Origin of the sequence: Geothermobacter ehrlichii (assembly GCF_008124615.1) — a bacterium.
Classification (GTDB): Bacteria; Desulfobacterota; Desulfuromonadia; order Desulfuromonadales; family Geothermobacteraceae; genus Geothermobacter; species Geothermobacter ehrlichii.
In genome coordinates, this window is record NZ_VNIB01000001.1 from 1 (window position 1) to 57,671 (window position 57,671).

47 protein-coding genes and 1 other RNA gene (1 of these 48 running past the window's edge) are annotated in these 57,671 nt (G+C 62.9%); 29 read left to right on the top strand and 19 right to left on the bottom strand.

Features of this window, described 5'->3' with window-relative positions:
* Positions 1 to 158: 158 nt before the first annotated feature.
* Positions 159 to 887 (bottom strand): hypothetical protein, encoded by a 729-nt coding sequence (locus tag EDC39_RS00005; protein ID WP_148894051.1) that lies wholly within the window; start codon positions 885 to 887, stop codon positions 159 to 161.
* A gap of 78 nt (positions 888 to 965) precedes the next feature.
* Positions 966 to 1,505: a hypothetical protein gene (locus EDC39_RS00010; RefSeq protein ID WP_148894052.1), complete on the bottom strand. Its 540-nt coding sequence runs from the start codon at positions 1,503 to 1,505 to the stop codon at positions 966 to 968.
* A gap of 1,318 nt (positions 1,506 to 2,823) precedes the next feature.
* Here EDC39_RS00010 and EDC39_RS00020 point away from each other — a divergent pair.
* The 3 genes from EDC39_RS00020 to EDC39_RS00030 all read left to right on the top strand — a co-directional run bounded on the left by EDC39_RS00020 (position 2,824) and on the right by EDC39_RS00030 (position 6,827).
* A complete protein-coding gene (locus tag EDC39_RS00020) occupies positions 2,824 to 3,495 on the top strand; it encodes a four helix bundle suffix domain-containing protein (protein ID WP_148894054.1) in 672 nt (223 codons plus the stop codon).
* Between the two features lie 123 nt (positions 3,496 to 3,618).
* Positions 3,619 to 5,895: a Tex family protein gene (locus EDC39_RS00025; protein WP_187426552.1), complete on the top strand. Its 2,277-nt coding sequence runs from the start codon at positions 3,619 to 3,621 to the stop codon at positions 5,893 to 5,895.
* 38 nt (positions 5,896 to 5,933) lie between these two features.
* A complete protein-coding gene (locus EDC39_RS00030; RefSeq protein WP_148894055.1) occupies positions 5,934 to 6,827 on the top strand; it encodes a PHP domain-containing protein in 894 nt (297 codons plus the stop codon).
* Between the two features lie 38 nt (positions 6,828 to 6,865).
* On the opposite strand, the gene EDC39_RS00035 is transcribed toward EDC39_RS00030, so the two are convergent.
* The 3 genes from EDC39_RS00035 to EDC39_RS00045 all read right to left on the bottom strand — a co-directional run bounded on the left by EDC39_RS00035 (position 6,866) and on the right by EDC39_RS00045 (position 10,871).
* The gene (locus tag EDC39_RS00035) at positions 6,866 to 9,103 is read right to left on the bottom strand and encodes an ATP-binding protein (protein WP_148894056.1); all 2,238 of its coding nucleotides are present in this window, start codon (positions 9,101 to 9,103) and stop codon (positions 6,866 to 6,868) included.
* Positions 9,100 to 10,185 (bottom strand): ABC transporter substrate-binding protein, encoded by a 1,086-nt coding sequence (locus tag EDC39_RS00040; RefSeq protein WP_187426553.1) that lies wholly within the window; start codon positions 10,183 to 10,185, stop codon positions 9,100 to 9,102. The genes EDC39_RS00035 and EDC39_RS00040 overlap by 4 nt, the downstream gene beginning before the upstream one ends.
* Before the next feature lie 131 nt (positions 10,186 to 10,316).
* Positions 10,317 to 10,871: a manganese efflux pump MntP gene (locus EDC39_RS00045; RefSeq protein ID WP_148894058.1), complete on the bottom strand. Its 555-nt coding sequence runs from the start codon at positions 10,869 to 10,871 to the stop codon at positions 10,317 to 10,319.
* Between the two features lie 352 nt (positions 10,872 to 11,223).
* Here EDC39_RS00045 and EDC39_RS00050 point away from each other — a divergent pair, with 352 nt between their 5' ends.
* From EDC39_RS00050 to EDC39_RS00085, 8 genes are all read left to right on the top strand, one after another.
* Positions 11,224 to 12,012, top strand: a complete 789-nt coding sequence (locus EDC39_RS00050) for a DsbC family protein (RefSeq protein ID WP_148894059.1) — start codon at positions 11,224 to 11,226, stop codon at positions 12,010 to 12,012.
* A 176-nt stretch (positions 12,013 to 12,188) separates the two neighbouring features.
* A complete protein-coding gene (gene fabI, locus EDC39_RS00055; RefSeq protein WP_148894060.1) occupies positions 12,189 to 12,956 on the top strand; it encodes an enoyl-ACP reductase FabI in 768 nt (255 codons plus the stop codon).
* Between the two features lie 78 nt (positions 12,957 to 13,034).
* Positions 13,035 to 14,678, top strand: coding sequence for a GTPase HflX (gene hflX / locus EDC39_RS00060; protein WP_148894061.1), 1,644 nt, complete (start codon positions 13,035 to 13,037; stop codon positions 14,676 to 14,678).
* 50 nt (positions 14,679 to 14,728) lie between these two features.
* Complete coding sequence (locus tag EDC39_RS00065; protein WP_246140139.1) at positions 14,729 to 16,414, top strand: LysM peptidoglycan-binding domain-containing protein; 1,686 nt, start codon at positions 14,729 to 14,731, stop codon at positions 16,412 to 16,414.
* 1 nt (position 16,415) lies between these two features.
* On the top strand, positions 16,416 to 17,171 hold the full coding sequence (locus EDC39_RS00070) for a hypothetical protein (protein WP_148894062.1): 756 nt from the start codon (positions 16,416 to 16,418) through the stop codon (positions 17,169 to 17,171).
* Positions 17,172 to 17,396: 225 nt separating this feature from the next.
* Positions 17,397 to 18,122, top strand: a complete 726-nt coding sequence (locus EDC39_RS00075; protein WP_148894063.1) for a tetratricopeptide repeat protein — start codon at positions 17,397 to 17,399, stop codon at positions 18,120 to 18,122.
* A 2-nt stretch (positions 18,123 to 18,124) separates the two neighbouring features.
* Entirely contained in the window at positions 18,125 to 18,793 is a 669-nt protein-coding gene (locus EDC39_RS00080) for a Smr/MutS family protein (protein WP_148894064.1), read from the top strand.
* Between the two features lie 159 nt (positions 18,794 to 18,952).
* Positions 18,953 to 20,515: a sensor domain-containing diguanylate cyclase gene (locus EDC39_RS00085; RefSeq protein WP_148894065.1), complete on the top strand. Its 1,563-nt coding sequence runs from the start codon at positions 18,953 to 18,955 to the stop codon at positions 20,513 to 20,515.
* A 139-nt stretch (positions 20,516 to 20,654) separates the two neighbouring features.
* Here the strand turns inward: EDC39_RS00085 and EDC39_RS00090 are convergent, their stop codons facing one another.
* Positions 20,655 to 23,045 carry an Rne/Rng family ribonuclease gene (locus tag EDC39_RS00090; RefSeq protein ID WP_148894066.1) on the bottom strand — a complete coding sequence of 797 codons (2,391 nt, stop codon included), beginning with the start codon at positions 23,043 to 23,045 and terminating at the stop codon, positions 20,655 to 20,657.
* 239 nt (positions 23,046 to 23,284) lie between these two features.
* Here EDC39_RS00090 and EDC39_RS00095 point away from each other — a divergent pair, with 239 nt between their 5' ends.
* The 4 genes from EDC39_RS00095 to EDC39_RS00110 all read left to right on the top strand — a co-directional run bounded on the left by EDC39_RS00095 (position 23,285) and on the right by EDC39_RS00110 (position 28,491).
* Positions 23,285 to 25,207, top strand: coding sequence for an ABC transporter ATP-binding protein (locus EDC39_RS00095; RefSeq protein WP_148894067.1), 1,923 nt, complete (start codon positions 23,285 to 23,287; stop codon positions 25,205 to 25,207).
* Positions 25,208 to 25,229: 22 nt separating this feature from the next.
* Complete coding sequence (locus tag EDC39_RS00100; protein ID WP_148894068.1) at positions 25,230 to 26,531, top strand: ParA family protein; 1,302 nt, start codon at positions 25,230 to 25,232, stop codon at positions 26,529 to 26,531.
* A gap of 240 nt (positions 26,532 to 26,771) precedes the next feature.
* Positions 26,772 to 27,731, top strand: coding sequence for a GTPase-activating protein (locus EDC39_RS00105; RefSeq protein ID WP_148894069.1), 960 nt, complete (start codon positions 26,772 to 26,774; stop codon positions 27,729 to 27,731).
* A gap of 67 nt (positions 27,732 to 27,798) precedes the next feature.
* Positions 27,799 to 28,491, top strand: a complete 693-nt coding sequence (locus tag EDC39_RS00110) for a hypothetical protein (protein ID WP_148894070.1) — start codon at positions 27,799 to 27,801, stop codon at positions 28,489 to 28,491.
* Positions 28,492 to 28,620: 129 nt separating this feature from the next.
* On the opposite strand, the gene EDC39_RS00115 is transcribed toward EDC39_RS00110, so the two are convergent.
* The gene (locus tag EDC39_RS00115) at positions 28,621 to 29,514 is read right to left on the bottom strand and encodes an OmpA family protein (RefSeq protein ID WP_148894071.1); all 894 of its coding nucleotides are present in this window, start codon (positions 29,512 to 29,514) and stop codon (positions 28,621 to 28,623) included.
* A gap of 249 nt (positions 29,515 to 29,763) precedes the next feature.
* Between EDC39_RS00115 and nadC the strand changes: the two genes are divergently transcribed.
* The 12 genes from nadC to EDC39_RS00170 all read left to right on the top strand — a co-directional run bounded on the left by nadC (position 29,764) and on the right by EDC39_RS00170 (position 42,774).
* The gene (gene nadC, locus EDC39_RS00120) at positions 29,764 to 30,588 is read left to right on the top strand and encodes a carboxylating nicotinate-nucleotide diphosphorylase (RefSeq protein ID WP_148894072.1); all 825 of its coding nucleotides are present in this window, start codon (positions 29,764 to 29,766) and stop codon (positions 30,586 to 30,588) included.
* 59 nt (positions 30,589 to 30,647) lie between these two features.
* The gene (locus EDC39_RS00125) at positions 30,648 to 31,667 is read left to right on the top strand and encodes a biotin--[acetyl-CoA-carboxylase] ligase (RefSeq protein WP_148894073.1); all 1,020 of its coding nucleotides are present in this window, start codon (positions 30,648 to 30,650) and stop codon (positions 31,665 to 31,667) included.
* Between the two features lies 1 nt (position 31,668).
* Positions 31,669 to 32,442 (top strand): type III pantothenate kinase, encoded by a 774-nt coding sequence (locus EDC39_RS00130; RefSeq protein ID WP_148894074.1) that lies wholly within the window; start codon positions 31,669 to 31,671, stop codon positions 32,440 to 32,442.
* 124 nt (positions 32,443 to 32,566) lie between these two features.
* Entirely contained in the window at positions 32,567 to 34,645 is a 2,079-nt protein-coding gene (gene fusA / locus EDC39_RS00135; protein ID WP_148894075.1) for an elongation factor G, read from the top strand.
* A 102-nt stretch (positions 34,646 to 34,747) separates the two neighbouring features.
* A complete protein-coding gene (locus EDC39_RS00140; RefSeq protein ID WP_148894076.1) occupies positions 34,748 to 36,031 on the top strand; it encodes an SPOR domain-containing protein in 1,284 nt (427 codons plus the stop codon).
* A gap of 17 nt (positions 36,032 to 36,048) precedes the next feature.
* Positions 36,049 to 37,080 carry a hypothetical protein gene (locus tag EDC39_RS00145; protein WP_148894077.1) on the top strand — a complete coding sequence of 344 codons (1,032 nt, stop codon included), beginning with the start codon at positions 36,049 to 36,051 and terminating at the stop codon, positions 37,078 to 37,080.
* A gap of 16 nt (positions 37,081 to 37,096) precedes the next feature.
* Positions 37,097 to 37,597: a MogA/MoaB family molybdenum cofactor biosynthesis protein gene (locus EDC39_RS00150; protein WP_148894078.1), complete on the top strand. Its 501-nt coding sequence runs from the start codon at positions 37,097 to 37,099 to the stop codon at positions 37,595 to 37,597.
* A 33-nt stretch (positions 37,598 to 37,630) separates the two neighbouring features.
* The gene (locus EDC39_RS00155; RefSeq protein ID WP_148894079.1) at positions 37,631 to 38,350 is read left to right on the top strand and encodes a TIGR02266 family protein; all 720 of its coding nucleotides are present in this window, start codon (positions 37,631 to 37,633) and stop codon (positions 38,348 to 38,350) included.
* Between the two features lie 182 nt (positions 38,351 to 38,532).
* On the top strand, positions 38,533 to 39,882 hold the full coding sequence (locus EDC39_RS00160; protein WP_148894080.1) for a multiheme c-type cytochrome: 1,350 nt from the start codon (positions 38,533 to 38,535) through the stop codon (positions 39,880 to 39,882).
* Positions 39,883 to 40,073: 191 nt separating this feature from the next.
* Positions 40,074 to 40,220, top strand: coding sequence for a hypothetical protein (locus tag EDC39_RS15230; protein WP_187426554.1), 147 nt, complete (start codon positions 40,074 to 40,076; stop codon positions 40,218 to 40,220).
* A gap of 291 nt (positions 40,221 to 40,511) precedes the next feature.
* Complete coding sequence (locus EDC39_RS00165) at positions 40,512 to 41,702, top strand: M24 family metallopeptidase (RefSeq protein ID WP_148894081.1); 1,191 nt, start codon at positions 40,512 to 40,514, stop codon at positions 41,700 to 41,702.
* Positions 41,703 to 41,898: 196 nt separating this feature from the next.
* Positions 41,899 to 42,774 carry an AsmA family protein gene (locus EDC39_RS00170; RefSeq protein ID WP_148894082.1) on the top strand — a complete coding sequence of 292 codons (876 nt, stop codon included), beginning with the start codon at positions 41,899 to 41,901 and terminating at the stop codon, positions 42,772 to 42,774.
* A gap of 14 nt (positions 42,775 to 42,788) precedes the next feature.
* Here EDC39_RS00170 and EDC39_RS00175 read toward each other — a convergent pair whose 3' ends face one another.
* From EDC39_RS00175 to EDC39_RS00190, 4 genes are all read right to left on the bottom strand, one after another.
* Positions 42,789 to 44,216 carry a nicotinate phosphoribosyltransferase gene (locus EDC39_RS00175; protein WP_148894083.1) on the bottom strand — a complete coding sequence of 476 codons (1,428 nt, stop codon included), beginning with the start codon at positions 44,214 to 44,216 and terminating at the stop codon, positions 42,789 to 42,791.
* A 352-nt stretch (positions 44,217 to 44,568) separates the two neighbouring features.
* Positions 44,569 to 45,405: an SIR2 family NAD-dependent protein deacylase gene (locus EDC39_RS00180; RefSeq protein ID WP_148894571.1), complete on the bottom strand. Its 837-nt coding sequence runs from the start codon at positions 45,403 to 45,405 to the stop codon at positions 44,569 to 44,571.
* An 8-nt stretch (positions 45,406 to 45,413) separates the two neighbouring features.
* Complete coding sequence (ybaK, locus tag EDC39_RS00185; protein WP_148894084.1) at positions 45,414 to 45,896, bottom strand: Cys-tRNA(Pro) deacylase; 483 nt, start codon at positions 45,894 to 45,896, stop codon at positions 45,414 to 45,416.
* The gene (locus EDC39_RS00190; protein WP_148894085.1) at positions 45,893 to 46,708 is read right to left on the bottom strand and encodes a rhomboid family intramembrane serine protease; all 816 of its coding nucleotides are present in this window, start codon (positions 46,706 to 46,708) and stop codon (positions 45,893 to 45,895) included. The genes ybaK and EDC39_RS00190 overlap by 4 nt, the downstream gene beginning before the upstream one ends.
* A 174-nt stretch (positions 46,709 to 46,882) precedes the next feature.
* Between EDC39_RS00190 and EDC39_RS00195 the strand changes: the two genes are divergently transcribed.
* Positions 46,883 to 48,607 (top strand): L,D-transpeptidase family protein, encoded by a 1,725-nt coding sequence (locus EDC39_RS00195; RefSeq protein ID WP_187426556.1) that lies wholly within the window; start codon positions 46,883 to 46,885, stop codon positions 48,605 to 48,607.
* Here the strand turns inward: EDC39_RS00195 and EDC39_RS00200 are convergent.
* The 5 genes from EDC39_RS00200 to msrB all read right to left on the bottom strand — a co-directional run bounded on the left by EDC39_RS00200 (position 48,583) and on the right by msrB (position 52,118).
* Complete coding sequence (locus tag EDC39_RS00200) at positions 48,583 to 49,755, bottom strand: TraB/GumN family protein (protein ID WP_148894573.1); 1,173 nt, start codon at positions 49,753 to 49,755, stop codon at positions 48,583 to 48,585. The genes EDC39_RS00195 and EDC39_RS00200 overlap by 25 nt on opposite strands.
* Positions 49,756 to 49,836: 81 nt before the next feature.
* Positions 49,837 to 50,017, bottom strand: a non-coding RNA gene (gene ssrS, locus EDC39_RS00205) — 6S RNA.
* Positions 50,018 to 50,053: 36 nt separating this feature from the next.
* Positions 50,054 to 50,875 (bottom strand): universal stress protein, encoded by an 822-nt coding sequence (locus EDC39_RS00210; RefSeq protein WP_148894087.1) that lies wholly within the window; start codon positions 50,873 to 50,875, stop codon positions 50,054 to 50,056.
* 122 nt (positions 50,876 to 50,997) lie between these two features.
* Positions 50,998 to 51,573: a hypothetical protein gene (locus tag EDC39_RS00215; protein WP_148894088.1), complete on the bottom strand. Its 576-nt coding sequence runs from the start codon at positions 51,571 to 51,573 to the stop codon at positions 50,998 to 51,000.
* Positions 51,574 to 51,575: 2 nt separating this feature from the next.
* Complete coding sequence (msrB, locus tag EDC39_RS00220; protein ID WP_222862818.1) at positions 51,576 to 52,118, bottom strand: peptide-methionine (R)-S-oxide reductase MsrB; 543 nt, start codon at positions 52,116 to 52,118, stop codon at positions 51,576 to 51,578.
* Positions 52,119 to 52,185: 67 nt separating this feature from the next.
* Here msrB and EDC39_RS00225 point away from each other — a divergent pair, with 67 nt between their 5' ends.
* Positions 52,186 to 52,566, top strand: coding sequence for an OmpA family protein (locus tag EDC39_RS00225; RefSeq protein WP_187426557.1), 381 nt, complete (start codon positions 52,186 to 52,188; stop codon positions 52,564 to 52,566).
* Between the two features lie 141 nt (positions 52,567 to 52,707).
* On the opposite strand, the gene EDC39_RS00230 is transcribed toward EDC39_RS00225, so the two are convergent.
* The 3 genes from EDC39_RS00230 to gltB all read right to left on the bottom strand — a co-directional run.
* Entirely contained in the window at positions 52,708 to 53,697 is a 990-nt protein-coding gene (locus EDC39_RS00230) for a nucleoside recognition domain-containing protein (protein WP_148894091.1), read from the bottom strand.
* Positions 53,694 to 55,091 carry a glutamate synthase subunit beta gene (locus EDC39_RS00235; protein ID WP_148894092.1) on the bottom strand — a complete coding sequence of 466 codons (1,398 nt, stop codon included), beginning with the start codon at positions 55,089 to 55,091 and terminating at the stop codon, positions 53,694 to 53,696. Before EDC39_RS00235 ends, EDC39_RS00230 begins: the two co-directional genes overlap by 4 nt.
* Before the next feature lie 136 nt (positions 55,092 to 55,227).
* Positions 55,228 to 57,671: the 3' portion of a glutamate synthase large subunit gene (gltB, locus tag EDC39_RS00240; RefSeq protein WP_148894575.1), read on the bottom strand. 1,975 nt of this gene lie beyond the right edge of the window; only the last 2,444 of its 4,419 coding nucleotides appear in the window; the start codon falls outside the window, past its right edge; it ends in the stop codon at positions 55,228 to 55,230.

Sequence of the window (57,671 nt, forward strand, 5' to 3'; positions counted from 1 at the left end):
CTGAACAACAGGCCGAGAAAGTGCCTCGGCTACCGGACGCCCCAGGAAGTGTTCGATGAAGCCAGGGGTGGTGCACTTGCAAATTGAATCCACCCATCGCAATTTGGTTTTGCTTTTCGGAAAGCACACAGTCATTTTCCGTCCGCTTGATTTGGTGGTTATGCGTTTGTCAGGTCGCCAAAGGTAATATCTAAAGCTAGTTTGTACCGTGCTAAAGAAATGCCATATATTGAATTTTTTTCTACTTCACCATGGCAAACCAAGGCTACGACATTTCCTTTTGTGTCAAGTATGGGGGCTCCACTACAGCCTCTAAAGTGTTCATGCCCAGGATGAGAAAAAGGCAACTTAAACTGATGATACCCATTTTCAGTTCTCTCATACTTCAAGTCTGGGTAAACCCTGTGTTCTGTTGCAAGAGTATGGTTGCCATGCATTTCTGCCATTACTTGGCCTGAAAATCCGTAGGTTTCTTCTTTTGATGGTAATATGTCGAATTTTGGGGAGAAAATTTCCCTTGTGGTCTCCGATAAGATTTTTCCTTTTGGAGTTATTTCCTGAAAAAATGAGCATAAATCCGATGCGACTTCTGTATAGGAAAAATCTATTTCTTTTATTTCGCTACTTCCAAGCTTCATCTCACCAAGGTAATTGAAACCACCTGGTCTATAAATTTGTGTCCCTTTTTGTTCTTCATACTTGATCTCAATGACCCAATTTGCATCCCTTTTTGTTGCGTGAAAAACAGACAAGATGATCCTTTTCCCGAGATAGTCAATGAGACACCCCGATGCTATGCCAATCGGCATCAGTTCCTCGTTGAGCTTGCGGAGGGGTATGCTCGAAAGTTGTAATTTGTGAAGCCATTTATCTTTATCAAATGTCACTGTATGTTTTCCTTTTTGACGCATAACGCTTGGGCTCAGGGGCGCGCAGCGAAGCTGAGCGTCCCTTGGAGCCCATTATTATACCTTTGCGATTGCCTTTATGTCTTTCTGTCCATTGATAAGTACTTTCCATTCGTTTCCTTCAGATTCAAAACGAAAATCGTACAGTCCCGAGATTTCTTCATGACTTCCTGCTGGTAGGATTTCCTCATACTTTAGAAACACTGCATCGTCGTTTTTTACGAGCGAAAGAAGGGCTTCGGAGGCTGCAATGAAAATTAATTCAATTGGCTGCGCTACAATTGACTCCTTACCGCCAATCCAGTCAATTAATTTTTTTATATTCGCGCTGATCAACTGCCACTCCTCAAGTGCTTCGCGTACACGTTTATGTGCTTCAGGGACGGCAAAAAAACCTACACCAGCTATCGTTGCCACATCCAAAGCAATCGTCGGCCAATCAGCGCCCACGCCGAAATTGGTCTCTTGTATGGAATAATCAACCGATTCACTGAATTCCTCCATGATTCCGACTATTCGCCTTTCTATAATCGGAGTCTGTTCATTCCAATCCATCCCCTTATCAGGGTCATGATAGGAGTTGAGGATTATCTTCATATTCCACGCCCTCTAGTTCTTAAAAGGGTATAACGGTCGTGATAAGCGGTGGCGACGCGAACTTGCGGTACCTACCGCAGTTTTAGAATCTGTTTTTCGGGAAGCACCCAGCCATTTTTCATCCGCTTGATTGCATGGTTAGATGCTTTTGTAATTACAGGCACTTATTAAACCAAAAAACTTAAAATGAACGACAGCAGGGCTGGGATTATTATGAAATTGTATTTTGTCTTTTTGAAGTTAATTGTTTCTGCATAGTCCTCAAGGCCAATTTGTGGATTTAAGAAAAGCCACGACATTACTCCACAAGTTCCTAATGCACGAAAACTCATTACATAGTCAGAAAGTATCAACGAAAAAACAAGCAAGGCCGCGCCCACAGAAATAAATAATGCCGTTATTGCTTTTATGAATTTTTCCGATATCATTATTTTCATTCCTGGCATCTAACGGTTTGAGATAAGCGGGCGCGACGGGTAGGTGCAATTTGGTAGCGGCCTATTCGTGAAGCACACATGTATTTTCGCTCCGCTTCATTTTCTTGTTAGATGATTTTTTCAATTCCTTACCAATGTGGAAAGAAGACTGCTTGAGACGATAGTATAACAATGAATGTTGTAGATGTTGCTACACAGTATTGTTTTTTGTTCAGTAATGGTGAAATTTTCCATTGGATTAACCCTGCCAAAATTCCAGTTGTTATTGTGATTGGAAGGCAGAAATACACTGAGTAAACAGTGACGCTAAGCATATTCACTACTGACAAATATTTGTAAATTGGCAGAAGAACCGCAAAGTTTGTCAAGAGAGAGATAGACCCGAAAATAATTGGTATTAAAATTATATATAAGGATCGTGGCATAGTGATTATTTTCAATTTATTCATCTAACAGGTATTAGGCGGAATCCCGCATATCAGATAAAACGGATTCCGCGTTATTCGGATAAAACGGAACAAGCTATAACAACGGCTGCAACTGCTGGAAAATAAAGGAAAGGAGATGCCGGCTGGTGGTTTGGTCTGGATGGCTGTGACTGCGTGGATATCCCCCCCCTGGATTCCCCAGCGTGCTGTGGAACGCTGTTTGACAGCCTAAAAAATTTCTCAGGATCTGTCAATTGCCCATTGGCTTGGTATTACGATGTTTTTAACGTCAAGACTGGCGAAGGGTGGGAAGTAATCTTGTACAGCTGTCTGGACGACCGGTCTGCGGATGGGGCATTATGTTTGCCCATATCAAGGAGGGTTGCCGCAAAGGCGATTTGCCGCCGTCCCTCCTGGAGGTTTCGGACACATTGGCTCAGAGGAGGGGGACCGATGCCTGGACTGATCCCGCAACATGGTGGATACCGCAAACTGAAAAGCTTCCAGGTGGCACAACTGGTCTACGACGTGACAGTCCGGTTTTGCGACAAGTACATCGACCGCTTCAGCCGGACGAAAGATCAGATGGTGCAGGCGGCACGCAGTGGGGTACAGAACATTGCGGAGGGCTCGCAGGTTTCGGCCACGTCGAAGAAGACCGAACTCAAGCTGACGCAGGTGGCGCGGGCGAGCCTGGAAGAGCTGAAGCTCGACTATGAGGATTTTTTGCGGCAGCGGGAATTGCCCATGCTGGAGCCGAATCACCCGGCGCTGATGCGCTTCAAAGCCCTGAAACCGCAAACTCTGCAAGAGGTGCAGGCCTGGGTTGCCGCGGAGCGGAAGAGATCTCTGGACGAACAGGGACTGACACGGAAGAGGAACAGAGACCCACAGACTGTCACGGACCGGTCGGGCGGCTCAGGGGCCGTGGATGTCGGTGCGCGTCCGTGTGTGTCCCTCTCTTCTGCCTGTCTGGCCGCGAACGCCGCTCTTTCGTTGCTGAATCTGGCCTGTTACTTTCTCGATCGCCAGGTGAAACGCCTGGCCCTGGACTTTGAGAACGAAGGTGGCTTTTCCGAGCGCCTCTATCGTGTGCGCAGCGAAAAACGCAGACAAAAGTCATAACGCCTGTTTTGCCAGCCGTTCGGGCTGGCGTGGCTGAACTCCGCAGACAGAAATATCTTTGTCCCGGCTCCCCCCGCCTGTGCTAAAATCCGCCCCTTCGCAGAAGCATTTCATGGAGGACACATGGCTATTGAACTGACGGACGAACAGTACCGGACGCTGCTTTCCTGGCTGGTGGAAGAGACCGGATTGCCGGCGGCCGGCGTGGAACGGACGGTGGCGCTGCTGGAAGAGGGGGCGACCATCCCCTTCATCGCCCGCTACCGCAAGGAAGCGACGGGCGAACTGGACGAGGTGCAGATCCGCGCCATCGACGAGCAGTGGCGCTATCTGCTCGAACTGGAGGACCGGCGGCAGACGGTGCTCGACAGCATCCGCGAGCAGCAGAAGCTGACGCCGGAGCTGGAGGCGAAAATCCTGGCCTGCCGACGCAAGACCGAACTGGAGGATCTCTATCTTCCCTACCGGCCCAAGCGGCGCACCCGGGCGACCATCGCCCGCGAACGGGGACTGGAGCCGCTGGCCGATATCATGCAGGCCGGGCGGCCGAGCGAAGGCGATCCGCTTCAGGTGGCGGCGGATTTCGTCGACCCGGAAAAGGGGGTGGAGGATGCGACGGCCGCCCTGGCCGGCGCCCGGGACATTCTGGCCGAACGTTTCGCCGAGGATGCCGAGGTGCGCGCCGCCGTCCGGCGTCTGGTCTGGGAGCAGGGGGAGATCGTCTCCCGCGTCGCCCGTGACCGGGAAGGGCAGGTGAGCAAGTACGAAATGTACTACGATCACCGCGAGCCTTTGAAGACGGTGCCTTCGCACCGCTTTCTGGCCATGCGGCGCGGCGAAAAGGAAGAATGGCTGCGTCTGGCCATTACGGCGCCGGAAGAGGAGATTCTGGCCCTGATGGAGAAACGCTTTCTGGTCGAGGGGCTCTTCGCCGACGAGCTGCGAAAGGCCATTCGCGACGCCTGGCAGCGGCTGCTGGAGCCGTCGATCGAAGTCGATCTCAGGGTCGAGGCCAAGCAGAGGGCCGATGCCGACGCCATCGCCGTTTTTGCCGCCAATCTGAAGAATCTGCTGCTGGCGCCGCCGGCCGGGCCCCGCCGTACCCTGGGGATCGACCCGGGGCTGCGCACCGGCTCCAAGCTGGCGGTGGTCGACGAAACCGGCCGCTTTCTCGCCCATGCCACCATCTATCCCCATGCTGGCGGCAGGCAGAAGGCGGAGCAGGCGGAAAAAGAGCTGTTGCGGCTGATTACGGAGTACCGGATCGAACTGGTGGCCGTCGGCAACGGCACCGCCGGCCGCGAGATGGAGCGGTTCAGTCGCGATTGCCTGCGGCGAGCCGGGCTGGAGCTGCCGGTGGTGCTGGTCAACGAGGCCGGCGCCAGCGTCTACTCGGCGAGTGACATCGCCCGTGACGAGTTTCCCGATCTCGATCTTACCGTGCGCGGCGCCATCTCCATCGCCCGGCGGCTGCAGGACCCGCTGGCCGAGCTGGTGAAGATCGATCCGAAAAGCATCGGCGTCGGCCAGTACCAGCACGACGTCAACCAGCATGAACTGCAGCGGGCGCTCGATGCCACCGTCGAGTCGGCGGTCAACTGGGTCGGCGTCAACCTCAACACCGCCTCCTGGCGTCTGCTCAGCTACGTGGCCGGCATCGGCGAGAGCCTGGCCCGCAACATCGTCGCCCACCGCGATGCGCACGGGCCCTTCCGCAACCGGCGGGCGTTGCTCGAGGTGCCCCGCTTTGGGCCCAGGGCCTTCGAACAGGCGGCCGGTTTTCTGCGCCTGCCCGAAAGCGATCATCCGCTCGACAACACCGCCGTTCACCCTGAACGCTACGCGCTGGTGGAGCGGATGGCGGCAGATCTCGGCTGTTCGCTGGCCGAACTGTGCGCCGATATGGAGAAGACGGACGGCATCGAGCTGGAGCGCTACGTCGGGGACGGAGTCGGCCTGCCGACGCTGCGGGACATTCTGACCGAGCTGAAAAAGCCGGGCCGCGATCCGCGCGAGGCGTTCGAACCGCCGCGGTTTCGGGAGGATATCCGCGAGATCGGCGATCTCGAAGAAGGGATGGTTCTCGAAGGGACGGTGACCAACGTCGCCGCCTTCGGCGCCTTTGTCGACATCGGCGTGCACCAGGACGGTCTGGTGCATGTTTCGGAGCTGGCGCACCGCTTCGTGCGCGATCCTGCCGACGTGGTGCGGGTCGGCCAGCAGGTGAAGGTGAAGGTGCTCAACGTCGATGCCGAACGGAAGCGCATCGCCCTGTCGATCAAACAGACGCAGCCGGCGCCGGCGGCGAAGCCGGGTCGGAAACGGCAGGGAAGCGGCAAGAGGAGCGGGCCGGAGGATCTGAAGGCCCGGCTGGAAAAGGCCGGTTTCCGGGTACGCTGAGGCGCGGGCCGTGTCGGGGTGATGAAAGGATGAGTAAAATGACCAGGCCGGACAAGACCATCGATCTGCACCTGCACTCTACCTGCTCCGACGGCCTGCTGGCGCCGCGGCAGGTCGTCGAGCTGGCGGCCCGGCGGGGCGTGGCCGCCATCGCCCTGGCCGACCACGACAATGTCGACGGCGTCGATGTCGCCATGGCCGCCGGTGCCGAACTGGGGGTGGAGGTGATTGCCGGCGTCGAGCTGTCGGTGATCTGGGGCGAGGTGCAGGACGTGCATCTGCTCGGTTACGGCTTCGACCATCACCATTCGGAGCTGACCGCCAGCCTGGCCGAATTCCGCGCCTTTCGGGCCGGGCGCAACGAACGGATCGTCGAACGGGTGAACGAGAAGCTGGCCGCGCAGGGCCGGACGCCGATTCGCTTCGAGCGGGTGCGGCAGCTTGCCGGCGGCACCTTCGGCCGGCCGCACATCGCCCGCGCCCTGATCGAGGCGGGGCATGTCGTCGACATGGAGCAGGCCTTCCGGGACTATCTGGTCCCCTGCAACGTGCCGAAGCGTTTCTTCCCCGCCGAGGAGGCGATCGCCCTGATTCATGCCGCCGCCGGTGTCGCCGTGCTCGCCCATCCTCCCTATCTTCCGGGCGGCCGCGATACCTTTTTGCGGCTGCTGGATGATCTGGTGCCGCGGGGACTGGACGGGGTGGAAGTCTACAACGGCGGCGCCGGTGTCGAGGAGACCTTCTGGTATCTGACCGAAACCCGCAGGCGAGGGCTGCTGGTGACCGGCGGCTCGGACGATCACGGCCGGGGCGAGGAAGGGGAGGAGTCACCCGGCTGCAGCCTTGGTTCGCTGAATGTGCCCTACGCCCTGTACGAAGAGTTGCTGCAGGCGCTGGCGCGGCGACGCGGCGGCGCCTGCGGGCAGGGGTGAAGTCCTGTCGATCTCTTTTCGCCCTCCTGTCGGCCGGATCAGGCGGAAATGGTTCTGTCGGCCGTCAGCGCCTGGTCGAGAACCTCGCGTACCGCCATCGCCAGGTCGGTTGTATTGCAGGGTTTGGTCAGGTAGCGGTCGAAACCGAGTAGCAGGGCGTCTTCCGGCGTGCAGCTTTCGCTGTAGCCGGTGCAGATGATAACCGGCAGCCGCGGGATCGACTGCCGCATTTTCATCGCCAATTCCGCTCCGCTCATCCCGGGCATGTTCTGGTCGGTGATCAGCAGATCGAAGTGTTCATCCCCGTCGGCGACCATCGCCATCGCCCGCTCGGGGTCGTTTGCTGTGACCACCTGATAGCCCAGTTCCTCGAACAGTGTCTGCCAGACGGCCAGGATCGCCCTTTCGTCGTCGACCACCAGCAGTCTTTCCGTGCCGTGTGGCAGTTCCCGGTTTCCTCTGACCTCCTTGACCAGACGCAGACTGCAAAGAGGCAGGATGATCTCGAAACAGGCCCCCTCGCCGGGGGTGCTGTCGACGCGGATGCTCCCCTGGTGATGGGTGACGATGCCGTGCACTACCGACAGGCCCATGCCGGTGCCGCGTCCGGTGGCCTTGGTGGTAAAGAAGGGTTCGAAGATGTGTTCCCGCACCTCTTCGCTCATGCCGGGGCCGTCGTCCCTGACCGTCAACCGTGCCTGCTGCTCGCCGATCTTTTCGAGCCTGACCTCCAGCTGGCCCTTTTCGCCCATGGCCTGGACGGCGTTGGTGCAGAGGTTGAGCAGCATCTGCTGCATCTGGGTGCCGTTGGCGTCGACCCAGATGTCGGCGGCGGAGATTTCGAAGCGGATGTCGATGCCGGCGCTGGTCGAGGCGCGGACCAGCTTTATGGTTTCGGTGACCGTTTCCGCCAGGTTGATCGGCTGTTTTTTCTGCTTGTCCGGACGGCTGAAGGAGAGAATCTGGCTGATCAGGTCCCTGGCCCGGTGTGCCGCCTTGAGTACCTCGTCCAGCATCTCCCGCGTCTGGTCCTCTTCCGGCAGCCGTTTGCGCGCCAAGTCGGTCAGGCAGAGAATCGGCATCAGAATGTTGTTGAAGTCGTGGGCGATGCCGCCGGCCAGCGTGCCCAGGGCTTCCATCTTCTGGGTCTGCCGCAGTTGTTCTTCCAGGCGACTCTTCTCCATTTCCGCCTTCTGGCGGGCGAGGATATCCTGGCGCAGGGCCTTGTTGGCCTTTTCCAGTTCGGCGGTGCGCTGGGCGACCTCCTGCTCAAGCCGTTGCGCATAGTTCTGCTGGGTGATCGCCATGCGGGCGAAGGAGCGGTTGAGCAGGCCGAATTCGTCCTCCCTTTCCAGGTCGAGATCCACGGTGTCGAAATTGCCGCTCTCTACTTTTCTGGCCGCCAGGGACAGTTGCCGGATTGGAGCGGCCAGTCCCCGGACCAGCCGGTGGAGGAAGAAGAGGGAGAGACAGTAGATCAGCAGGGCAACGGTAGTGATGCGCTGCGTGGTGTGGGAGAAGGCGACGTGCAGGGAACCGAGCGGCAACAGGGCATGGCCGCAGACCGTCTGTCCATTCTCTTCGTTGCAGCGGGAGGTGTAGCGGTAGGTTTTGCTGCCGAACTGCAGGGTGCCGTTGGTTGTTGGAGCAATGGCGCGAAACAGATTGTTTTGCCGGCTGTCGCCCAGCCGGTTGCTCAGGACTATGCGGCCGTCGATAGTGATGAGGAAAGGGTCGAGAGGCGTGACATTTTCGATGTGGGTTGCCATCTCGATATTCAACGGGCAGCCGCCGGCGATGTAGCCGATCAGTTTGTCGTCACGCCGGATCGGTTTTCGGGCACAGAGCACGGCGCCGGTCGGAGTCCGCTGCAGCCGGGGCCGTTCCGTCTGGTAACAGCCCTCGGGCAGGGGATCGGTGCCGGCCAGCAGGTTGCCGTCGGCCGACAGAACCTGCAGGTAGGGCAGGTCGAGCAGGGTGCTCTTCTGTCGCAGGTAGTTGGTCAGTTGCGGAATGAAGTTGAGCTGGCTGGTTACCTGCAGAGTGTTGTCGTTGGCCAGGCCGGTCAGGTTCTGGTCGAGCTGGCCGCTGAGATGCTCGCGGAACATGCTCAGTGTGTTGAGATTGGCTTCGAGCCGTTGCCGGATGTTCTCTTCCATCTGCCGGGTGTAGAGCCGGCCGAAGAGAAGGCAGGCCGCCAGCAGGGGGACAAGCAGGGCGACCGACACGATGAGGGTTAGTTTCTGGCGGTAATGCAGGCGGGCGAAGAAGTTCATTCCGTCTGGTGTTTCCTCCTTTGCCGGTAGACATGATCGGCAGCGGTCAGAAGGGTCATGGGCAGCTCCAGGTGCAGCTGTTGCGCCCGGGTCAGGTTGAAAACCAGGGCGAAGTCCGGAGCGTCGACGATGCTCAGGTCACCGGCCTTGCGCCCGTCCAGGATCCAGGCGATCTGTCGGCCGGCCATGGCTCCCATCTTGTGAAAATCGACGGCGGCGCCGCCGAACAGTCCCAGCTTCGAGAAGAAATAGTTGACGGCCAGTTCCGGTTTGCCGTTGTGTTCGACAGTCCAGGCGATGATTTCCTGAGCGGTGAGGATGCGGCCGTCGGCGGTGGGCAGGCGTGCCGCCACCGGGTAGATGGCCCCTACCGTCGGGTCGGCGTTGAGCTGCCTGATGAGCTGCCGGTATTCCTCGAAGCTGGAAACCTGCCGGCTCTCCCAGTAGAGGCCGGCGACGCTGTTGTGCCCCGCCATCTCGATCTCGAACTGGCGGTTGATCCCCTTGCCGGTGGGAGAATCGTCGACGATGCCGACGACTCTTTGTCCCCGCCGATCGGGAAAGGCGGTGGCCAGCAGCTCGATTGCCTTTTTCACGTAGAGTTTTTCGTAGACGCCGGTGATGTTGCCGCCCGGGTGCTCGCGGCTGTTCATGAAGTGATGGCGGCGGTTGTAGTCTTCCGGCTGGCCGTTCAGTCCGGAAAAGACGACCGGGATTTTCTGCCCGGCCAGAGCCAGTCCGACCTCGCGGAAGGCGTTGTCATCCAGGGTGAGGACGACATCGGGCGCGAAGGCGCGCAGGCGTTTCAGGGCCTGCTGTCCCCGCTGCCGCATGGCCTCCGGCGAAACGTAGCGGCGCTTGGTGTCCATGTAGAAGCGTTCGACCAGCAGGGTTTTCCCTTCGATCCAGCCCTGGTTGCGCAGTTCTTCGAGGGCGCCTTCTTCCTGCGGCATGCCGCAGACGTTGTCTGGGTCGTAGCTGGCGACCAGAAAGAGCCGTTTTTGCTCGTGGTCGGCCCGGACCGGTGCGGCGAGGACGAGGAGCAGCAGGCAGGAAAGAAGGATCCCGAAACGTCTTTTCATTTTTCTATCTAAATGAAGTACCCTTGCAAAACAGCAGGTTACAATCATTCATATCGAAAAATGTAGCAGAATAGTTAAGGACAAAACAGTCGGAGCAAAATTATTTTTCTCTGATGTTTTTCGGAAGAAGCTCAAAGGTGAGAGACCAGAATCTTCAGGCCGATGACGATCAGGATCAGGCCGCCGAGAACTTCGACCCGGCTGCCCCAGCGGTCGCCGACCCGGCGGCCGAGAAGCATGCCGCCGACGGTCAGAATGCCGGCCACCAGCCCGATGATCAGGGCGGGAAACCAGATGGAGATGCCGAGCATGGCCAGAGTCAGGCCGACGGCCAGGGCATCGATGCTGGTGGCGACGGATAGCATGACCAGGGACCAGCCGCGGGTGGGATCGTCTCGGATCTCCTCCCCGTCGTGGCGCAGGGCCTCGGTGATCATCCGGCCGCCGACGAAGACGAGCAGTCCGAAGGCGATCCAGTGGTCGATGGCGACGATCCAGCGCTGAATGGTCAACCCGGCCAGCCAGCCGACAATCGGCATCAGGGCCTGGAACAGCCCGAAATGCCAGCCCAGGCGAAAGAGATGGCGGCCGGTCAGCGACGGCAGGGCGAGGGCGGTGCCGAGGGCGACGGCGAAGGCGTCCATGGCCAGCGCCAGGGCCAGGCCGAAGATGGTGATCAGATCCATGGCAGACTCCGGTTCGAGGATCCGTATTTAAACATTCTCCCGCGCAAGGATCAATCAAGGCTTCTTGTGGCTGAAACATGCCCCTGATTTCTGGATTCCACCCAGGGGCAGTTGAGCTCGGGTGCTGGAGAGCGACTGTGGGTCTGAATTTTACTGCTGTCTGTTCTCGACAGTTTTCCATGGGGGCAGGCAATCCCTGGAGAGAGTGCTTTTGTCACGGAAACTGTTGAGGTTGTCTCCCGGGAGAAGGAACTGATGTTTGTCGACCTTGGACTTGTCACGGCCGACGGCCCCGGTTTAGAATACCCTTTTCCGATCAGTCATCGATTTGCCTCAAGAGAGGGGTTCGACCATGAGATGGATTTTGCCTGTTCTGATGCTGGTTCTGTACGCCGCGCCTGTCATGGCTTTCATGTCCGAAGGCTGTGGCGCCGGCTCCTGCAAGGATTGCCACAGCCTGAAGGCCGATGAAGCCGCCGGGTTGCTTGGTGCGGGGATCGACAGGGTCGTCAGCGTCCGGTTTTCGGAGATGCCGGGCGTCTGGCGGGTCGAGGTCGAAAAGGACGGCACCCGCTTTCCCCTCTACATCGATTTTTCCAAGAAGTATGTCGTTGCCGGTAACATCATCCGGCTCAAGGACCGGGCCAATATCACCCTTGGGGAGGGACGGCCGCAGCCGGAGAAGCCGCGCAAGGTCGACGTCGCCTCCATTCCCCTCGACGATGCCTTTCTGATCGGCGACCCGATGGCCCAGTACAAGGCCATCGTCTTCACCGACCCACGCTGTCCCTACTGCGCCCAGCTGCATGGCGAAATGCGGCGGGCGGTGAAGATGGACCCCAATGTCGCCTTCTACATCAAGCTCTATCCGCTGAAGATGCACCCGGACGCCTATCCCCTCTCCAGGACCCTCATCTGCCGGAATGATCCGGCACTTCTCGACCGGGTCTACGCCGGCGAAAGTCTCGAGCCGGTCGACTGCAAGGAGGCGGCCGCCATCGACGCCAATCTCGAGCTGGTGAAGAAGCTGGGGATCAACTCGACCCCGACCATGATTCTGCCCGACGGGACGGTCCGTCCCGGCGCCCGCCCGGCGGAGGATCTGCTCGAGATGGTGCGCAAGGCCGGCCAGGCCGAATAGGCGTTTGCTTTTCTGGCGGCAATCTGGTAAAAGGCGATGTTTCACCGGAATCCCTGAGCTCATCACTGGCGGGTGGCACACGTCATTGACCTGCCCGTTCAGGCCAGTCACGTGCGCTCTGCCATCAAGCATGGACTTGCGGATTCAGGTTTCAGCCTGCAAGGAGGAATGAAAGCATGGGTCTGATGCAAGGAAAACGCGGCGTCATCTTCGGTGTGGCCAATGACAAGAGCATCGCCTGGGGGGTGGCCCGCCAGCTGCATGCCGCCGGCGCCGAGATCGCCTTCACCTATCTGAACGAAGCCCTGGAAAAGAGGGTGCGTCCCTTGGCCGAGAGCCTGGGGGCCGACATCATCCTTCCCTGCGACGTTACCTCGGACGAACAGATCGAGGCGGTTTTCCGCGAGCTTGAACAGCGCTGGGGCAGCATCGATTTCGTGGTCCATTCGGTGGCCTTCGCCAACCGCGAGGATCTGAAGCAGCCCTTTTCGATGACCAGCCGCGACGGCTTTCATCTCGCCCTCGACATCAGCGCCTATTCGCTGATTCCCATGGTGCGCTTTGCCGCCCCGCTGATGAAGAACGGCGGCAGTGTCGTCACCATGACCTATCTCGGCGCCGTCCGCGCCGTGCCCGAGTACAACGTGATGGGCGTGGCCAAGGCCGCCCTCGAATCGTCGGTACGCTACCTGGCGGCCGAATTCGGTGAAAAGAACATCCGTATCAACGCCGTCTCCGCCGGGCCGATCAAGACCCTGGCGGCTTCCGGCATCGGCAATTTCAAGAAGAAGCTGCACGTGATGGAGGAGCGTTCTCCCCTCAAGCGCACGGTGACGCAGGACGAGGTCGGCAATGCGGCCCTCTATCTGCTGTCCGACCTCTCCACGGGGGTGACCGGCGAGGTTCACTATGTTGATGGTGGTTTCAGCATTTCGGCGCAGTGATGCGTTTGTTGCCGACAAGCTTGCAAAAGGGCCTCGCAACGGGCCCTTTTTTTGTTTGCGTCCGGAGGTGAGCGCCCCATGGCGGTAATTCACGGTTCAACCGCCGGTCTGAAGGCGAGCCAGGTCCGGGCCCTGGAGCGCATCTACCGCCGCCGGCTGCCGCCCGACAGGGTTATCAGCGGCGAGCTGGCCCGTTACCTGACCGAGCTTTCCCGCGATCTTCGCCGGCAGATCGGCATCATCGCTGACCGCCAGGGGGGGATCGTCCACGTCATTCTCGGCGACGACCGGGAGATCGTCATTCCCGACCTGTCCGATTACGGTCTGGGCCGCAGCGGCCTGCGCGGTCTGCGCTGCCTGCACACCCACCTGCGCCAGGAACCGCTGTCGCAGGACGACATCAACGACCTCTCCCTGCTGCGGCTCGACCTGATGGTCGCCATCGGCGTCGACGACCAGGGGCTTCCCGGCGTCACCGAAATGGCCTATCTGCTGCCACCCAATCCGGAGGGGCGGACGGTTGAGCTGCAGCGTTTCGCCAGCTTCTATCAGCTTGAGGTCGATTTTGCACGCTTCATCCGTTCCCTCGACGACGAGCTCGAGCGGCGGGCCGAGGAGACGGTCGATCTGGACGCCGGCCGCGAGAGGGCGATTCTCATTTCCGTCAGCCGGGAGAGCCGGGCGGTGGTGGAGGACTCTCTCGCCGAACTGGAGGAGCTGGCGCGGACAGCCGAGGTCCAGGTGCTCGACCGGGTGGTGCAGCGGGCGCACAGGATCCATCCCCGCTACCTGATGGGGGAGGGGAAGATCCGTGAGGTGATCGTGCGCGCCCTGCAGCAGCGGGCGACCCTGCTGGTCTTCGACCAGGATCTGGCCCCGGCGCAGGTGGCGGCCATCGCCGCCCTGACCGAGCTGAAGGTCATCGACCGGACCCAGCTCATTCTCGACATCTTCGCCCGACGCGCCCACACCCGGGACGGCAAGGTGCAGGTGGAGCTGGCGCAGCTCAAGTACATCCTGCCGCGCCTGACCGGACGGGGTACCGCCTTCTCCCGGCTGATGGGAGGGATCGGCGGCCGTGGACCGGGGGAGACCAAGCTCGAAATCGACCGCCGGCGGATTCGCGACCGCATCCGCCGGCTGGAGAAGCAGTTGCAGGAGCTGACCCGGGGGCGGGTCCAGCGCCGGCAGCGGCGCATCCGGTCGGGGGTGCCGGTGATCTCCATCGTCGGCTACACCAATGCCGGCAAGTCGACCCTGCTCAATGCCCTGACCCAGAGTGCCACCTTTACCGAAAACCTGCTTTTCGCCACTCTCGATACCGCCAGCCGACGGCTGAGGTTTCCGAGCGAGCGGGAAGTGATCATCACCGACACCGTCGGCTTCATCCGCAAGCTGCCGAAAAGCCTGCTCGGCGCCTTTCGCGCCACCCTGGAAGAGCTGGAAGACGCCGATCTTCTGCTGCACCTGGTCGACCTGTCCGCGCCCGGTTTCGAGCAACGCATCACCGCCGTGGAGACGATTTTGCAGGAGCTGAACCTGCAGCAGACACCGCGGCTGCTGGTCTTCAACAAGGTCGACCTGTTGCCGGCCGAGGAGGTCGGGCACCTCTGCCGCCGCTACCAGGCGCTGCCGATCAGTGCTCTCGACCGGGGCACCTTTGCGCCGCTGCTGCGTGAAATGGAACGCCGCTTCTGGCCCGACGAAAACGGAACTGCTTGACAGATAAGGGTTTTATTGTCTAGGGTTGGACGGCCTTTGACGGGACTGCCATGCGAATTTTTCTGCTCAGCATAGCCCTGCTGCTCGGGGCCTGTTCCCTGCCGCCGGCCGTGACGCCGCCGGCAGGCAGCGCGTCCGCGCCGGCGTCCGCGACCCGTCAGGCGCGGCAGCCTTGCGACATCTCGTCGCTCGAACGGGCCGCCGAAAAGATGACACTTCTGCCGGCGTCCTTCCGCGAAGAGGATGCTCTCGACGCCGGATTCGAAGCCGGCCTTTCCCTCGACAGCGAATCGCTGGCCGACACCCTGCTGCTGACCGGTTTCGACCAGCATCCGCCCGACAACGAGGGCGCCAGCGTTCCCGCCGGGGGGGCGCAGTTCGACATCCCGGTGGTGAACAACGCCAAGGTCCAGTATTTCATCGACTACTATACCGGCCCCGGTCGCCGGGTCTTCACCCGCTGGCTCAGGCGCTCCGGACGCTATCTGCCGATGATGCGCGAGGTCTTCGCCAGTTACGGCCTGCCCCGTGACCTGGCCTATCTGGCGATGGTCGAATCGGGTTTCAACGAACGGGCCTACAGCTGGGCGCACGCCGTCGGCCCCTGGCAGTTCATCGAATCGACCGCCCGCATGTACGGCCTGAAGATGGACTGGTGGCGGGACGAGCGGCGCGATTTCGTCAAGTCGACCCATGCCGCGGCCCGTTTTCTGGCCGATCTGAGCCGGCAGTTCGACGGCAACTGGTACCTTGCCGTCGCCAGCTACAATGCCGGTGCCGGCAAGATTCGCCGGGCGATCCGCAAGTATGGCACGACCGATTTCTGGGCCCTGTCGCGCGGCAGCGTCCTGCAGCCGGAAACCCGCAACTATGTGCCGAAACTGCTGGCGGTGCTGCTGATCGCCAGGCAGCCGGAAAAATACGGCTTCGACAGGATCGACTATCTCGAGCCCCTGGCCTACGACGAGGTGGCGCTGCCTTCGGCGACCGATATCGAGGTGATCGCCCGGCTGGCCGGCTGCGACTACGACGAGATCAAGCGGCTCAATCCCGAGCTGTTGCGCTGGTCGACGCCGCCCGGTGAGAAGGGTTACGTGATCCGCCTGCCACAGGGGCGCTACCAGCGGTTCGTCGAGGGCTACGCCGCGCTCGACCCCGCCGATCGCATCCGCTACCTGCGGCACCGCGTCCGTCCCGGCGACACCCTGCTCAAGCTCGCCAAAAAACACCGTATCCGGGTCGACGACATCATCGCCCTGAACAAGATTCGCAATCCGCGGGCGTTGCGGGTCGGCACCGACCTGGTGCTGCCGCTGAAAAAAGGCTACACCCGCCGGCCGCTGGAGGAGATGCGGGACGATTACATCCGTACCCGGCGCCGGACCTATACCGTGCGGCCGGGCGACAGCCTGTGGAAGATCGCCACCCGCTTCGGGGTCAGCGAAAAGGAGTTGCGCGTCTGGAACCGGCTCGGCTGGAGCAACATCATCCGTCCCGGCCAGAAGCTGATCGTTTCGGCCCGGGGACAGCGGCCGGCGGCGAAACGCAAGGTCAGCCGCGGTCCGGTGCGCAAGATCGTCTACAAGGTGCGTTCGGGCGACACGCTGTGGGACATCGGTCGCCGCTTCAGCGTCGACACCCGGCAGATTATGGCCTGGAACAATCTCAGCGAAGACCATGTCCTGCGACCGGGCGACACCCTGACCCTGATGGTTCCCCTCGATCGCCGGGGGTGACATGGAACAGGCCTGGCTGACACATCTGCTGCCGGAGGAGCTTCCTTCACCCATCGACCGTCTCTATTTCGGCGCCGAATTCTGCTGCTGGCGCATGCCCGGCATCGACAGCATCCGGAGGGCGGCCGACCTGTGCCGCCGGCTCGGTATTGGCCTGACCCTGGTCACGCCCGTCTTCTACGAGTCCTGGCTGCCGCAGGCGGCCGCGCTGCTCGAGGAGCTGCCCGACATCCTGGCCGAAAACGACGAACTGCTCTTTTCCGATCTGGGCATGGCCGAGCTGGCGCGGCAGCGTTGCCCCGGCCTGACCCTGGTCTGCGGGCGGGCCCTTTCCGGCCAGAAGCGGGGCCCGCGGGTTCTCGGCCTCGATCTGACCCCGGTGCAGATCGATTATTTTCGTCGGGGAACCTGGTACAGCGGCCCGTCGCGCGAGCTGCTGCGCGAGCTCGGGGTTGGCCGGGTCGAACTCGACAACCTGCTGCAGGGGATCGCTCCGCTGCCTGCCGGACTGGCCGGAACCCTGCACCTGCCCTACGCCATGGTGACCAGCAGCCGCAACTGCCCCTTCCGCGAACCGCGTCACGGCAAGCCCTGCCGGCCGGTCTGCGGCGAGGTCTTCACCCTGAAAAGCGCAGAGACGCCCGTTCTTCTCTACCAGGGGGGCAATACCCAGTTTCTGCATAACGACCGGCTGCCGCCGGAGGTGGAACGGCTCGGCATCGACCGGATCGTCCGCCACCTGCATCTTCCCGCCTGAGCACCGGAACCGGGGCGACGCCTGCGGCGAATCCGGGGCCGCCCCGGACGGCGCAAAAGCCCATGCCGGGCGGACGGTTGCGTCCTCGAGCCGGCCCCGGAGCCCGGCCGGAAGGTTTTGACTTTTCACCCCACCGTTGCTAAACTCGCTTGCCCCTGCCCGGAGGCGTTCCAGACGTTTTCCGCCGGCGGGAGAGTCCGTATTCGAAAGGTAAGAGAGCCTGTCATGCTGAGTCTGTTGATTTCCGCCGTGGCCAGTTTCGCCACCACGCTGCTGCTGCAGCATTTCGCCGGCTTCGACATCTGGGTCGCCATCTTCGGCGGCGTCATCGTTTTTGCCGGCGTCTATTTTCTGTTGCTCCGTTTCATCATGAAGAAGGTGCAGGTGATCATGGATACCGCCCAGCGCGACATCCAGGCCAACCGTACCGAAAAGGCGATCAAGGTCCTGCAGCAGGGCTACCGTTACGCCGCCTGGCAGTTCTACCTGCGGGAGCAGATCAATTCGCAGATCGGCGCCATCTACTACCTCAAGCGCGATTTCAGCAAGGCGTTCGAGTTTTTGCAGAAGGGCTTCTTCCGCAACTGGAGCAGCATGGCGATGCTGGCCATCTGCTACATGCACAAGAAGCAGAACTCGAAGATGATCAGCACCTTCGACAAGGCCCTGGCCGGCAACAAGAAGGAAGACATGCTCTACAATCTCTACGCCTTCTGTCTCGACCGGATCGGAGAGCGGGAAAAGGCGATCAAGATCCTGGAGAAGGGTCTGGGCAAGGTGGCCGACAAGGAGGCGATTCAGGTCAATCTCGACGCCCTGAAAGAAGGCAAGAAGATGAAGATGAAACAGTACGGCGATCTGTGGTACCAGTTTCATCTCGAAAAGCCCGGCGCACTCATCAAGAAGCAGACCCGGGCCATCCAGGGACGGCGCAAGATCGTCCGCCGCTGAGCATGGCAAGGCGCAAGAAGGCCCGCCGGACAGAAAGCGGAAACCCTTCCTTTCGCACCAGCCCCTTCAGCTCACTGAAGGGGCTGGCCGTTTCCGACGACAGCCCCTCCGCCGGGGCGAAAGCGCCGGCGTCACACCCAAGCCCTCCGGCCGAAGAGGATTTCCTGCAGGCGATGGCCGGTCTGGGCGTCAAGCCGCTGGACGGCACATCGGCCGTGCCGCCGGAGCCGGTTATGAAACCGGAGGCGGCGCAAGAGCCGGATGCCGAGCCCCCCGAAGATGAGCGCGACTTATTTCTGCAGGCACTGGGGCGGCTCGACGTTCGTTTCGAGGACGAGATTCCTGAAACTCCCACTCCGCCGGCGCCCCGCCGGATGAAACAGCTTGTGCGGGGAAAACTGCGCATCGAGGCCGAAATCGACCTGCACGGACTGACCCGCGACCAGGCGCTGGAAAAGCTGGAGCATTTTCTGGGCAACGCCGCCTATCACGGCTGGCGAACCGTGCGAGTGATTACGGGCAAGGGGCAACATTCGGCCGACGGTCCCGTTCTCAGGGAGGCGGTCGAACATCTGTTGCGCACCCGCCGGCTCGAGGCGGTGATCGAATGGGGGCGGGCGCCGCGTCAGTTCGGCGGTGGTGGGGCGCTGATCCTTTTTCTGCGCAGCTGAGTTTTGCAACCCGTTCGCGCCGCGAACCGGGTCCATCTTTCCTTCCTCATTCTCTTCCCTGTTCTTTTTTCCTGCCGTTTTTTTCATGGGGTTTACTCTCCGTCTGCCGATAAGAAAGGGGATTGATCCCTGAGCATTCTTCAAGCGCGGAGAAAACGGATGAACCGGGACGAGGTACTGCAGCAGATCATGGATTCGGGGGCGCTTCCGACCCTCTCCAACGTCGCCTCCAAGCTTATCGAAATTACCGGCCGGGAAGACACCACCATCTACGAGATCACCCAGCTGATCGCCCAGGATGTCTCCCTGTCGGCCAAGGTGCTCAAGGTCGTCAATTCGGCCTTCTACAACTTTCCCAACGAAGTGCGCTCCATTCAGCAGGCGGTGGCCATCCTCGGCACCAACGCGGTGCGCAGCCTGGTGCTTTCCTTTTCCTTCCTCAGCATGGAGAAGAAGCGGCGGGAAAAGGGCTTCAACTATCAGCGGTTCTGGGAGCAGTCGCTGGCGACGGCGGTGGCGGCCAAGCTGCTGGTCGGCGAGGTCGAAACCTCCATTGATCCGGAGGAGGTCTTTACCGTCAGCCTGCTGGTCAATATCGGCGTGCTGATACTCGCCCAGGCCTTTCCGGGGCGCTATGATGTCCTTTTGCAGCAGGCCGATTGCGGCAGTGACCGGCTGATTGCGCTGGAGGAGAAGGAACTCGGCATCGACCATGCCTATGTCGGTTCCCGTGCCGCCCGCCGCTGGCAGTTTCCGGAGACCCTGGTGCTGCCGATTCTCTACCACCACAACCCTGAGGACTATGCCGGCGACGACGCCGAACTGGCCAGGGAGATCCGCATCGTCTATCTGGCCGATCTGATCGCCAACATCCTCTATTCCGCCAGGCCGATCGATTTCGCCGATCGCTTCTGCAAGGAGGCGAAACGGCTGCTGAAGCTTTCCGGGTCGGCGGTCGACGGCATTCTGGAAAATGTCAGCGCCGAGGTGGCGAGCGCCGCCGACTATTTCGGGATGAAGATCGAGGGGACGCCGTCGATTCCCGAGATTCTGCAGAAGGCGAACATCGAGCTGAGTCTGCTCAACATGTCGTACGAGCAGATGAATCGCGAGCTTGTCGCCGCCAAGCTGGAGCTGGAGCGGCTCAACGCCGAGTTGCAGGAAAAGAATGCCTACCTGGAGGGGATCGCCAACCTGGACGGTCTGACCGGGGTCTACAATCACCGCTATTTCCAGGAACATCTCGACCGGGAGCTCAACCGCACCATTCGTGGCGGACATCCGTTGAGCCTGGTGATGATCGACCTGGACAATTTCAAGAAGATCAACGACTTTTACGGGCACCAGGCCGGTGATTTCGTGCTGCGCGAAGCCTGCGCCCTGTGGCGGGAGCAGGTGCGGGACTATGATCTGCTGGCCCGTTACGGCGGGGAGGAATTCGTGCTGGTGCTGCCGGAAACCGACGCCGAACAGGCCCTGGCGGTGGCGGAGAAGCTGCGGGCGGCCACGGCGGCGCATTTCTTCGGCAACCGCGGGGAACGGTACGAGGTCACCGCCAGTTTCGGGGTGAGCGTTTTCGATCCGGCCGACCGGGAGATGGACAAGAACCGGCTGATCGAACAGGCGGATGGCGCCCTTTACGAGGCCAAGAAGAAGGGGCGCAACCGGGTCGAGCTCTATACCCCGAAAAAGGGTGGCTGGCTGAAGCGGCTGAAGGCCTGAGGCTTATTGACAAGGCAGGCCGCGCAAAAAGGTCCGCATGCAAGGCATCCGAAATGTCGAGGCATGAGGCGTGCCCGGGATTGTACGTCGAATGCCGAGAGATGAGGATAACGCCGTAGACGGGCCTTTTTCAGCAGGCTCAGGATGTCGTCTCCGGGGTGTCTGTCGTTTTGCGGCGCGTGCTGCGGCGGCGCTTCGGCTTGTCTTCCGAGGCTTTTTCGTCGTCGCTGTCGGCGGACTGCCCGGTCGCGGTCGCGGTTTCGGTCGTCGCTTCCTGCTGCGTCTCATTGCTCTTTTTGCGCGCGGTGCGGCGACGCTTCGGCTTCTCCTCCGGCGCCTGTTCGCCGCTGTCGGCGGCCTGTTCGGTCGCGGTCGCGGTGTCGGTCGTCGCTTCCTGCTGCGTTTCGCCACTCTTTTTGCGCGCGGTGCGGCGACGCTTCGGCTTCTCCTCCGGCGCCTGTTCGCCGCTGTCGGCGGCCTGTTCGGTCGCGGTCGCGGCGTCTGTCGTCGCTTCCTGCTGCGTCTCATTGCTCTTTTTGCGTGCGGTGCGGCGACGCTTCGGCTTCTCCTCCGGCGCCTGTTCGCCGCTGTCGGCGGCCTGTTCGGTCGCGGCCGCGGCGTCCGTCGTCTTTTCCTGCTGCGTTTCGCCACTCTTTTTGCGCGCGGTGCGTCGACGCCTCGGCTTGTTCTCCGACGCCTGTTCGCCGCCGCTGTCGGCGGGCTGCTCGACTGCGGCCGCGGTTTCGGTCACCTTCTGCTGCGTCTCGTCCTTGCCGGCCGCCTCCGTGTCGGCGGGGAGGTCGCCGGTGGCTGCCTTGTCGGCCGACTTTCTCCTCCGGCGCCGGCTTCTTCGCTTCTCCTGCTGCCGTTCGCCGCTTGCGGTGTCTTCGTCCGCCGGCGCGCCGTTGTCGGTCCGTCTGGACGGGCTCTGCTGGTGCGGCTTCGCCTCATCCCCGGTTTCGGGAGTGTGTTTTCGTTCCGGCGCCAGACTTTTGGCCAGGGCGGTGGCGGCAGTGACCGGTTCGGCGCCCTCTCTCTTCTCGCCGCTCTGTTTCTCCCGTTTCTGCAGATCGAGAATGACCTCTTCCGCCTTCAGGTCGACCGTGGAGTGGATGACAATGCTCGTCTGGTAACGCCGCTCCATGTCGAGCAGCTCTTCCCGGCGGCTGTTGTGCAGGTAGTCGGCGACTTCGAGCGGCGCCCTGACTTCGACCCGGGCTATCTGCTTCTTGGCGATGGCGGCGTGGATCTTGCGCATGACGGCCACCGCCTGGGCCTCGGTGCTCTTGACCTTGCCCCGGCCGTTGCAGTGGGGGCAGGTGTTCCAGGCGCCGGCGGCGAGGGCGGCCTTGATGCGTTGCCGGCTCATCTCGAGCAGGCCGAACTGGCTGATCCGGCCGACGGTGACCCGGGCCTTGTCGCTGGCCAGGGCCGCCTTCAGGGTCTTTTCCACCTCGCGGACATGTTTGCGGTCGCGCATGTCGATGAAGTCGATGACGATCAGACCGCCGAGGTCGCGCAGCCGCAGCTGCCGGGCCACCTCGGTGGCCGCCTCCAGGTTGGTCTTGTAGGCCGTGGCCTCGATTCCCTGTTCACCGGCCATCTTGCCCGAGTTGACGTCGATGGCGACCAGGGCTTCGGTCGGGTCGATGACGATGGAGCCGCCGGAAGGGAGGTTGACCTGGTTCTGGGTGATGGTTTCGATCTGCTCTTCGATCTGGTACTTGGCGAAGATGGGGCGCTGTTCCTGGTGCAGTTTGACCAGGTGCACGAACTCGGGCATCACCTGGGAGAAGAACTCCCGCGCCTGCTGGTAGACCTGGGGATCGTCGATCAGCACCTCGTCCATGTCGGGCATGAAGTAGTCCCGGATGGAGCGGATGACGAGATTCGATTCCTGGTAGACGAGGGCCGGTGCCTGGCTGCCGTCAGCGTGGCTGCGAATGTTGCGGTAGAGCCGGACCAGGTAGTCGAGATCGCGCTGCAGTTCCTCGGCGCTGCGGCCTATGGCGGCGGTGCGGACGATGATGCCCATGTCCTCCGGCACCTGCAGGGCCTCGACCGCCTTGCGCAGGGCCTTGCGCTCTTCGCCGTCCGGAATCTTGCGGGAAATGCCCCGGGCCTTGTCGCCGGGCATCAGCACCATGTAGCGGCCCGGCAGGGAAAGATAGGTGGTCAGGGCGGCGCCCTTGTTTCCCCGCTCTTCCTTGACGATCTGCACCAGCAGTTCCTGGCCGCGACGCAGGATGTCATTGATGCGCGGCCGGGGCCGGTCGTCCTCTTCCTGTCCGGCATAGAGCGCAGGGTGAATCTCGCCGAGCTGCAGAAAGCCGAGGCGCTCGGCGCCGTAGTCGACAAAGGCGGCCTGCAGTCCGGATTCGACCCGCACCACGGTCGCCTTGTAGATGTTGCCCTTGGTCTGTTCCTGGCCGGCGATTTCGATGTCCAGTTCGGACAGGATGCCGTCTTCGATAATCGCCACCCGGTTCTCTTCGGGATGGGTGGCATTCACCAGCATTTTTCTGATCATGTGAAATCCTTTCGGCCGCCCCGCAGGACAGCCGCAAACTCGTTTTCGGGGTATTGACGCCCCCCGACGGCGACGGCCCGGCAGGCCGTGGACACCCTGTGTGTCACGGGCGCGCGGCCCCGCAGGGCGCGCATTCGCCTAACTATACCAGAGAATTGGATTTTTTTTGAAAAAAAAGGAGCGCTTTTCCCGTCCGTCGCGGTTCCCCGCGGCCGGCGGCTGTGTTATATAAGGTGGCCATGCTGCATCTGAACGACCTGCGCAAGGAGTTTGCCGACCGGGTGCTCTTTTCCGGGGTGAACCTGCACATCCGTCCAGGCGACCGGATCGGTCTCTGTGGAGACAACGGCAGCGGCAAGACGACGCTGCTGAAGATTCTCGCCGGCAGAATCGAGCCCGACGGCGGCCGCATCAGTTGCGCCCGGGGGACCACCTTCGGCTATTTGCCGCAGGACGGCCTGACCCATGCCGGCCGCACCCTGTTCGAGGAGGTCCGTTCCGGACTCGACGAGCTGGTCGCCATCGAAAAGGAGCTGTCCGAGCTGCAGCGGCGGCTCGAAACGGAGCCGGACGAGGAGCTGCTGCAACGCTACGCAGAGCTGGAAGAGTTCTTCGCCCGGCGCGGCGGCTACGCCATGGAGGCCGAGGTCGGGCGGGTGCTGCGCGGGCTCGGCTTTGCCGAAGCCGACTGGCAGCGCCCCTGCGAAACCTTTTCCGGCGGCTGGCAGATGCGTATCGCCCTGGCGAGACTGCTGCTGCGCCGTCCCAACCTGCTGCTGCTCGACGAGCCGACCAACCATCTCGATCTGCCGGCCCGCGACTGGCTGGAGAGCTACCTGCAGGGCTATCCGCACGCGGTGGTGCTGGTGTCGCACGACCGTTTCTTTCTCGACCAGGTGGTCGGCCGCATCGTCGAGCTGTGGAACGGCGGGTTGAGCGAGTATCCCGGCAACTACTCGGCCTATCTGCGTCTGCGCGAGGAGCGGATCGAGGCCCTGCGCGAGGCCAAGCGCCGGCAGGACGAGGAGATCGCCCGCATCGAGGCGTTCATCAACCGCTTCCGCTACCAGGCCAACAAGGCTTCCCTGGTGCAGAGCCGCATCCGGCAGCTGGAGAAGATGGAACGGATCGTTCTGCCGCCGCAGCGCAAGCGGATCGCCTTCCGTTTTCCCGAGCCGCCGAAGAGCGGCCGGGAGGTACTGGTACTGGAGGGCGCAAGCCAGGTCTATGGCGACTTGCGGGTTCTCGACGGCATCGATCTGCGGGTGGAGCGGGGGGAGCGCATCGCCCTGGTCGGTCCCAACGGGGCCGGCAAGTCGACCCTGATGCGGCTGCTGGCCGGGGTCGAGGCACCCGCCGCCGGCCGGCGCGTCGAGGGACACAATCTGGTGATGGCCTATTTCGCCCAGGATCAGGCGAAGGTGCTCGACCCGCAGAAGACGGTGCTGCAGCAGATGACCGAGGCTGCGCCCTTTTCCATGGTGCCGCGGGTGCGCGACATTCTCGGCAGCTTTCTGTTCAGCGGCGACGATGTCGACAAGCCGGTGCGGGTGCTTTCCGGCGGCGAGCGCAACCGCCTGGCGCTGGCCATCCTGCTGTTGCGTCCGGCCAACCTGCTGTTGCTCGACGAGCCGACCAACCACCTCGACCTGGCCTCCAAAGAGGTGCTGCTCGAGGCTCTCCGGGGGTACCGGGGGACCATGGTTTTCGTCAGTCACGACCGCTATTTCGTCGATGCCCTGGCCACCCGGGTGGTGGCGGTGGGCGGTGGGGGCATCGAGTCCTGGCCCGGCAACTACTCCGATTTTCTCGCCGCCAAGGCGGCCAGGGGCGAGACCGGGCACAGCGAGCTGCGGGTGGAGCAGAAGACGGCTGTCTCCGCCGACCGCAAGGACCGGGAGGCGATCCGCCGGGAGCACGCCCGGCGCAAGGCGGCCCAGCGGGCCGAGCAACGCCGGCAGCGGGAACTCGGGCAGGTCGAGGCCGAGATCGAAAGTCGGGAGACGGAGCTGGCCGCCCTGGAAGAGGAGATGGCGCGGCCGGAAAGCTATCAGGATCCGCAGCGCTGGAAGGAGCTGAGCGGGCGGCACGAAGAGCTCAAGGACGCCATCGACCGGCTCTATCGGCGGTGGGAGGAGCTTCAGCTCGAGGTTCCGGCCTGAACCGCCTGGCAAGGAGGGACAGATGACCGACAGCCCCCTGTACGTCGTTGCCGTCGCCAGTGAAAAGGGCGGGGTGGGCAAGACCACCATCGCCACCAACCTGGCGGTCTACCTCAAGGCGCTGGCGGAAGAACTGCCGGTGACCATCGCCTCCTTCGACAATCATTTCTCGGTCGACAACATGTTCGCCATCGGCGGCGGCAGCGCGGCGACCGTCGCCGGGCTCTTTCAGGACCGGCCGGCGGCCGGGCTGGTGCGTCTCGGCGAGTACGGCGTGCAGTTCATCGGTTCGGAGCGGCGGCTCGAACCGCCCGCCGACCCCACGCCCGATCTGCTGCGCCGGCGGCTGGCGGCCTCCGGCCTGTCCGGGGTGCTGATTCTCGACACCCGGCCGATTCTCGATTTTTTCACCCGCGCCGCCCTGGGAGCCGCCGACCTGGTGCTGGTGCCGGTCAAGGATCGCGCCTCGGTGGTCAACGCCGCCTCGATTCTGGCGGCGGCGGAAGGTGAGGAGCAGGGTCAGGAGCGGGTCTGGCTGGTGCCGAGTCTGATCGACGGTCGCCTGCGCCTGGGCAACGGAGTCGGCATGCGGGAATATCTGGCCTTTATCGGCCAGGAGCGCGGTTTCCGCCTGGCCCCGGCCGCCATTTCGAAAAGCCCCAAGGTGGAGAGCCTGGCTTCCGGGTTCGACAGCCGGATTCACCCGGTTCTGACCCGGGCCCGCGGTACGGCCGTTCACCGGCAGATGCGCGAGCTGGCCTCCTTCGTGCTGGAGCGGCGGCGGCAGGCGATGACCGAAGGCGGCCTGCGCTGCGCCGCGGTTCTTCAGGCTGACGTGCCGCCCGGGCGACGGCGCCGGCTGCTGCGGAAGTGTCCGGTCTGCGACCGTCCGGCCGACGGCTCGTCCGGTCGGCTCTTTCAGGACCGGCGCAGCCGCCGCCGGGGCGTGGTGCACGCGCCCTGTTTCGGGCGCCTGCTGGCCCGGACCGATATCGGAAGCATGATCGACGGATTCTCCGGCATCCTGGCTCTGGTCCTCTCCGGCTCCGGCCTGACCGGCGCCGAGCCGCAGGCCTGGCTCTGTCTCTACGACGGAGAGTGTCGGCTGGAACTGGAGGAGCGTGTTTCGGAGCGGGGGCTGCAGGAAATGCTGCCGTTCTTCGAGCGGGTCTGCGACCAGCCGGTCGAGTCGCTGCTGCGGGAGGTGATCCTTTTCCCCCTGCTGGATGAAAGCCCCGGGCAACTGCTGACCGCCTCCGGCGTTGGCGGCTGGCGGCAGCTGGCCCTGCGCGTGCTGCGGGAGGTGGCCGCCCGCAATCTGTAAAAGGAGCGCAGGCCGGACGCCTGCCTGCAGCCGGCATCAAGATGCGGCTTCGGGCGCAGTTTTCAGGCTTGAACCTTGCATTTCCAGCAGCCGCTGGAGGGCGTTCCGTGTCGCTGTCGGCGCCGGCCTGTTTCGGTCGCCGGTCCGGCCGGTCGGAACGAACGGTGGCCGTTTTGCTTGATTTTTTTAAAAAACGGCGTATTTTCAGTGCAATAGCAATTTCAATGACAGAGGTTGACCATGATTCTTTTGCCCAAGGGCAATCCCGTCAAGGAAAACATCGATCCTGGCAAGGTCAATCTGCCGGATGCCCTGGCCAAGCTGCAAAAAGGCAATTTCACCGGATACCTGCGATTTGACACGACCAAGGGGGTCGGGATTCTGATTTTCGACAAGGGCCGGCTGATCAGCGCCCTGTTCGAAGGTGGCACCCAGAGGGAGATCGCCTATGACGCCATCGCAGTCATCTTCGAGCGGTCGCTGGCCGGCGGTGCCGCCCTGAACATCTATCGGCTTTCCTCCGAGCTGGCGATGAGCGTTCATGCCCTGCTGCACGGCGAAGTTCTCTACAAGGGGCAGGAAGTAAAGCTGCTCGATATCCGGGCGTTGCTGGGCAAGCTCAAGGAAGACCGGATCACCGGCTGCCTTCGCATCTACACCACCGACCGGGTGGCCCTGATCTTCTATCGCGAAGGACAGCCGCTGGGCTTCTTCCACGACGGCTCGACGGAACTGGAGAAGACGGCGGAAAATTCCATGTCGGTCGCAAAGCTGCCCGGCGCCAAGATCGACGTGCTGACCTCCCGGGTTTCCGAAGAGGCGACCATGGCCGACCTGCTTGCCTCGGCCGATTTGACGGCGATCTGGCACAGAGCGCAGGACGCCGTCGCCCGGGAGCGGCGGGCCAGGGAGGAAGAGGCGGCCCGGACCCTCGAAGAGCGGGAGAAGGAGCGCCGGCTGAAGATCGCCGGTCTGCTCAGGGGCGTGGCGGAGAAGCATCTCGGCAAGATCGGCGCCCAGCTGGCCGACAAGGAGTTCGACAAGGCACTGGCCAATCAGGGTATCGTTTCGGAATCGGTGATGGAGGACTTTTACCGGCGTATCGGTCGGGCGGCCAAGCTGGTCGCCGGCCCTTCGACGGTGAAGCAGATGCTCGACGACATGCAGCGGGGCATCAGGGCCCTGCTCAAGACGGCCTGACCGATAGGTCGGGTTGTCTTCTTTACCTTACCGTGAATTCAGGACGCTGGTTGCAGGAGGCATTTTCATGGATTGGCATATCGCCCAACTGGTTCTCTGGCTCATTGCCGGTATCGTTTCTTTCTATTTCAGCATCGGCAACGCCCGGGTCTGGACCTCGATCGCCGTCGGGTTCGGGCTGATCGTCATCGGGGAACTGCTGCCCCAGGCTGTCCCCTATCTGCCCGGAGTCGGGGTGCCGCGGATCGAGGCGATGAGCTACATCGTCGGCACCATCTCGATCCTGGTGATGAGCCACGGTTTTCAGGAGTATTACGTCTTTTCCCGCACTCTCGAGTTCGAGGGGAACAAGGCCGTGGTCTACCTGGCGACGCTGGGAGTCGTCATCGCCTCGGTGATCTTCGTCTTCATCAACCCCCTGCCCGACGAAAGGACCCTGGAGATCATCCGGGTGGTGGAGAACTCCAACTGGGTCTTTTTGTCGCTGATCAACATCGACCTGATCCGGAAGATCTACGCCAACATCAAGGACAGCCCCATCAGCAAGGGCTTCATCGCCTTCATCGTGGTCTTCTTCTTCATCTTCCTCTGGCGGGGCTCCGAACTCTATATCCAGGTCTACCACTTTACCGATCCGGCGGTCGGCGAACTGTATCCCTTCCGCTTCCAGCTTTCGCAGATCTGTTCGGATGTGGGCAATTTTCTCGCCGGCATCTCGGTCGGCGGAACCTTCTTCTATCTGGCGCGGCTGTTGCGGTAGGCCGGGCGACGGGAGGCTGCCGGCGGCAGGTCGTCGACAGGCTGAAAGGCGAGGACAGGGCCGTTGGCGTACCCTGTTCAGTGGAGCGAGGCCCTCCGGAATACCCCGGAGGGCCTCGATGTATCCGGGTCAGTTGACGGCGGGATGTCCCTGGGGTGCCACCAGCACGATCTGGATGCGGCGGTTCTCCTCGCGTCCTTCCGGCGTGTCGTTGTCGGCGATGGGGCGATGTTCGCCGTAGCCGACGATGGCCAGGCGGCTGCCCGGAATGCCCACCCGGTCCTGGAGGAAATGGACCACGTTGGCGGCGCGGGCGGTGGAAAGCTCCCAGTTGCTGGGGAAACGGTCGCGCAGCCGGGCGCTGATGGGAACGTTGTCGGTGTGGCCTTCCACCAGGATGTCCTTGTCCTGGACGTTCTTCAGGATATCGCCGACGCGGGCCAGGATTTTCAGCCCTTCCGGCTTGATGTCGGCACTGCCGGAGTCGAACAGGATGCGCTCGACCATGTTAACGGTCAGCCGCCCCTGCAGTTCCGAAATGGTGATCTCGCCGCGCTTGATTTCCTCCTCCAGCTTGCCGACCAGGGCATCGTAGGTGGTTTTCATTTTTGCGATGCGGGCCTCGCGGGCGAGACGCTCACGTTCGACCTGTTTTTCCAGCTCGCGTTTCGCCGTTTCCAGCTCGTCGATCCGGCGGCGCATTTCGGCCATTGCCTTGCCGGCCTCGGCGCTGCGGGTCGACAGGACATCCTCCAGTCGCAGGATATCCTTCTGGGCCCTGTCCAGGTCGGCCTCGCAGGCGGCCAGGAGCTGGTCGGTCTCGTCCTTCTTCTTCTGCAGCGCCTCGTGTTTGGCGCGCAGGGCGTCAAAATCGTCGCTCAGATTCCGGTAGCGGCTCTGCAGGTCGCTGAACTCGGCCTGCAGGCCGTTGAATGCGGCCACCTGCTGCTCGTAGGTCGACTTGCTGACACAACCTGCCGCCATCAGGAGCAGGCAGGTGACGATGACGATTCTCGAAGTCACGTTCGCCTCCTTGCTTTCGCTGGTTTCGTTTGCGCCATTCTGGCCGCAACCGCCCACCCTGTAAAGGGAAAACAGCGTTCCGTTTTCCCTTGTCGGGGTCGAGGGGCTGTGATATAAAAAAGTGTTTTCAATAGCTTAGCGGCTGTTGATAAACAAACGCGGCCGAGGATGCGCTGTGGGCCGGCTTCGGTGTGCCGTCGGTCGGTTTCGCCGCCATTCACCTACTTTTTCAAAATTCAGGGGGCAGGGATGCATGAGATTCAACGCCTCGTCCGCGAGGCGCTGCGCGAGGATATCGGCCTGGGCGACCTGACCACCATGGCCACCATCGAACCGGGAACCATGGCCAGGGCCGAGCTGGTTGCCAAGGAGGATTTCGTTCTGGCCGGCATCGACGTCGCCCGGGAGGTGTTCCGGCAGCTCGATGCCGATACCGCCTTCGAGGCACTGAAGGCCGACGGACAGAAGATCGAGCGCGGTGACGTTCTGGCCTGGATCAAGGGCGAGGCGGCCGTTCTGCTGCAGGGGGAGCGGGTCGCCCTGAACCTGCTGCAGCGCATGAGCGGGGTCGCCACCCTGACCCGCAGGTACGTCGATGCCGTCGCCGGCACCGGAGCGGTCATCGTCGATACCCGCAAGACCACGCCCGGCCTGCGCGCCGTCGAGAAATACGCTGTGCGCATGGGGGGCGGCCGCAATCACCGCACGGCACTGTACGACGGCATCCTGATCAAGGAAAACCATATCGCCGCCGCGGGCGGCATCGGTGCGGCGGTCGAGCGGGCCCGCGACCGGGTGCCGCACCTGATGAAGATCGAGGTCGAGACCCGCGACCTGGACGAGGTCCGGCAGGCGCTGGAGGCCGGCGCCGATGCCATTCTGCTCGACAACATGAGTCTCGACCAGCTGCGCGAGGCGGTGGCGCTGGTCGACGGGCGGGCGCTGACCGAGGCCAGCGGCGGGGTCAACCTGGAGACGGTCGCCGATATCGCCGCCACCGGCGTCGATCTGATTTCGGTCGGCGCGCTGACCCATTCGTACCGTGCCGTCGATATTTCCATGCTGTTTCAGTAGTCGCTCCCCGATCCCGGGAGGAGGACCCGACGCTCCATTTTCGAGGGACGGAGACCTGTTTGCCAGCAACTGACGTGCGACAACAACTTCTTCGCCTGTTTCGCGAGGCGGGCGGTCAGCATGTTTCCGGAGCGCGGCTGAGTCGTGAGCTGGGGATCAGCCGGGCGGCCGTCTGGAAGCAGATCGAGTTGTTGCGCGCCAGAGGCTACCGGATCGAGGCCGAGCGCAGCCGGGGCTACCGCCTGCTCGGCGGTCCCGACCGGGTGACGCCGGAAGAGATCCGCTCCCGGCTCGGCGAAAGTCTCGTCGGACGACGGGTCGTCTGCTTCGAGCGTACCGATTCCACCAACCTGCAGGCCCTGCGTCTGGCCGAGCAGGGCGCCGAGGAGGGGACGGTTCTCATCGCCGAAGCCCAGGATGCCGGCAAGGGCCGGCTTGGTCGCAGCTGGCTCTCTCCCCCCGGGGTCAACCTCTACACGTCGATCATCCTCCGTCCCGAGATTCCTCCCTGGGACGCGCCGCAGATGACCTTTCTCGCTGCGATGGCGGTGGTACGCGCCGTCGAGGAGGTCTGCGCCCTGTCGCCCCGCGTCAAGTGGCCCAACGACCTGCTGCTGGGAGGGCGCAAGGTCGCGGGGCTGCTCAGCGAACTGAGCGCCGACATGGACCGGGTGCGCGCCGTCGTTCTCGGCATCGGCCTGAACGTCAACATGAGCCCCGAACAGATCCCGTCGACTCTCCGCTATCCGGCGACCTCCCTGGCCATCGAGGGGGGACGGAACTATTCCCGGATCGATCTCGCCTGCGCCATCTGCCGGCATCTCGATGCTCTCTACCGCCTCTATCGGGAGCGGGGTTTCGAACCGGTACGTCTGGCCTGGGAAGCGAACTGCGACCTGATTGGCCGGCGGGTCGAAGTCTCCTGTGGCGAGGGAACGCTGCGCGGCCGGGTCAGGGGCATCGACGGCGACGGCGCCCTGCTGCTCGATGGGCCCGGCGGCGGGGTCGAAAGGATACTGGCCGGGGATGTCAGACCGCTCGGGACGGACCCGGGTGAACAGGCAACGAAGGAACATTGACATGCTTCTGGTTATCGACATCGGCAACAGCAACACCGTTTTCGGCATCTACCGCTCTCAAGAGCTGCTGCACCACTGGCGGCTGACCACCGACAAGGCGCGGACCTCCGACGAATACGCCATGCTGATTCATGAGCTGTTCAGCATGGCGGGGCTGCATTTCCGGGACGTCGAGGACGTCATCATCTCGAGTGTCGTTCCCCCCATGCTGCAGGTTCTCGAACAGCTCTGCCGCACCTATTTCGACCTGCAGCCCTGCGTCGTCGGTCCCGGCATCAGGACGGGGATGCCCATTCTCTACGACAATCCGCGCGAGGTCGGTGCCGACCGCATCGTCAACGCGGTGGCCGCCTACGAGCTGAAGAAACGCAGCCTCATCGTTGTCGATTTCGGCACGGCGACCACCTTCGACTACATTTCGGCGCGAGGGGAATACCTCGGCGGCGCTATCGCTCCCGGCCTGGTCATTTCGACCGAGGCGCTGTTCGAAAAGGCGAGCAAGCTGCCGCGGGTCGAGGTCGCCAGGCCGCCGGCGGTCATCGCCAAGAACACGGTCAACAGCATCCAGGCGGGCCTGTTCTACGGCTATTGCGGCCTGGTCGACGGCATCGTGCGGAAGATGCAGCAGGAGGCCGGCGACAGTCCCGCCGTTCTGGCCACCGGCGGGCTGGCTTCGTTGCTGGCCGAAGTTTCGGAAACCATCGAGGAGGTTCATCCCAACCTGACCCTGGAGGGGCTGCGCATCATCCATCAGCGCAACCGGAGCGGTCTTTGACACCCCCGGGGGCGGGTGATACGATCAAAATCTTAACATCCGCCAAGAGTCAACCTGCGAGAGGATCCGATCGATCCTGTCACAATTTCAGCTCCCGCCGGCAGGCGGGGTGAAAGGAGCGGCCATGGGAAAGTACGACACCTCGAAGATCAGAAATCTTGGAATTGTGGGCCAGGGGGATGCCGGCAAGACATCCCTGACCGAAGCGATGCTGTTCAATACCGGGATGACCGATCGTCTCGGCAAGGTTGATGACGGAACCTCCAACATGGATTTCGAGCCGGAGGAGGTCAAGCGGCGGATCACCATCAGCTCCAGCCTGCATCATTGCGAATGGGACGGCCACGGGTTGCACCTGGTGGACACTCCCGGCTACACCAACTTTCTGCACGATACCCGCAACTGCCTGCGCATCCTCGGCGGAGCGGTTCTGGTCATCTCGGCGGTCGACGGGGTCAAGGCCCAGACCAACCGGATCTGGAAGTGGATGGATGAGTTCGAGGTGCCCCGCATCGCCTTCGTCAACAAGCTCGACCGCGAGCGGGCCGACTATCTCAAGGCGCTCGACGATCTGGAAAAGGCGCTGGGGACCCGGCCGGTGCCGGTGAACATGCCGATCGGCAGCGAGGCCGACTTCAAGGGGATCATCGACCTGGTGCACATGAAGGCCCGGATCTTCCAGTTCGACGAAAAGGGAACCTATTCCGAGGAAGAGATTCCAGAAGAGTACCGCGAGGAGGCCGAGCGCCTGCGGTTCATGCTGGTCGAGGCGGCGGCCGAAGCCGACGACGACCTGATGGAGAAATACCTCGAAACCGAAGAGCTGACCGATGAGGAGATCTACGCCGGGCTGCGCGAAGGGACGCTGACCGGCGTTTTCACGCCGGTGCTCTGCGGCAGCGCCACCGCCAACATCGGCGTCCGCCAACTGCTCGACTACATCGTCGCCTGCCTGCCGTCGCCGCTGGACAAGGGGACGCAGATCGGCACCGATCCCAAGACCGGCGACGAGGTCAAGCGCAATCCCGACCCGGCCGAGCCCTTCTCCGCCATGGTCTTCAAGACCATCAGCGATCCCTATGCCGGCAAGCTGACCCTCTTCAGGATCTATTCGGGTTCGATCCGGCCCGACACCAGTGTCTACAACCCGAACCGCGACTGCAACGAACGCCTGTCGACCCTCTACGAGATGGAGGGGAAGAAGCAGAAACCGATGACCGAGGCCGAGGCCGGCGATATCGTCGCCGTGGCCAAGCTCAAGGAGACCATGACCGGCGACACCCTCTGTGATCCCGCCAAGCCGGTCATCTACGAAAGCCCTCTGGCTCTGAAACCGGTCATTTCCTTCGCCCTGGAGGCCAAGAGCAAGGGGGACGAGGACAAGATCATGTCCGCCCTGCACCGGCTGATGGAAGAGGATCCCACCCTGCAGGTGCAGCGCGACGACGAAACCAAGGAGATGATCCTCTCCGGTATGGGGCAGGTCCACATCGAGGTTGCCTGCGAGAAACTGAAGCGCAAGTTCGGGGTCGACGTGGTGCTGAAGGAGCCGAAGGTTCCCTACCGCGAAACGATCAAGAAGGCGGTGGACATGTCCTACCGGCACAAGAAGCAGTCGGGCGGCCGCGGCCAGTTCGCCGATGTCACCATCAAGGTCGAGCCGCTGCCGCGCGGCGAGGGGTACGAGTTCGTCGACAAGATCGTCGGCGGTGTCATCCCGCGTCAGTTCATTCCGGCCGTCGACAAGGGAATCCAGGAGGCCTACCGCAAGGGGCCCCTGGCCGGCTACCCGGTTCAGGACATTCGCGTCACCTTGTTCGACGGTGGCCATCACAGCGTCGACTCATCGGAGATGGCCTTCAAGATCGCCGGCTCCCAGGCCTTCAAGAAGGCGGTCGAGGCGGCTGGTCCGGTTCTGCTCGAGCCGATCATGGAGATGGAGGTCACTGTACCCGACGAATGTGTCGGCGACGTGATCGGCGACATGAACTCGCGCCGCGGCAAGGTGCTCGGCGTCGATCCCCTGGGGAGCAACCAGGTGGTCAAGGTGCATGTTCCCATGGCCGAGGTGCTCAAGTACGCTCCCGAGTTGCGGTCGATGACCTCGGACCGGGGGCTGTTCACCATGGAATTTTCCCACTACGAGGAGGTGCCGTCGCACCTGACCGCCAAGATCGTCGAGGCGGCGAAGCAGGCCGAGTGATATCGTTCCTGCACCCGGTTCCGGCCGGGTGCAGGACTTTTCGCCGGCATGGAGATACTGTTGGCGGAGAGCTGCTTTTTAATCAGGAAGGGGTGACAGGAGATGGACAAGCGTGACGATGAACTCTTCGGTTTCGACGCCGAAGGGGAAGACGAGGCGCCGGAGATCGAGGAGGAGCTGACCATCGACAGCCTGGATGACGAGGAAGGGGAGGCAAAAGCTGCTTCCGGTCGAGGCGATGACTTTGGCTTCGATTTCGCCGAAGCGGAGCCGAACACCGCGTCGGTCGGGGACGAGGAGCCGCTCGATGTCACCTTCTCGGGCGACCAGCCCGAGGCGCCGCCGTCGGCGTCGTCCGCAACGCCGGTACTCACGGCGCTACAGGGCGACGAAGAAGGGGAGCCGCTCGAAGCCCTGCTGCAGGAGCAGGAGGAGCACGAAGCGAAGCGGTCGCCCTCCCGGTTGCTGCTGCTTCTGCTGCTGGCGGTCGCTGCCGCTGCCGTCTTCTTCCTGGTTGATCGAGGCGGAGAACAGGCTCCCGCTCCAGCGTCAGTCGCCAGCAAGAAGCTGCCGATCAAGCCGCCGCCGGCGGCGAAGGAGAAGCCGGTCACCGAGGTGGTCGAGCGGCGGCCGGTCGCTGTTGCCGGAGAGGAAAGGCTGACCGCCAACGCGTCCGCAGCGAAGACGGTGGCACCGACAGCCGCTGATGCTGGCAAGGCCGGCAGCGAAAGAGAGGCCGCGGTGGCGTCCCTGCCCGAAAAGTCTGCTGCTGCGGCGCAGCCAGAAGCGGCAGAGTCCCCGGCGAAGCCGGCGACCGAGGTCAAAACGGTGGCAGAGCAGGCGGCGACAGCAGCGGCCGAACAGAAGCCGGTCGCGCCTCCGGCCGCCGGGACATCCTCTGGCCAGCAAGAACAGCCGGCTGGCGGGGCGTTGTCCGCGGGCTACCGGGTGCGCGTAGGTGCTTTCATTTTGCCCGCGAATCTGCGCGACGCCCTCGCGACGGTAAAGAAGCTTGGCTATGAACCCCGGGTCGAGGCGGGGAAAATCACCCGCTCCATGGTTCGCCTGCGCTACGGCGTCTATCCCCGCCAGGAGGCCCGGCGGCATCTCGATGAGCTGAAGAAGATCGCGCCGGGGGCCTTTGTCGTTTATGAGCAGGAGAAGGGGGCCGTCTATGCCGGTTCTTTTGTCAATGTCGACAAGGCGCGGCGCTATGCTGACGTCCTTTGGGAAAAGAAAGGGATTCGCCTCGACGAGGTCAAGGTCGATGTCCAGGTGCCGCTGAAAAAGGTGAGTATCGGACCCTTTTCCGATCGCGCCGCCGCCCGAAAGGCGGCCGCGGCGATGCGCCAGGCAGGGCTCGAAGGCGAGATTGTCGCTCCTTGAGCGTCCGAGGGTCGTTCGTGTCGGAACAGGTCAGAAAGGTCAAGCTGAAGGTTTCGCCGGCGGTGGCCCGGGTGGTTGCCGCCGGCGCCCCACGTGATGTCAAGCTGGCGGCGGCCAAAGCGGCGCTGCCGTTGGACGGCCGTGACCTGGTGACCGTCCTCTTCCTGTTCGCCTACGGCAAGGATGAGGAGCTGAAAGAGCTGGCGCGCGGGACCGTCCGGGAGCTTCCCGCCGGCATTTTGCAGGCACTGATCGCCGACGATGGTACCCATCCGCAGCTGCTCGACTTTCTGGCGCGGTTCCGGATGCGGGATCTGGCTCTGATGGAGCAGCTTCTCATCCATCCGAACCTGCCCGATGCCACGTTGCTGCACGTCGCCCGCCAGGCCGACGGTACGGTGGTGTCGCTGATCGCCAACAACGCCGAGCGGCTGATCGGCTGCCCGGATCTGGTCGACGCCATCTTCGCCAATCCGAAGGTGGACAAGGCGGTGAAGTACCGTCTCGGCTGGGTCGATCCGGAGAAGAAGCAGGAGCCGGCGGCGCAGCAGAAGGTGGCCCCTGCCGGTGCTGAAGATGAGGACGAAGACGAGGATTTCGGCGAGATCGAGGAGCTGGACGACGATGACTTGCCGAAGTCGAAATACCAGTTGCTGCTCACCTTCGGCGTGTCGGACAAGATCAAGATGGCCCTGACCGGCGACAAGGAGTGGCGCAGCCTGCTGGTCAAGGATCCCAACAAGCTGGTCTGCTCGGCGGTGCTGAAAAACCCGCGCATCACCGAGGGCGAGGTACTGGCCATCGCCCGCAACAGAAGCTCCAACGACGAGCTGATCCGACTGATCACCCTCAACCGGGAGTGGGTGAAGAACTACGAAATCCGCAAGGCCCTGGTCATGCATCCCCGCACACCCCTGCCCAAGGCGCTGCGCTACATGGCGACGCTGTCGGAAAAGGAACTGAAGGAGCTGGCCAAGAGTCGCAACGTCTCCCAGGTGATTGTCAACAATGCCCGGCGGATGTTGATGGCCAAGGAGAAGCGCCGATGAGGGAGTGGAACGAAACATGACGGACAAACAGAATTTCACCATCGGAATCCTCACCCTTTCGGACAAGGGGGCCCGCGGCGAGCGGGTCGACGAAAGCGGCCCGTTGCTGGCCGAAATGTGCACCGGGCTGGGCGAGGTGATTCGGACGGCGATCATTCCGGACGAGCAGGAGCGCATCGTCGAGGTTCTGATCGACTGGGCCGACAACCTTCGGCTCGATCTGGTGCTGACCACCGGCGGCACAGGCCTGTCTCCGCGCGATGTCACTCCGGAAGCGACCCTGCAGGTGGTCGACCGGCTGGTACCGGGCATGGCCGAGGCGATGCGGCTGGAGAGCCTGAAGAAGACGCCGCATGCCATGCTGTCGCGGGGCGTGGTCGGCATGCGCGGAGAAACCCTCATCGTCAATCTCCCTGGCAGCCCGAAAGCGGCCCGGGAAAATTTCGCGGTGCTGCTGCCGGCGCTGTCGCACGCCCTGGGCAAGCTCAAGGGCGATCCCACCGATTGCGGCCGCTGAGCCGTTTTCGGGCCGGCAAGAGGGAGAAAAAGCATGGAACGAAAAAAGGTTCTGCTGGTCGATGATGTCGAGCTCTTTGTCGAGCTGGAAAAGACTTTTTTTCATCGCGCCAACGTGACCCTGCTGGTGGCGCGCAACGGGGCGCAGGCGGTCGAGATCGCCCGCCGGGAACGCCCAGACCTGATCTTCATGGACCTGTTCATGCCGGTCATGGATGGCGATCAGGCCTGCATGCGCATCAAGGCCGACCCGGAACTTGCCCATATCCCGATTGTCATGGTTACCCATGGCGGGCGGGAAGACTATTTGCAGCGCTGCCGGAAAGCCGGTTGCGACGATGTGCTGCTCAAACCGGTCAACCGCCACAAGTTCACCGCCGTCGCCAGCCGCTATCTCGGGTTGCAGGAAAGGCGCGCCCCCCGCGTACCGGTCCGCCTGCAGGTTCGTTATGGCAACGGCCCGGAGAAAGAACTGACCGACTTCAGCATCAACCTGAGTACCGGCGGCCTCTTTCTGGTCACCGATCACCCGCTGCCGGTCGACACCGAGCTGCGCCTTTCTTTCGTGTTTCCGGACCGCAACAGGCCGGTCGTCGCCCGGGCCCGGGTCGCCTGGATCAATGACGACGACGAAAGAGTCAAGCCGGAATTGCCCACCGGCATGGGCGTGCAGTTCGTCGATCTCTCCCTCGACGATCTGCGGGCGATCCGCGCCTTTGTTCGCCGGCAGTTGATGGAAGAGATGGATAACTGAAACCGTCTGTCGGCTTGCTTGGTGCAAGCCTTGTCCTTTTTGCTCCCGTCCCTGTTGCGGGATTTTTCTTTTTTTGACCTGAGTCAATTGCATCTCCCTGAAAGGTGGCTAATCTTTATCGGAAACGATGGAGCTGACGGCTCCACAGCGACTCAAGGTAAGCAACGAAAGGGAGGTTTGACATGAAGAGAGTAGGACGGTTGACGCTGATGGCGTTGCTTCTGGCTGCTGCCGGGCTGTGTTTTGCCGGCAACGCTTCGGCCAAGGAACCGAGGATTTCGAAAGAGACGGCCCAGTGTCTCGATTGCCACGAGGGGATGCCCGGGATCGTCAGCCAGTGGGAAGACAGCGCCCACTGGAACGCCGGTGTCGGCTGCTACGAGTGCCACAAGGCCGACAAGTCCGATCCGGACGCCATGGAGCATTATGGCTTCCAGGTAGCGGTGATCGTTTCGCCGCGTGACTGCGGCGCCTGCCATCCGAGGGAAGCCGCCGAGCAGGAAGCCAGCCACCACGCCAAGGCCGGCGACATACTGAACACCAAGGACGGTCTGCTCGGCCAGACCATCGGCGGCGAGCCGGCCGTCGCTGTCGGTTGCCGGCAGTGCCACGGCTCCATCGTCAAGGTCAGGGAGGACGGTTCCCTCGATCCGGCCACCTGGCCCAACACCGGAATCGGCCGGATCAATCCGGACGGGTCCAAGGGAACCTGTTCGGCCTGCCACACCCGGCATCGCTTCAGCAAGGAGCAGGCCCGTCAGCCCGAAAGCTGCGGCAAGTGCCATCTCGGCCCCGACCATCCGCAGAAGGAAGTCTACGAAGAATCGAAGCACGGCATTCTCTATCGCGCCTTCAAGGACGATCTCAATATGGATCATCCCAAGTGGATTGCAGGCGAGGACTACTACGATGCGCCCACCTGCGCCACCTGTCACATGAGCGCCACACCGAACCAGGGTGTGACCCATGACGTCGGAACGCGACTTTCCTGGAACCTGCGGGCACCTGTTTCCAAGCGTACCGACAACTGGCAGCAGAAGCTCGACAGCATGAAGGATGTCTGCTCGGCCTGTCACAGCAGCCCCTTCGTCGAGGGCTTCTACCAGCAGCTCGATGCGTTCATCGGTCTCTACAACGACAAGTTCGCCGTTCCGGCCAAGGAGATCCGCGACCTGCTGATGGAAGAGGGCGTGATCAGCAAGGGCAACTTCGACGACGAAATCGACTGGATCTACTGGGAGCTCTGGCACCACGAAGGCAGGCGTGCCCGTCACGGGGCGGCCATGAGCGGTCCCGACTACGCCTGGTGGCACGGCATCTACGACATGGCCAAGGCCTTCTACAACCACCTGCTGCCCAAGGCAAAGGAGGCCTGTGAGAAGGCCGGCAAGCCCGAGGTGTACGAGAAGATCCTGGCCAAGTACATCGACGGTCGGCCGGAACACCAGTGGTTCACCAAGGGATTCGATCCGAAACGGATCGAGCAGATCAAGAAATACTACAAGGAGCGCTACAACCAGGACGTGAAGTAATGTCCGTCTGCTTTGCCACAAGGGAGCGCAAAGGGGCCGGTCGGGTTTATCCCGGCCGGCCCCTCTCTTTAGGGACTGGTGAACACGGAGATCGTGAGATCGTGGAAAAGTAAAATTGACCCACCTTGTCAACTCATGTTGCGGATTCAGATATAATGTCATTCATGCAGAATGCGTAAAGGAGTTTTGCCATGGCCGAAAAACGTTGCCACAACTGCCGTATGCTCTTTCCCGAAGAAGAACTGCTGATCCGCGAAGACAACGGCGAGCCGGTCTGCGAGGATTGCTCCGAACTGATCCAGGGAGAAGACTTGAGCTGCCGTTACGACGAAGGCTGAAAGGGATAATTGCGCCGGAAGGGTCCGTATCTATTCAGTCGTCAACAGCCGGCTGTGGATAGCCCTGTGGAAAATCGTCGGCCGACCGGACAAGTCGTTCAATCGACCTTGGAAAATAGCAATTTGCCTATAATTTAGGCAATAACCGATCTGTGATAGCCGCTAACTATTTCAAAATTCACATATTTTGGAACCTATTAAAGACATTTCAGGTCTTCATTGACAACTCCCTTCGTGCCTGCCAGAATACCTTTTCCAGGCGAAATTGATTCCCCCGTGAGGTCTGAAGCGATGCGACTTACTCCGACGACAGAACTGAACGACCGCTGCCGGCGGCTGCAGTGCCTGATGGCCGAGGCCGGGCTGGACGCGGTGCTCATGGTCCAGAACGCCGACCTGTTCTACTTTACCGGTTCAATCCAGCAGGGACTGCTCTACGTCCCGGCCGCCGGCGAACCTCTCTACATGGTGCGTCGGGACCATGGACGGGCCCGCATGGAGTCGGGTCTGAAAGAGGTGATTCCCCTGCACAGTCCGCGCGAGCTTCCCGGCATCGTGCGGGATTACGGTTACGTCCTGCCGCAGCGGCTGGGGCTCGAGCTCGACGTGCTGCCGGTGCAGTTCTGCCGCCGGCTGGAAAAGGTGCTGCCGGGGGCGGCGATCGACGATGCCACCCCCCTGATCCGGACCGTACGGGCGATCAAGTCGGATTACGAAATCGGCATCATGAAGGACGCCGCCCTGATCGCCGACAAGGTGGCCCGACGGGCCGCCGAAGTCATTCGCGAGGGAATGACCGACCTGGACCTGGCTGCCGAACTGGAGTACGAGGCGCGCAAGGCCGGGCACCAGGGGATGATCCGGATGCGCAGCTTCAATAGCGAGATCTTCTACGGACATGCCTTTTCCGGTGCGGACAGCGCCGTTCCGAGCGGTTTCGACACGCCTCTCGGCGGTGTCGGCCTGACCCCTTCTTTTCCGCAGGGTGCGAGCTACAAGACCATCCGGGCCGGCGAGCCGATCACGGTCGATTTCGTCGCCTGTTTCGACGGTTACCTGGTCGACCAGACCCGGATCTTCTGCATCGGCGGCCTCGATGACAGGCTGGAACGGGGCTACGCCGACATGCTGGAGCTGCAACAGGCCTTCGCAGAGAAGGCCCGCCCCGGAGCGAGCTGGGAAGAGCTGTACGATTTCTGTGTCGACATGGCCGCCGACATGGGGTACGCCGATCATTTCATGGGAGCTCCCGGGGCCCGGGTCGCTTTCGTCGGGCACGGTGTCGGCGTCGAACTCGACGAATATCCCTTCATTGCCCGTGGTTTCGCCGATATGCACCTGCAGCCGAAGATGACCTTTGCCTTCGAACCGAAGATCGTCTTTCCCGGTCTCGGCGCCGTCGGCGTGGAAAACACCTTCTGGGTCGAAGAGGGCGGTCTGAAAAGCCTTACCTTTTCCGGTCAGAAGCTGCAGGTGCTCTGACAGGAGGGGGAAACGATTGCGGTTGGCGTGAAAAAACAGCCCTGAAATGCTCATTTGCCGGCATGTCAACGGCGCTTTTTCGGCTGTTCCCGCCTTGTGTTCTCATAACGTTTTTCAACTCCCTGCCAAACCGGCTTGCAAACCATCGGCGACCGATTAGCCTTGTAGGGGAGAACCAGCAACCGGGGAGGCAATCATGAAAGCCCTTGTCAAGGTGGTCGTGGTCCTGGTGATCATTCTGGCGGCGGTGGTCGCCGGCAGCCTTTTCTATGTCGACAGCATCGCCCGCAGGGCGATCGAGTACGGCGGTAGCGAGGCGCTGGGGGTGCCGACCACCCTGGAGCGGATCGACATCTCGCTTCTGGGCGGCAAGATCGAACTGAGCAACCTGAAAATCGCCAATCCGCCCGGGTTCCAAAGCGACCGCTTCCTGTCACTAGGCTCCGGTCAGGTCGCCGTTTCCCTCGGCTCGCTGATGAAGGATACGGTGATCGTGCCGGCGGTGCGGCTGGCGGGCATTCGCATCGATCTCGAACAGAGCGGCAAGAAGAACAATGTGCAACCGTTGCTGGCCAGGACCAGGGGGGCCGCCGGGCGGGGAGGAGCGGCGGCTGAGACCGGCGATGGCGGTACCGGCAGAAAGTTCGTCATCGAACACTTCGCCATCGAGGATGTGGTGGTTTCGGCCCGGCTCGGCCTGCTCGGGGGATCCTCCCGGGTCCGGCTGGTGCTGCCGAAAATCGAGCTGCGTGACCTGGGGCGTAAACAGGGAGGCATGACGCTTCCCGAGCTGATCCGGACCGTCGTTCAGACCCTGCTCGATGCCGCCGCCAGCAGCAGCGCCGATCTTTCGCCGCAACTGGCGGCTCTGCTCAGGGGCGAATTGAAGGGGCTCGACACCGTCAGGGGCGAGCTGGTCGGCAAGGCGAGTGCCGAGGTCGAGAAGGCGGCCTCGAAGGTAAAGAAGGAGCTGCAGAAAATGCCGCTGCCGCCGGAGGTCGACAAGGCCGTCGAAGAGCAGGCGGGCAAGGCGCTGGAGGGGCTGCGCGGTTTGTTCGGTGACAAGAAGTAGCTTTCAACACCCCGTCAGGTCTGCATTTGGCGGCGCAGGTCCTCCCGCAGCTCGTGCAGCGCCGGGCTGATCGACACCTTGTAGCGGTGCGGATTGACTGAGCGCAGGGTTCCCTGCGGCAGGTGGTCGAGCTCCTGATGGCAGAAAGCCGCCAACGTGTCCAGGGAGGGGGCCGGGCGGGTTCGGCGACCGTCGCGCATGACGGTGTCGAGCAGCGGCCGGCATTCGAAGTTCTCTTCCAGCCTCCGGTAACGGGTCGGATTGACCGGATCGTAGACCGTCATCCCCCTTGCCGGCTGTTCGCCCGGCGTGGCGATGACATCCTGGATGATTTCGCCGTTCTCGTCGCAGAGACGCCAGACGTCTTTTCTCCCCGGCAGGGTCGCCTTGGCGATGTCCGCCGTCAGCTTCATTTTCGGCTGGTTGCGAATGGCGACCAGCTTGTAGACGCCCCCCAGGGCGCCTCCTCCCCGCCCGGCGCAGGTCGCCAGCCGGGTGCCGACACCGTAGATGTCGATGCGGCCCCCTTCTTCCCGGATGGTGCGGATGACCTCTTCGTCCAGTTCATTGGAGGCGACGATGCGGACGCCGGGGAAGCCGGCCTCGTCGAGCATCCGCCGTGCCTGGCGGCTCAGCCAGGCCAGGTCGCCGGAATCGAGGCGGATGCCTAAAAGTTCGTGTCCCTGCTGTCGCAGCTCCCTGGCGACAGTGATGGCGTTGGGCAGACCGCTTTTCAGGGTGTCGACCGTGTCGACCAGCAGAATGCAGCTGTCGGGAAAGCTTCGCGCGTAGGCGCGAAAGGCGCTCAGCTCGTCATCGAAGGCCATTACCCAGCTGTGGGCGTGGGTTCCCTTGACCGGCAGGCCGTATTTCATGCCGGCCAGCACGTTGCTGGTACTGCCGACGCCGCCGATGCAGGTGGCCCGGGCGACGCTCATGGCGCCGTCGGGGCCCTGGGACCGGCGCAGGCCGAATTCGAGAACCTGTGCCTCGCCGGCGGCGCGCACGATGCGGGCGGCCTTGGTCGCCACCAGGGTCTGGAAATTGATGATGTTCAGCAGCAGGGTTTCGACCAGCTGCGCTTCGGCCAGCGGCGCCTCGACCGAGAGGATCGGCTCGTTGGCGAAGACCGGCGTCCCTTCCTTCGGTGCCCTGACGCTGCCGGTAAAACGGAAGCGCGCCAGTTCGTCCAGAAAGTCGGCTGAAAAGAGATTCAGGCTCTCCAGGTAGGCGATCTCCTCGCTGTTGAAGCGGAGGTTTTCCAGGGCGTCGAGTGCCGGCTCCAGGCCGGCGAAGACGGCGTAGCCGCCGTGAAAGGGGGTCTCGCGGAAAAAGAGGTCGAAGATGGCCGGTTCGCGGTGCATGCCATGATGGTGGTAACCCGCCAGCATGGTCAGCTCGTAGAGATCGGTCAGCAGGGGGCTGGTTCTTGTGGTGGTCATTGACCTTTTCCTTTCCTGCTTCCATTCTAGCAGAGTGTTGAAAAACTGTTGCGGTTGGCGTGACCCTGAGTCCGCAAGCCCACAACCGGCAGATGGCACACGTTATTGACCTGCCTGAGCATCGCAGAAATCACCGATGAACCAGCGGGTGCATCTATAGATTTTTTGCAACGCTCATTCAGGTCAAGCACGTCCACTCTCTTGTTCGGTTTGGGCTCACGAACTCAGGGATGCGTTGAAAACAGCCTCGAAATGCTCATTTACTGATAGCGTAAACTGCCTTTATCGACTGTTTTCGCCTTGTTTCGCCTGCCCGCATGACGTTTTTCAACGCCCTGATCGCTTCGGTGCTTTAGCCCACTACCGCCAGGAGTCGGTCGATGGCCTGCAGCCCCTCCAGCGCGCCGCAGGCCAGGGAGATGTGCGGCGGCCTGATCTGTGCTTCCCGCGGGTTGATGCGGATGACGGTGGCTTCAGGCCAGGCGCCGATCCGCTCGCTCAGGTGGCGGATGGTAGGGATGGCGGTGCCGGCGCCCATCTCGATCACAGCCAGCGGCCTGCCTCGGTGCTGGTCGCAGAAGAGATCGAAGCGCATCTGCTGGCCGTGGCTGCGCCCCGGCAGCCAGGAATAGTCGCCGAACATCAGGATATTGGGCCGGGCGGTGCCGCCGCAGAACCGGCAGGTCGGGACGGTCGCCGAACGCATGGTGGCAAAGTCGATCTCGAACTGTTCGTCGTTCTCCCAGATAGCCTGCCGGCAGGGGATGAGACATTGCAGGTGGTGGATGGAGCCGTGCACCTCGAGAATCTGCTCCTCGGCGAAGCCCGCTTTCTGAAACTGGCCGTCGACGTTGGAGGTGACGACGAAGCCGTCTCGGCCGGCCCCGTCGAGCCAGCGCTTCAGGATGGCGAACCCGGCGTGCGGTTCGGTCTGCCGGTAGAGGTTGGTGCGATGCCCATAGAAGCCCCAGCCGAAGGCGGGGTCACGCTCGAAGTGTTCCGGGTTGGCGGCGGCGACGAAGTTGATGCCCAGCTTTTCGTACATCGGGTAGGCCTTCCAGAACCCCCGGTCGCCGCGAAAGTCGGGAAGTCCGGAGTCGACTCCCATGCCGGCGCCGGCGGTGATGACCAGCGCTTCGGCGCCGGCGATGGCGTCCGCTGCTTTTTTCAAGGCTTCCTGCATGGCGATATCCTGAATCATTGCGCCACGTCGACCAGGACGGGCTGCAGAATTCTCTGCACGTCAGCGGGGGCCAGGGCCACCAGGAATCCCCGCTTTCCGCCGTTGATGTAGATGGTGGGCAGGTCGAGAATCGAGCGTTCCATGAAGACCGGCATCGCCTTGCGGGTGCCGAACGGCGAGGTGCCGCCGACCAGGTAGCCGGAATGGCGGCTGGCGGTCTTCGGATCGCAGGGCCGGACCGATTTGCAGCCGATGGTTCGCGCCAGGTTGCGGGTTGAAACCTGGCGGTCGCCGTGCATCAGCACGACCAGCGGTTCGCCGCTGTCCCGCTCCATGATCAGGGTCTTGATCACGACGTGCTCGTCGACTCCCAGCTCCCGCGCCGAGACGGCCGTGCCGCCATGTTCCTCGTAGCTGTAGAAGCAGGGGACAAAATCGACCTTGTGCCGGCGCAACAGGCGGACGGCCGGTGTTGATGGAATCTTCTCCCTGCTCATGCCGCCCCCCTGTCAATGAACCAGGAGGCGGCGGTCAGCAGCAGGCTGCCGGCCAGCAGCAGCAGGCTCAGGCCGCCGAGCAGGCGAAAGACCTTGTCGGTGGCCTTGCGCAGCTGCCAGCTCTTGGGCAGGAGCAACCCGAACAGGACGCCGCCGGCTGCGCCGCCGAGATGACCGGCGTTGTCGGCGCCGACCAGCAGGCCGAAGACGAAGGCGAAGACGGCCCACTGCAGCATGAAATTGCGCCGCTGCAGCGAAAGGTTGTCGCCCAGCCGATGATAATGGATGACGGCGAAGCCGATCAGGCCGAAGAGTGCCGACGAAGAGCCGACCACCGGCGCCATGGGATGCCAGAAATAGTCGGCCAGCGAGCCGGTGAGGGCGGCGAGGGTGTAGAGGGTCAGAAAGCGCATCGGCCCGATTTCGCTTTCGACCAGCGGCCCCACCTGGTACAGGACCACCATGTTGAAGGCCAGGTGCAGAACGCCGCCGTGAACAAAGGCGTAGCTCAGGCAGCGCCACCATTCGTTTTCGGCCAGCACCAGCGGCCAGTACTGGGCGCCCATGTGGATCAGCAGGTAGCCGTCCGGCGAAAAGAGGGGCCGCAGGCCCAGGCCCGCCAGCAGTCCCTGCAACAGCATCAGGACAAAGAAGACGATATTGGCCCCGATCAACGCCCGGCTCACCCGGATGCCGCTGGCGGGCAGTTCGCCGCGCAGGAAGCGGTGCATCGCTCTTTCCCAGCGCGTGGCGCGCCATTGCCAGCGCGGTGTGTTCAGGCCGAGACGGCGGAAAAGTTCGGTCAAATTCATGGTCGTCTTTCGGTTGGTTGCCCGTTCGGGGACAAGGGGGTGGAAAGGCCGGACGCGGCAGGATCGGTCAGCCCCGGTTTCGTCAAACTATGACAAAAATTTCCCCTCTCTTCAAGCCGGTCGGCCCGGAAGTGATGACGGTCTGATATGCTGAAAAACATGAGAAGGGTTGTCGTGCTTCTTTTCCTGCTCGCCCTGGCGCCGGCGTTTCTTCTCCGGCCGGCGCCGGCAGCCTCCCTGCCGGGAGAGGTCGCGGGCATCCTGCGGATCGTTCTGGACGATGACACCGGCGCGGCGGCGCTGTTGCCGGCGGTGCCTGGACTGGCCTGGGGCGACCTGGTCCGCCGCTTCTATCGGCAGCGGCAGTTCCGGCCGGCGTGGGTCACCGACCTTGGCCTCGACGGCCGGGCTCGCGAACTGATCGAGTTTTTGCGGGGGGCGGGGGATTTCGGGCTCTGCGGCAACCATTACCACCTGCAGGAGCTGGAGCCGTTGCTGCTGATGGAGGCCGACTCCCTGCGTCACGGCGTGCTGTTCGATGCCACCTATTTCGCGCTGATGGAGCTGCTGCTGACCGACGCCTTTCTGCGGCTGGCCGACGACCTGTCCGGCTGGCGGCCGCCCCGGGTGCAGGCCCGGGGGCGGATCGACCGGGACCGGGCGCTGGTGCTCTTTCTCGAACAGAGCCTGCGAAACGGCCTGCTGACCGAGGCTTTGCGCGGGCTCGATCCCGACCAGCAGCCGTTCGTCAGTCTGCTGGAGGAGCTGCAGCGGTTGCGTAAGCTCTCCGCTCTTGGCGGCTGGCCGCCGATACCGCCCGGACCGGTTCTGCGACCCGGCATGCGTGATTCGCGACTTGCCGTGCTGCGGCAGCGCCTCTACTACGGCGGCGACCTCGAGCCCTATGCCGCCTGGGGGGAAGAGAATTTCGGACCGCTGACGGTGCGCGCCCTGAAGCAGTTTCAGCGTCGGCATGGCCTGCGCGACGACGGCGTGCTCGGCCCCTTGACCCTGGCCGAGCTGAACCGGCCGGTGGAGGAGCGCATCAGGCAGATCGAAATCAATCTCTGGCGCTGGCGCCGTGAATCGCGGAACTATGGTGAACGCTACCTGCGGGTGAACATCGCCGCTTTTCGGCTCGATATCATCGAGCTGGGAGAGATCGTCATGAGCATGCCGGTGGTCGTCGGCACGCCCTACCGCAAGACGCCGAGTTTCGCCGCCACCATGCGCTATCTCGAATTCGCCCCCTACTGGTACGTTCCTGCGACCATTCTCCGTGAAGACAAACTGCCCAGAATCCGCCGGGATCCCGGCTGGCTGACGCGCCACCACTTCGAAATCGTTTCCTGGCGCGGGGACGGCGAGCGCCTGATCGATCCCCGCGCCATCGACTGGCGGCGGGTTCGGCCCGGCAACTTCCCCGGAATCCTGCGGCAGCGGCCCGGCCCCTGGAATCCCCTGGGGCGGGTCAAGTTCATGTTCCCCAACAGATACGCGGTCTATCTGCACGATACCGATTCGCCGCACCTGTTCGCCCGGATCGACCGCCTGTTCAGCTCCGGCTGCATCCGGGTCGAGCGGCCTCTCGACCTGGCCCTCTACCTGCTGGAAAAGAACGGCTGGAACTGCGAGCGGATCATCGAGGCCATGGACAGCCCCGAGCCGCTGCGGGTCGATCTGGACGAACCGGTTCCGGTGCATATCGTCTACTGGACGGCCTGGGTCGACGCCAACGGGCAGATAAATTACCGCAACGATGTCTACCAGCGTGATGCCGACCTGGAGCTGGCCTGGCGGCGGCGTCTGACCGGCGGCGGGCTGGCGGTGCAGTGGGCGGGGGCGGGGGCGAGATCGGCCGGCGAAGCCTCGGCTCAGAGCAGGTCCTTGAGCCAGTGAAAGGCGACCAGGGTGCCGATGGCCGAGCCGACGGACGAGAAGAAGAAAACCAGCAGCACGCGGGTGACCCGGTTGCTCCACCAGCCGCGCAGGGTCGCCAGGTCGTCGCCGACCCGCTCCAGGTCGCGCACCTTGGGCGGAGCGATGAAGGCCTGAACCAGGCCGGTCACCATGCCGGCGCCGATGGTCGGGTTGAGGGAGGTGATCGGCGCGGCGACGAAGGCCGAGACGACGGTCAGAGGATGCCCGAAGGCGATCAGCGCCCCGGCGGCGGAGAGCAGGCCGTTGGCCAGGATCCAGGCGACGGCGGCGTCGGCCATGTTATCGGTGTCTCCGTAGAAAAAGCCGAGGACAAAGAGCAGGATAACCACGGCTGGAATCAGCCACGGCAGAACCCTGGAGATGGCCGGCTTGGGCGGAATGTGGTCCAGTTCGTCGAGCAGCTGTGGTTGCGGTGGTGACTGCAGGCGGGAGACGATGCCCGGCTTGTGGGCGGCGCCGATGACGGCGAGAATCTTTTTGCCCGGCGCCCGGCGGATCTTTTCCGCCATGTAGATATCCCGCTCGTCGACCAGAATCTGCTTGACGTTGGGCAGCGCGTCGCCCATCTCCTCGAGCATGGCCGACAGGGTGTCGGTCTGCCGCAGTCGGGCGAGCTCTTCTTCGTCGATCTGCTGCTTTTCGAACAGGCTGGCGATCAGGGTCGACAGCAGCATCATCTTGCGCCAGAAGCCGGTTTTGCGCCAGGCGCGCAGCAGGGTGGTGCGGATGTTGCGGTCGATGAGGCGGACGTCGAGCCCGTGTTCTTCGGCGGCTTCCGCCGCTGCCGCCAGTTCGGCGCCGGGCTTGATGCCGGTCTGTAATCCCATGCGTTTCTGGAAGGAAGCGAGGGCGAGATTGGCCAGCAGAAAAGGCGCCTGCCCCTGGCGGATGACCTGGAAGAGATTGAGGGTCTCCCAGCGGTTGCTGTTGCGCAGGGCCTGGTAGCGCTGTTCGTCGAGTTCGATGCAGACCGTGTCCGGCTGTTCCCGCTCGATGGTCGTGCGGACCAGCTCGACCGATTCCCGGGAAATGTGGGCGGTTCCCAGCAGCAGAATCTCGCGGTCGTCCAGGTTGAGATGGGTCAGGTCGGAGTTGCTGTCGTTCATCGGTCGGGAGGTCGTTTCCATCGAAGAAGGCTGACGCGGCGCTACCGCATGAAAAAAGGCGCCTGTACAGCGCCCGTAAATCTGCTCTCCGCCTTTGCCGTGGGCCGCGGAGCCTCTGGCGACTCCCTAATAGGTGGAGCCGTTTGTCGATGCATCAGGCTTCCCGCTACGTGGCGGGCTTGCTCACAACACCGCTGAAACAGCCCCTTTCTCTAACCTATACCGCCGGGGTCTTGTGGCCTCACCTGCAAGGCAGAGAGCTGATCCAGCTTCAGTATAGAAAAGTGCGGGCCCCTATTCAAGAAAAAACCGATTCAATCCGGCAGCGGGGGCCGACGACCAGCAGGGGATTGGGCAACTCCGCCTGGACATCCTCCATGGTGCTGCCAAACAGGGAGCGGACGGGTCCGTGTCCGTAGGCCCCCAGCAGGAGCAGGGCGTCGTGCGGTACCACGTCGAGTTCTTCCCGGATCGGCTTGCCGGGCCGCACCTGCCAGTCGCACTCTTCCAGGATGGAAAGAATCCCCTGTTCTTTCGCCTGACGGGCCAGGTCGTTCCGGTCGCCGAAACTGATGACCTGCAGCGGAGCCTGGCTGCGATCGGCCAGTTGCCGGCCCAGCCGGACGGCCTGGCCGGCCAGCTTCGAGCCGCCGTAGAGGACGGCCAGGTTGGTCCATGGTTTGTAGACCCCCGGTGGAATCAGCACCGGAAAGGGGGCGGCGAGAATGATGCGGCGGACTTTGGGGCCGATCAGGCCGAGTCCGACCGGCCCGCTTGCCTTGGTCATCGAACGGGGACAGGCCATGATGCCGAAATCGGTCGGCAGATCGGGCAGACCGGTGGCGGTGAAGGTTTCGGGTTCGACGAAGCCGGTTTCGAGCGGCGGACCGAGCCGCAGCAGCGCCTCGACGTTGTCGCGGGCCGTTTCCGGCCGGCGCAGGTAGCTCTGGTCGAGGTCGACCTGGACGATGTCCTGCTCGAAGTAGAAGAGGAAACGGGGCTGTTGCGGCAGGTAGATTCGCAGCGGAATCTGCAGCCGGCGGCAGGTGTAGGCCGAAAAGAGCAGGGTCTCCCGACCGTAGGGCGCATTGCGAAAGACGTGGAACAGGGGCCTGGTCATGCTGTGTGCCTCCCGAAAGAAAAAGAGGATATCTGCCGCCATGCTGGTTGCGCAGAGCTTTAATGGTAGAGCCGGTCAGGTTGCCTGGCAAGCGTTTTTGCGGTCTTTTCGCGAGCTGACGATCAGGGTGGGGGAGGCAGGCGGGAGACAAGCGCGTCGGTCAGTTCAGCAACGCAGAGCCAGACGGTTTCCGCTGTGTTGCCGCCAAGGATGCTGCAGCGGCCGGTGACCTGCCAGACCGGTTCGTGACGGCCGCGCGCGAAGATTTCGGCGACGGCGGTCATGTCGAGGCTGGTCCCCTGACGGCTGTTGTCGCACAGGGAGGCATCGAGATATTCGGTCACCCGCACCCGCATGACCATGTCGGCGCCGGATGGCGTCGCGGCGAGAAGCTGCTCCGCCGGCCAGGCGGCGACAGGGTCCGGGGCATAGCTGTTGTCGAGCCGGGGAACGGTCATGCGGACGACCCGGTAGCCACGCTGTGCGGCTTTGCGCCGCATTTGCCGGTGGATGGCGTCGCCGATGTCCGGTTCGCAGAAGACGTCCGGCCGGTTGCCCTTGTCCCAGGTGATGCGGGGCAGGGCCAGCCCGGAAACCCGGCCGATATCCGGCGGGAAAGGCAGGGGGGGAAGCGGTGCCGGAACCGCACAGCCGGTCAGCAGCACCAGCAGCAGTCCGATGATCGTTTGCCGGCGCATGGCTAGCCCGTTCTTTTTTCGGGCACGAACGTCAGCGCCAGCGAGTTGATGCAGTAGCGTTTGCCAGTCGGTTCCGGCCCGTCGTCGAACACGTGTCCCAGATGGGCGTCGCAGCGGGCGCAGACGATCTCGTTGCGAATCATGAAGAAGCTGGTGTCCCGGACCAGGGCGATGTTCTCCTTGGCGATCGGGCGGGAGAAGCTCGGCCAGCCGGTGCCCGAATCGTACTTGCTGGCGGAGTCGAACAGCTCGAGGTCGCAGCAGACACAACGGTAGATGCCCGTTTCGTGATGGTTCAAGTAGGTGCCGCTGAAGGCGGCCTCGGTCCCTTTTTCCCGGGTAACGTGATAGGCCTCGGGCGACAGCTGCCGTCGCCATTCCGCCTCGCTCTTGCTTACCTTCTCCGTCATGACGTACCCCCCCGTCGCCAGTGAAAATACCTTCAGTTTTTTTACCGCCGCCCGGGCCCGGCGCAGTATGATGCCGCCGCTTGCCGCCAGAACGGTGACGATGACCAGTCCTCTGAGCAGTTCTCTGCGTTTCATTGCAGACCTCCTCGGTTTTTTCAGTCTAGCACAAGTCGTTGTTTTCGTGCCGGACACCCCGCGCGGGGTGGCCGTAGACCGGAACGGCTGCCCGCTCAAGCTGACGCTGCACATCAACTTCGATTTCGACAAAGCCGACATCAAGCCCGAGTTCAGGCCCGAGCTGGACAAGGCCGCCGCCTTCATCCGCGAGTATCGGCAGATTCCCTTCATCCTCATCGCCGGCCATACCGACCATACCGGCACGACGGAATACAACCGGAAGCTTTCCGAGGCCAGGGCCAGGGCGGTGCGGGACGACCTGATCGCCAACTACGGCATCGACGGCAAGCGGCTGATCGCCAGGGGGTACGGCATGACCCGGCCGGTCGCCGGCAACAGGACCAGGGAAGGCCGCTACCGGAACCGTCGGGTCGAACTCGTCTGCTGTGTTCTGCCGCCGGAGTAACGGCGGATTGCGGCACCCTGCCAGGCTTGAAGCATTGAAGAGGGGCGGCCGTCGCAGGTGCCCGCCCCTCTTCAATTTGGTGGAAAAGGTTCGTCGGGGGGCCACATCCACACCACCCGATAGTTGGCTGGCTGGTGATTTTCAGGATTTGCTTGGGCGGAACAGCCAGGCGTGAAAGGTCTTTTCGGACATGCCGTGCACCAGCCTGGCCAGCAGCGCCATGACCAGCAGGGAGAAGAGAAAACGGCCGAAAAGCACGCCCGTGACATGAGCGCCCATCGCCATGACGAAGAGAGTGTCCTCGATCAGGCTGTGACAGATGGACATGAAGCATAGGGCGAGAAAGATGTCGGTTTCCGGCAGGTTTCCGGCGCGGGATTCCCTGATGATCAGGCCGCCGCCGTAGGAGAGTCCCAGCAGCAGGCCGGCCATGGTCATCGAGCCGCCCCTGTCGCTGATGCCCATAAGGCGCAGCAGGGGCGCCATGCAGCGGGCGATCAGCGGCGTGATCCGGCACAGGTCGAGCAGTTTCAGGGTCGTCAGCAGGGCGAGGATGATCCAGAAGATGGAGAGCAGGGAGCGAAGGCTCGCAAGCAGCCAGCTTCCCCAGTCCGTTACCGGAGCGTTCGCCGGGGCGAAAAGGATGGTCGCCGGTTCGGTCAGCAGATCGAAGGCGGCGTAGAGGCGGGTCAGCAGAAAACCGTAGGCGAGTGCGACCCCGAGCCGGAACAGGCAGATGAAAACAAGGCCCGCCCCCGATTTCTGGGCGATGCGCCCTTCCAGCGGGATGGCGTGGGCGACGAGCAGCATCGAGCCGAGCACCGTCGCCTGGGCGACGGTGAGGGGATGGTCCGGCAGCAGGGAGATGAGGGCGGCGGCTCCGCCGTAGATGTTGACGAAAATGCCGGTGACCCAGACAACTCCCATGGCTCCCGGCAGGCCGACCCAGCTCATGAGCGGATCGATCAGTCGGCCGCAGACTTCGATGACGCCGAGCAGGACGGCGACGCGGATCAGGAGCATGACCGGAACCATGATCCGCACCAGTTCCCAGTAGAGGGCGACGCTGTCTTTCAGCAGGGAGCTCACCTGTTGCCGGAAACCGCCCGCCGGGGCGGACACTCCGCTCATGGCGTCGCCGGACCGAGCAGACGCTCGATGATGCCCAGCGCCGCCCGACGGCCATCGAGGGCGGCGGTCACCGCCAGATCGGCACCCCGCTGGCAGTCGCCGCCGGCGAAGATCTTCGGATGGCTGGTGGCACCGTTTTCGTCCGTCCGGATGTTGCCCCAGCGTTCCAGCTCGATGGCGAAATCCCTCAGAAACGGTTGCGGTTCGTGGTCGAAACCGAGGGCCATGATCACCACGTCGGCGGCCACGCAGTGCTCCGAACCGGGGATCTCCTCCACCCGCCGGCGTCCGTCGGTGTCCGGCTCGCCCAGCCGGGTGCGGATGGCGTCGATGCCGACCAGTTCGCCATCTTCGCCGATGACGATGCGTTTGGGTGCTTCGGTGAACATGAACTGGACGCCTTCTTCGGCGGCGTTGTGAAACTCCTTGGAACTTCCCGGCATGTTGGCCGCGTCCCGGCGGTAGAGGCAGACAACGCTCTCGGCGCCTTCGCGCACGGCGGTGCGTACGCAGTCCATGGCGGTATCGCCGCCGCCGACCACCACCACCCGCTTGCCGAGGACGCCGAAGCGCTCCATCCAGGAGAGTCCGGCCAGCCGTCGCTGGACGTTGGTGAGAAACTCCATGGCCAGAAAGACCTGCGGATGGTCTTCGCCGGGAATGCCGGCCCGCTTGCCGCTGGTGCAGCCGAGGCCGAGAAAGACAGCGTCGAAGGAGTCGAGCAGCTTCTGCAGCGGTTTATCGCTGCCAATGGCCGTGTTCAGGTGCAGTTTCAGTCCCGCCTGGGTGAGAATGTCGAAGCGGCGGCGTATCAGCTCCTTGTCGAGCTTGAAGCCGGGGATGCCGTAGGTGAGCAGGCCGCCCGGCTGGTCGGAGCGTTCGAACATCTCGACGGCGATGCCGGCGCGCAGCAGAAAATGGGCGCAGCTCATGCCGGCCGGCCCCGAGCCGACCACCGCCACCCGCTTGCCCGTGGAGATGCCGGGAAAAGGGAGGGTGTAGCCGGCCGCGAAGCCGAGATCGGTGATCGAGGCCTCGATGGCGCCGATCGAAATGGCGCCGTAGCCGTCATCCAGGGTGCAGGCGCCTTCGCACAGGCGGTTGTGCGGGCAGATGCGGCCGAGGATTTCGGGAAAGGGCGAGGTTTCGTTCGACAGCAGAAAGGCCTTTTCCAGGTCCTTTTCGGCTATCGCTTCCAGCCATTGCGGAATGTGGTTGTTGAGCGGACAGCCCAGCGTGGTGCAGAAGGGATCGCCGCACTGCACGCAGCGTTCGGCCTGCCGGGCGACGGTCCGGTTGCTGAAAAAACGGTAGATCTCCTCGAAGCTGCGGATGCGCAGGTTGACGTCCTGCTTTTCCGGCTCTTCGCGGGTTGTGTCGATGAAACCTTGCATGGCTGCTCCGTGCTTCGTTGGCGGCGAACATCTTTAGGCCATTGGTGGTGTTTCATCGACAGCGGACACCGCCGCCGTCGATGACCCTGAAGCCTGGCAAATACTTCGTCACTTACAGCTGACAGCTAACAGCTTTTCAGTCCCCTTCCTTCGGATTCAGCGGCGCTTTCATGTCTCGCGGCCGCACCATCCAGAAATAGGCCAGCTCTTCGCGGTAGTTGTCGAGAATGTAGCGCGCCTTGGGGCTGCGGGTTCGGTTGTGGTAGCTGACCAGGATCTTCTTCAGGTACAGCTTGCCTTCGTTGTCCTCGTCGACGTCGATCCGTCGCGCCTCGACCAGTTCGGTGTTCAGCTTGTCGATGAAGTCCTTCTTGCGGTCGTAGATGAAAGCGACGCCGCCGGTCATGCCGGCGCCGAAGTTGATGCCGGTGTCGCCGAGGATGACCACGGTGCCGCCGGTCATGTATTCGCAGGCGTGATCCCCCGTTCCCTCGACCACGGCCAAAGCCCCCGAATTGCGCACGGCGAAGCGTTCGCCGACGGTGCCGGCGACGAACAGCTTGCCGCCGGTGGCGCCGTAGAGGCAGGTGTTGCCGGCGCCGGCGACGCCCTCGTAGTAGTTGCCGGGGGTGATGATGATGCGGCCGCCGGCCATGCCTTTGCCGACGTAGTCGTTGCCGACGCCGTCGAGAAAGATGCTGACGCCGTTGATGAGAAAGGCGCCGAGGGATTGGCCGGCCACACCCTTCAGGCGCAGGGTGATGGCGTCCTTGGGCAGCCCGGTGTCGCCGTAGTAGCGGGCGATTTCGCCGCTGATCAGGGCGCCGACCGAGCGGTTGGTATTGAGAATTTCCCGTTCGACGACGATCTCTTCCTGCGGGTTCTTGATGACCGGATCGACTTCGCGCAGCAGATCCTTCTCGAAGGCGTTGTCGTCGAAGGGCCGGTTCTCCCTGGTCTTGCGGTTGATCCCCTCGATATGGCTCAGCACGGCGGAAAAATCGAATTTCTTCGCCAGTTCGCTGTCGCTGGGCCGCAGCAGATCGACCCGGCCGATGATCTCGTCCAGCGAACGGTAGCCGAGGCCGGCGAGGATTTCCCGCACATCCTCGGCGACGTTGGTCAGATAGCTGACCACCTTCTGCACCGTGCCGACGAAGTGGCTGCGCAGCACCTCCTCCTGGGTGGCGACGCCGACGGTGCAGCGGTTGAGGTGGCAGATCCGGAGCAGCTTGCAGCCGAGCATCACCAGCAGGGGGGTGCCGAAGCCGTAGTATTCGGCGCCGAGCAGGGCCGCCTTGACGATGTCCCGGCCGATTTTCAGGCCGCCGTCGGTCTGCAGTTCGACCAGCTCGCGCAGGTCGTTGGCCTTCAGGCTCTGGTTCGCCTCCGCCAGTCCCAGTTCCCAGGGGTTGCCGGCGTGCTTGATCGAGGTCTGCGGCGCGGCGCCGGTGCCGCCGTCACTGCCGGAGATGATGATCCGGTCGGCGTAGCACTTGGCAACCCCGGCGGCGATGGTGCCGACCCCTTCGCTGGAAACCAGCTTGACGCTCACCCTGGCGCTCGGGTTGACCTGTTTCAGGTCGAAAATGAGCTGGGCCAGGTCCTCGATCGAATAGATGTCGTGGTGCGGCGGCGGCGAAATCAGGGTGACGCCTGGCATGGTATAGCGCAGCGAGGCGATCAGGGGGGTGACCTTTTCGCCCGGCAGCTGGCCGCCTTCGCCCGGTTTGGCTCCCTGGGCGACCTTGATCTGGATCTCTTCGGCGCTGCGCAGGTAGGCGGGGGTGACGCCGAAGCGTCCCGAGGCGATCTGCTTGATCCTGCTGTTGAGATTCGACCTGAGCCGCTCGGGGGCTTCGCCGCCCTCGCCGCTGTTGGAGCAGCCGCCGAGGATGCGCATCGCCTCGGCCAGGGCCTGGTGGGCCTCCGGCGAGATCGAGCCGAGGGACATGGCGGCCGAATCGAAGCGGCGGGTGATCGCCTCGACCGGCTCGACTTCCTCGACGGGAATCGGCGGCCGGTCGCTGGTGAGGTGCAGAAAGTCGCGCACGAACTTTTCGCCGCGGTTCTCGAGCATGCGGCGCACTTTCAGATAGTCCTCCCGCCGCCGGCTTTCGGCGAAGGCGTGCAGGCCGGTGATGATGCGCGAATGGAAGTCGTGGTATTCGCCGCCCGGATTGTCCCGATTGAGGCTGCCCACCTCCAGCGGATAGACCGGCAGCAGTCGGTTTTCGGCAAAGACCTTCCGGTGGACCCTGGCGATGCGCTCTTCCAGGTCGTCGAATCCCAGACCGGGCAGCAGGGCGGGGGAGGCGGGGAAACAGCTTGCCACCACCTCTTCGGAGAGGCCGATGATGTCGAACAGGGCGGCGTTGCGGTAGCTGGAGACGGTGCTGATGCCCATCTTCGACATCACCTTGAGAATCCCCTTGGTCAGGGCGTCGTAGATGTTCTTCAGCCCGATGCGGGTGGCCCGGTTGTCGGCGCCGTTGCGGCGCAGCATCTGAAGGCCGGTGGCGTAGACCAGCCAGGGATAGATGGCGGTGGCGCCGTAGCCGATCAGCACGCAGGCGTGGT

Coding starts and splice junctions, on each gene's coding strand:
- EDC39_RS00010 (WP_148894052.1), bottom strand. CDS start 1,505: ATGAAGATAATCCTCAACTCCTATCATGACCCTGATAAGGGGATGGAT.
- EDC39_RS00020 (WP_148894054.1), top strand. CDS start 2,824: ATGCCTGGACTGATCCCGCAACATGGTGGATACCGCAAACTGAAAAGC.
- EDC39_RS00025 (WP_187426552.1), top strand. CDS start 3,619: ATGGCTATTGAACTGACGGACGAACAGTACCGGACGCTGCTTTCCTGG.
- EDC39_RS00030 (WP_148894055.1), top strand. CDS start 5,934: ATGACCAGGCCGGACAAGACCATCGATCTGCACCTGCACTCTACCTGC.
- EDC39_RS00035 (WP_148894056.1), bottom strand. CDS start 9,103: ATGAACTTCTTCGCCCGCCTGCATTACCGCCAGAAACTAACCCTCATC.
- EDC39_RS00040 (WP_187426553.1), bottom strand. CDS start 10,185: ATGAAAAGACGTTTCGGGATCCTTCTTTCCTGCCTGCTGCTCCTCGTC.
- EDC39_RS00045 (WP_148894058.1), bottom strand. CDS start 10,871: ATGGATCTGATCACCATCTTCGGCCTGGCCCTGGCGCTGGCCATGGAC.
- EDC39_RS00050 (WP_148894059.1), top strand. CDS start 11,224: ATGAGATGGATTTTGCCTGTTCTGATGCTGGTTCTGTACGCCGCGCCT.
- fabI (WP_148894060.1), top strand. CDS start 12,189: ATGGGTCTGATGCAAGGAAAACGCGGCGTCATCTTCGGTGTGGCCAAT.
- hflX (WP_148894061.1), top strand. CDS start 13,035: ATGGCGGTAATTCACGGTTCAACCGCCGGTCTGAAGGCGAGCCAGGTC.
- EDC39_RS00065 (WP_246140139.1), top strand. CDS start 14,729: ATGCGAATTTTTCTGCTCAGCATAGCCCTGCTGCTCGGGGCCTGTTCC.
- EDC39_RS00070 (WP_148894062.1), top strand. CDS start 16,416: ATGGAACAGGCCTGGCTGACACATCTGCTGCCGGAGGAGCTTCCTTCA.
- EDC39_RS00075 (WP_148894063.1), top strand. CDS start 17,397: ATGCTGAGTCTGTTGATTTCCGCCGTGGCCAGTTTCGCCACCACGCTG.
- EDC39_RS00080 (WP_148894064.1), top strand. CDS start 18,125: ATGGCAAGGCGCAAGAAGGCCCGCCGGACAGAAAGCGGAAACCCTTCC.
- EDC39_RS00085 (WP_148894065.1), top strand. CDS start 18,953: ATGAACCGGGACGAGGTACTGCAGCAGATCATGGATTCGGGGGCGCTT.
- EDC39_RS00090 (WP_148894066.1), bottom strand. CDS start 23,045: ATGATCAGAAAAATGCTGGTGAATGCCACCCATCCCGAAGAGAACCGG.
- EDC39_RS00095 (WP_148894067.1), top strand. CDS start 23,285: ATGCTGCATCTGAACGACCTGCGCAAGGAGTTTGCCGACCGGGTGCTC.
- EDC39_RS00100 (WP_148894068.1), top strand. CDS start 25,230: ATGACCGACAGCCCCCTGTACGTCGTTGCCGTCGCCAGTGAAAAGGGC.
- EDC39_RS00105 (WP_148894069.1), top strand. CDS start 26,772: ATGATTCTTTTGCCCAAGGGCAATCCCGTCAAGGAAAACATCGATCCT.
- EDC39_RS00110 (WP_148894070.1), top strand. CDS start 27,799: ATGGATTGGCATATCGCCCAACTGGTTCTCTGGCTCATTGCCGGTATC.
- nadC (WP_148894072.1), top strand. CDS start 29,764: ATGCATGAGATTCAACGCCTCGTCCGCGAGGCGCTGCGCGAGGATATC.
- EDC39_RS00130 (WP_148894074.1), top strand. CDS start 31,669: ATGCTTCTGGTTATCGACATCGGCAACAGCAACACCGTTTTCGGCATC.
- fusA (WP_148894075.1), top strand. CDS start 32,567: ATGGGAAAGTACGACACCTCGAAGATCAGAAATCTTGGAATTGTGGGC.
- EDC39_RS00140 (WP_148894076.1), top strand. CDS start 34,748: ATGGACAAGCGTGACGATGAACTCTTCGGTTTCGACGCCGAAGGGGAA.
- EDC39_RS00150 (WP_148894078.1), top strand. CDS start 37,097: ATGACGGACAAACAGAATTTCACCATCGGAATCCTCACCCTTTCGGAC.
- EDC39_RS00155 (WP_148894079.1), top strand. CDS start 37,631: ATGGAACGAAAAAAGGTTCTGCTGGTCGATGATGTCGAGCTCTTTGTC.
- EDC39_RS00160 (WP_148894080.1), top strand. CDS start 38,533: ATGAAGAGAGTAGGACGGTTGACGCTGATGGCGTTGCTTCTGGCTGCT.
- EDC39_RS15230 (WP_187426554.1), top strand. CDS start 40,074: ATGGCCGAAAAACGTTGCCACAACTGCCGTATGCTCTTTCCCGAAGAA.
- EDC39_RS00165 (WP_148894081.1), top strand. CDS start 40,512: ATGCGACTTACTCCGACGACAGAACTGAACGACCGCTGCCGGCGGCTG.
- EDC39_RS00170 (WP_148894082.1), top strand. CDS start 41,899: ATGAAAGCCCTTGTCAAGGTGGTCGTGGTCCTGGTGATCATTCTGGCG.
- EDC39_RS00175 (WP_148894083.1), bottom strand. CDS start 44,216: ATGACCACCACAAGAACCAGCCCCCTGCTGACCGATCTCTACGAGCTG.
- ybaK (WP_148894084.1), bottom strand. CDS start 45,896: ATGAGCAGGGAGAAGATTCCATCAACACCGGCCGTCCGCCTGTTGCGC.
- EDC39_RS00190 (WP_148894085.1), bottom strand. CDS start 46,708: ATGAATTTGACCGAACTTTTCCGCCGTCTCGGCCTGAACACACCGCGC.
- EDC39_RS00200 (WP_148894573.1), bottom strand. CDS start 49,755: ATGAACGACAGCAACTCCGACCTGACCCATCTCAACCTGGACGACCGC.
- EDC39_RS00210 (WP_148894087.1), bottom strand. CDS start 50,875: ATGACCAGGCCCCTGTTCCACGTCTTTCGCAATGCGCCCTACGGTCGG.
- EDC39_RS00215 (WP_148894088.1), bottom strand. CDS start 51,573: ATGCGCCGGCAAACGATCATCGGACTGCTGCTGGTGCTGCTGACCGGC.
- msrB (WP_222862818.1), bottom strand. CDS start 52,118: ATGAAACGCAGAGAACTGCTCAGAGGACTGGTCATCGTCACCGTTCTG.
- EDC39_RS00230 (WP_148894091.1), bottom strand. CDS start 53,697: ATGAGCGGAGTGTCCGCCCCGGCGGGCGGTTTCCGGCAACAGGTGAGC.
- EDC39_RS00235 (WP_148894092.1), bottom strand. CDS start 55,091: ATGCAAGGTTTCATCGACACAACCCGCGAAGAGCCGGAAAAGCAGGAC.